At 73.2% G+C, this 57507-nt stretch carries 49 protein-coding genes (1 of these 49 cut by a window edge); 24 read left to right on the top strand and 25 right to left on the bottom strand.

Annotation, left to right across the window (positions count from 1 at the left end; translation table 11 throughout):
• The 5 genes from AC07AL_RS25695 to AC07AL_RS25675 all read right to left on the bottom strand — a co-directional run.
• Positions 1-751, bottom strand: the 5' portion of a protein-coding gene (locus tag AC07AL_RS25695) for a Vgb family protein (RefSeq protein ID WP_400802793.1). 143 nt of this gene lie to the left of the window's left edge; the window shows 751 of its 894 coding nt (coding positions 1-751); its start codon is at positions 749-751; its stop codon lies off the left edge, out of view.
• Positions 752-829: 78 nt separating this feature from the next.
• On the bottom strand, positions 830-1972 hold the full coding sequence (locus tag AC07AL_RS25690; protein ID WP_363621687.1) for an AI-2E family transporter: 1143 nt from the start codon (positions 1970-1972) through the stop codon (positions 830-832).
• A 294-nt stretch (positions 1973-2266) separates the two neighbouring features.
• Positions 2267-3028, bottom strand: coding sequence for a glycerophosphodiester phosphodiesterase (locus tag AC07AL_RS25685; RefSeq protein ID WP_363629797.1), 762 nt, complete (start codon positions 3026-3028; stop codon positions 2267-2269).
• Positions 3029-3139: 111 nt separating this feature from the next.
• The gene (locus AC07AL_RS25680; RefSeq protein WP_208869038.1) at positions 3140-3556 is read right to left on the bottom strand and encodes a TOBE domain-containing protein; all 417 of its coding nucleotides are present in this window, start codon (positions 3554-3556) and stop codon (positions 3140-3142) included.
• 141 nt (positions 3557-3697) lie between these two features.
• A complete protein-coding gene (locus AC07AL_RS25675; protein ID WP_363584687.1) occupies positions 3698-4891 on the bottom strand; it encodes an ROK family transcriptional regulator in 1194 nt (397 codons plus the stop codon).
• 230 nt (positions 4892-5121) lie between these two features.
• Here AC07AL_RS25675 and AC07AL_RS25670 point away from each other — a divergent pair, with 230 nt between their 5' ends.
• The 11 genes from AC07AL_RS25670 (at position 5122) to AC07AL_RS25620 (ending at position 17460) form a co-directional block, all read left to right on the top strand.
• On the top strand, positions 5122-6369 hold the full coding sequence (locus AC07AL_RS25670; protein WP_363584685.1) for an MFS transporter: 1248 nt from the start codon (positions 5122-5124) through the stop codon (positions 6367-6369).
• A 91-nt stretch (positions 6370-6460) separates the two neighbouring features.
• Positions 6461-7258 carry a dienelactone hydrolase family protein gene (locus AC07AL_RS25665; RefSeq protein ID WP_363584683.1) on the top strand — a complete coding sequence of 266 codons (798 nt, stop codon included), beginning with the start codon at positions 6461-6463 and terminating at the stop codon, positions 7256-7258.
• A complete protein-coding gene (locus AC07AL_RS25660; protein ID WP_478318323.1) occupies positions 7258-7869 on the top strand; it encodes an RICIN domain-containing protein in 612 nt (203 codons plus the stop codon). The genes AC07AL_RS25665 and AC07AL_RS25660 overlap by 1 nt, the downstream gene beginning before the upstream one ends.
• 49 nt (positions 7870-7918) lie before the next feature.
• Positions 7919-8653 carry a TVP38/TMEM64 family protein gene (locus AC07AL_RS25655; RefSeq protein ID WP_478318321.1) on the top strand — a complete coding sequence of 245 codons (735 nt, stop codon included), beginning with the start codon at positions 7919-7921 and terminating at the stop codon, positions 8651-8653.
• Between the two features lie 121 nt (positions 8654-8774).
• Complete coding sequence (locus AC07AL_RS25650; RefSeq protein WP_363584677.1) at positions 8775-9290, top strand: DinB family protein; 516 nt, start codon at positions 8775-8777, stop codon at positions 9288-9290.
• A 270-nt stretch (positions 9291-9560) separates the two neighbouring features.
• Positions 9561-9953 carry a cell division protein SepF gene (locus tag AC07AL_RS25645; RefSeq protein WP_363584675.1) on the top strand — a complete coding sequence of 131 codons (393 nt, stop codon included), beginning with the start codon at positions 9561-9563 and terminating at the stop codon, positions 9951-9953.
• 191 nt (positions 9954-10144) lie between these two features.
• Positions 10145-10750: a TetR/AcrR family transcriptional regulator gene (locus tag AC07AL_RS25640; protein ID WP_363584673.1), complete on the top strand. Its 606-nt coding sequence runs from the start codon at positions 10145-10147 to the stop codon at positions 10748-10750.
• A 73-nt stretch (positions 10751-10823) separates the two neighbouring features.
• Positions 10824-12440, top strand: coding sequence for an MFS transporter (locus tag AC07AL_RS25635; protein ID WP_478318318.1), 1617 nt, complete (start codon positions 10824-10826; stop codon positions 12438-12440).
• A gap of 145 nt (positions 12441-12585) precedes the next feature.
• A complete protein-coding gene (locus AC07AL_RS25630) occupies positions 12586-13296 on the top strand; it encodes a FadR/GntR family transcriptional regulator (protein WP_478318317.1) in 711 nt (236 codons plus the stop codon).
• A 183-nt stretch (positions 13297-13479) separates the two neighbouring features.
• The gene (gene car / locus AC07AL_RS25625; RefSeq protein WP_478318315.1) at positions 13480-17019 is read left to right on the top strand and encodes a carboxylic acid reductase; all 3540 of its coding nucleotides are present in this window, start codon (positions 13480-13482) and stop codon (positions 17017-17019) included.
• A 150-nt stretch (positions 17020-17169) separates the two neighbouring features.
• Entirely contained in the window at positions 17170-17460 is a 291-nt protein-coding gene (locus AC07AL_RS25620; protein ID WP_478318314.1) for a hypothetical protein, read from the top strand.
• A gap of 76 nt (positions 17461-17536) precedes the next feature.
• On the opposite strand, the gene AC07AL_RS25615 is transcribed toward AC07AL_RS25620, so the two are convergent.
• Positions 17537-18097 carry a TetR/AcrR family transcriptional regulator gene (locus tag AC07AL_RS25615; RefSeq protein WP_363629784.1) on the bottom strand — a complete coding sequence of 187 codons (561 nt, stop codon included), beginning with the start codon at positions 18095-18097 and terminating at the stop codon, positions 17537-17539.
• A gap of 84 nt (positions 18098-18181) precedes the next feature.
• On the opposite strand from AC07AL_RS25615, the gene AC07AL_RS25610 reads away from it, so the two are divergent.
• Complete coding sequence (locus tag AC07AL_RS25610) at positions 18182-19030, top strand: patatin-like phospholipase family protein (protein WP_478318312.1); 849 nt, start codon at positions 18182-18184, stop codon at positions 19028-19030.
• Between the two features lie 104 nt (positions 19031-19134).
• Positions 19135-19347 carry a DUF397 domain-containing protein gene (locus AC07AL_RS25605; RefSeq protein WP_478318311.1) on the top strand — a complete coding sequence of 71 codons (213 nt, stop codon included), beginning with the start codon at positions 19135-19137 and terminating at the stop codon, positions 19345-19347.
• A 120-nt stretch (positions 19348-19467) separates the two neighbouring features.
• Here AC07AL_RS25605 and AC07AL_RS25600 read toward each other — a convergent pair whose 3' ends face one another.
• The 4 genes from AC07AL_RS25600 to AC07AL_RS25585 form a co-directional block, all read right to left on the bottom strand.
• Positions 19468-19827: a hypothetical protein gene (locus tag AC07AL_RS25600; protein WP_363584657.1), complete on the bottom strand. Its 360-nt coding sequence runs from the start codon at positions 19825-19827 to the stop codon at positions 19468-19470.
• A 380-nt stretch (positions 19828-20207) separates the two neighbouring features.
• On the bottom strand, positions 20208-20648 hold the full coding sequence (locus tag AC07AL_RS25595; protein ID WP_363584655.1) for an NUDIX hydrolase: 441 nt from the start codon (positions 20646-20648) through the stop codon (positions 20208-20210).
• Positions 20645-21898, bottom strand: coding sequence for a DegT/DnrJ/EryC1/StrS family aminotransferase (locus tag AC07AL_RS25590; RefSeq protein WP_478318309.1), 1254 nt, complete (start codon positions 21896-21898; stop codon positions 20645-20647). Before AC07AL_RS25590 ends, AC07AL_RS25595 begins: the two co-directional genes overlap by 4 nt.
• Complete coding sequence (locus AC07AL_RS25585; protein ID WP_363584651.1) at positions 21895-22887, bottom strand: Gfo/Idh/MocA family protein; 993 nt, start codon at positions 22885-22887, stop codon at positions 21895-21897. Before AC07AL_RS25585 ends, AC07AL_RS25590 begins: the two co-directional genes overlap by 4 nt.
• 156 nt (positions 22888-23043) lie before the next feature.
• Here AC07AL_RS25585 and AC07AL_RS25580 point away from each other — a divergent pair, with 156 nt between their 5' ends.
• Positions 23044-24369 (top strand): helix-turn-helix transcriptional regulator, encoded by a 1326-nt coding sequence (locus AC07AL_RS25580; protein ID WP_478318308.1) that lies wholly within the window; start codon positions 23044-23046, stop codon positions 24367-24369.
• Positions 24370-24679: 310 nt separating this feature from the next.
• On the opposite strand, the gene AC07AL_RS25575 is transcribed toward AC07AL_RS25580, so the two are convergent.
• Complete coding sequence (locus AC07AL_RS25575) at positions 24680-24865, bottom strand: hypothetical protein (RefSeq protein WP_478318306.1); 186 nt, start codon at positions 24863-24865, stop codon at positions 24680-24682.
• Positions 24862-25125 (bottom strand): hypothetical protein, encoded by a 264-nt coding sequence (locus AC07AL_RS25570; RefSeq protein WP_363584647.1) that lies wholly within the window; start codon positions 25123-25125, stop codon positions 24862-24864. Before AC07AL_RS25570 ends, AC07AL_RS25575 begins: the two co-directional genes overlap by 4 nt.
• Positions 25126-25258: 133 nt before the next feature.
• On the opposite strand from AC07AL_RS25570, the gene AC07AL_RS25565 reads away from it, so the two are divergent.
• The 3 genes from AC07AL_RS25565 to sph all read left to right on the top strand — a co-directional run bounded on the left by AC07AL_RS25565 (position 25259) and on the right by sph (position 27499).
• Positions 25259-26077 carry a helix-turn-helix domain-containing protein gene (locus AC07AL_RS25565; protein WP_363584645.1) on the top strand — a complete coding sequence of 273 codons (819 nt, stop codon included), beginning with the start codon at positions 25259-25261 and terminating at the stop codon, positions 26075-26077.
• Positions 26078-26087: 10 nt separating this feature from the next.
• Positions 26088-26300 carry a DUF397 domain-containing protein gene (locus AC07AL_RS25560; protein WP_363584643.1) on the top strand — a complete coding sequence of 71 codons (213 nt, stop codon included), beginning with the start codon at positions 26088-26090 and terminating at the stop codon, positions 26298-26300.
• A 188-nt stretch (positions 26301-26488) separates the two neighbouring features.
• Positions 26489-27499: a sphingomyelin phosphodiesterase gene (gene sph / locus AC07AL_RS25555; protein WP_400987147.1), complete on the top strand. Its 1011-nt coding sequence runs from the start codon at positions 26489-26491 to the stop codon at positions 27497-27499.
• Between the two features lie 45 nt (positions 27500-27544).
• Here sph and AC07AL_RS25550 read toward each other — a convergent pair whose 3' ends face one another.
• The 7 genes from AC07AL_RS25550 to AC07AL_RS25520 all read right to left on the bottom strand — a co-directional run bounded on the left by AC07AL_RS25550 (position 27545) and on the right by AC07AL_RS25520 (position 39434).
• Positions 27545-30013: a SpoIIE family protein phosphatase gene (locus tag AC07AL_RS25550; RefSeq protein WP_478318303.1), complete on the bottom strand. Its 2469-nt coding sequence runs from the start codon at positions 30011-30013 to the stop codon at positions 27545-27547.
• Positions 30014-30159: 146 nt separating this feature from the next.
• Positions 30160-30780, bottom strand: a complete 621-nt coding sequence (locus AC07AL_RS25545; RefSeq protein ID WP_363584637.1) for a TetR/AcrR family transcriptional regulator — start codon at positions 30778-30780, stop codon at positions 30160-30162.
• Positions 30781-30923: 143 nt separating this feature from the next.
• Positions 30924-32564, bottom strand: a complete 1641-nt coding sequence (locus AC07AL_RS25540) for an AMP-binding protein (RefSeq protein WP_478318301.1) — start codon at positions 32562-32564, stop codon at positions 30924-30926.
• Between the two features lie 216 nt (positions 32565-32780).
• Positions 32781-33962, bottom strand: coding sequence for an acyl-CoA dehydrogenase family protein (locus AC07AL_RS25535; protein WP_478318300.1), 1182 nt, complete (start codon positions 33960-33962; stop codon positions 32781-32783).
• Positions 33963-33975: 13 nt separating this feature from the next.
• A complete protein-coding gene (locus AC07AL_RS25530; protein ID WP_478318298.1) occupies positions 33976-36012 on the bottom strand; it encodes an acetyl/propionyl/methylcrotonyl-CoA carboxylase subunit alpha in 2037 nt (678 codons plus the stop codon).
• Positions 36013-36078: 66 nt separating this feature from the next.
• Positions 36079-37677, bottom strand: coding sequence for an acyl-CoA carboxylase subunit beta (locus tag AC07AL_RS25525; protein WP_387816043.1), 1599 nt, complete (start codon positions 37675-37677; stop codon positions 36079-36081).
• On the bottom strand, positions 37674-39434 hold the full coding sequence (locus tag AC07AL_RS25520) for an acyclic terpene utilization AtuA family protein (RefSeq protein ID WP_363629768.1): 1761 nt from the start codon (positions 39432-39434) through the stop codon (positions 37674-37676). Before AC07AL_RS25520 ends, AC07AL_RS25525 begins: the two co-directional genes overlap by 4 nt.
• A 223-nt stretch (positions 39435-39657) precedes the next feature.
• On the opposite strand from AC07AL_RS25520, the gene AC07AL_RS25515 reads away from it, so the two are divergent.
• On the top strand, positions 39658-41649 hold the full coding sequence (locus AC07AL_RS25515) for a prolyl oligopeptidase family serine peptidase (protein WP_478318295.1): 1992 nt from the start codon (positions 39658-39660) through the stop codon (positions 41647-41649).
• 57 nt (positions 41650-41706) lie between these two features.
• Here AC07AL_RS25515 and pip read toward each other — a convergent pair whose 3' ends face one another.
• The 5 genes from pip to AC07AL_RS25490 all read right to left on the bottom strand — a co-directional run bounded on the left by pip (position 41707) and on the right by AC07AL_RS25490 (position 47266).
• Entirely contained in the window at positions 41707-42666 is a 960-nt protein-coding gene (pip, locus tag AC07AL_RS25510; protein ID WP_478318293.1) for a prolyl aminopeptidase, read from the bottom strand.
• A gap of 95 nt (positions 42667-42761) precedes the next feature.
• Complete coding sequence (locus tag AC07AL_RS25505) at positions 42762-43274, bottom strand: GNAT family N-acetyltransferase (RefSeq protein ID WP_478318292.1); 513 nt, start codon at positions 43272-43274, stop codon at positions 42762-42764.
• A 179-nt stretch (positions 43275-43453) separates the two neighbouring features.
• A complete protein-coding gene (locus AC07AL_RS25500) occupies positions 43454-45268 on the bottom strand; it encodes an endonuclease/exonuclease/phosphatase family protein (protein WP_478318330.1) in 1815 nt (604 codons plus the stop codon).
• Between the two features lie 448 nt (positions 45269-45716).
• Positions 45717-46646 (bottom strand): Gfo/Idh/MocA family protein, encoded by a 930-nt coding sequence (locus AC07AL_RS25495; protein WP_363588877.1) that lies wholly within the window; start codon positions 46644-46646, stop codon positions 45717-45719.
• A 98-nt stretch (positions 46647-46744) separates the two neighbouring features.
• Entirely contained in the window at positions 46745-47266 is a 522-nt protein-coding gene (locus AC07AL_RS25490; RefSeq protein ID WP_478318290.1) for a hypothetical protein, read from the bottom strand.
• A gap of 344 nt (positions 47267-47610) precedes the next feature.
• Between AC07AL_RS25490 and AC07AL_RS25485 the strand changes: the two genes are divergently transcribed.
• From AC07AL_RS25485 to AC07AL_RS25470, 4 genes are all read left to right on the top strand, one after another.
• On the top strand, positions 47611-48756 hold the full coding sequence (locus tag AC07AL_RS25485) for a hypothetical protein (protein WP_363588873.1): 1146 nt from the start codon (positions 47611-47613) through the stop codon (positions 48754-48756).
• A 145-nt stretch (positions 48757-48901) separates the two neighbouring features.
• Positions 48902-50638 (top strand): serine/threonine-protein kinase, encoded by a 1737-nt coding sequence (locus AC07AL_RS25480; RefSeq protein WP_478318288.1) that lies wholly within the window; start codon positions 48902-48904, stop codon positions 50636-50638.
• 431 nt (positions 50639-51069) lie between these two features.
• Positions 51070-52230: an FAD-dependent oxidoreductase gene (locus tag AC07AL_RS25475; RefSeq protein WP_400987128.1), complete on the top strand. Its 1161-nt coding sequence runs from the start codon at positions 51070-51072 to the stop codon at positions 52228-52230.
• A gap of 58 nt (positions 52231-52288) precedes the next feature.
• Positions 52289-52975: a TetR/AcrR family transcriptional regulator gene (locus AC07AL_RS25470; RefSeq protein WP_363588867.1), complete on the top strand. Its 687-nt coding sequence runs from the start codon at positions 52289-52291 to the stop codon at positions 52973-52975.
• Between the two features lie 54 nt (positions 52976-53029).
• Here AC07AL_RS25470 and AC07AL_RS25465 read toward each other — a convergent pair whose 3' ends face one another.
• Complete coding sequence (locus AC07AL_RS25465; RefSeq protein ID WP_400987126.1) at positions 53030-53941, bottom strand: LysR family transcriptional regulator; 912 nt, start codon at positions 53939-53941, stop codon at positions 53030-53032.
• 219 nt (positions 53942-54160) lie between these two features.
• On the opposite strand from AC07AL_RS25465, the gene AC07AL_RS25460 reads away from it, so the two are divergent.
• Entirely contained in the window at positions 54161-55549 is a 1389-nt protein-coding gene (locus AC07AL_RS25460; RefSeq protein ID WP_400987124.1) for a TolB family protein, read from the top strand.
• A gap of 153 nt (positions 55550-55702) precedes the next feature.
• Entirely contained in the window at positions 55703-57298 is a 1596-nt protein-coding gene (locus AC07AL_RS25455; protein WP_478318285.1) for a TolB family protein, read from the top strand.
• Positions 57299-57507 lie beyond the last annotated feature (209 nt).

Here is a 57507-nt window from a genome sequence, read left to right as displayed (position 1 = left end):
GCACCCCGATCCGGCCGGCGCCCCACTCGGTGAACCAGAGCCGGCCGTCCGGGCCGCAGGTGATCGCGTGCGGCCGGGCCGCCCGGTCGGCCAGCGGGTACTCGGTGACCTCGCCGTCCACGGTGATCCGGCCGACCAGCCCGCCGCCGATGCCGACGTACCAGAGCGCGCCGTCCGCCCCGGCGGTGATCCCGACCGGGGCGGTGCCCCCGGTCGGCAGCGGGTGGACGGCCACCTCGCCCCCGACGGTGATCCGGGCGACGGCGTCCGCCTGGTTGAGCGTGCACCAGAGCGCGCCGTCCGGGCCGGCCGTGATGAGCGACGGGAAGGCCCCGGCCCGCGGCAGCGGGTACTCCGTCACCTCGCCCTCGACGGTGATCCGCCCGATCCGGTCGGCGTTCAGCTCGGTGAACCAGAGCGCCCCGTCGGGCCCCGCCGCGATCCCGTACGGCCCGGCGCCCGCCGTCGGGACGGCGAAGGAGCACGCCTTCCCGTCGGTGTCGATCCGCCCGATCCGGTGGTCGCGCATCCGGGTGAACCAGAGCGCGCCGTCCGGGCCGACGGTGAGCACCGCGGGCCCGCACTCCGGCGCCCCGAGGCCGTACCGCTCGACCGTGCCGTCCGCCGCCAGCCGTCCGATCTCCCCGGCGTGCACCAGCGTGAACCACACGCCCCCGTCCGGCCCCACGGCAACCCCGTACGGTCCGGCCCCCTCCTCGGCGACCTCGATCAGCTCCGCGATCCGTGCCATGCGAACCCCCGTCCTCGCTATTGCGACTTCCGTCGCATTAGCGATCCTCGCACGCCCTCCCCTCCCCCGGCAACCGGGTTACACCCCGTTCCCCGCGCGGCGGGCGGCCCGCGGGGCGGGGACGCCGCGCAGGACGGAGACGATGCCCACGCCGGCGGCGCACACCGGGACGGCGAGCAGGGCCCCGAGGATGCCGGCGATCCCGGAGCCGGCCACCACCGCGACCATGATGGTGGCCGGGTGCAGCTCCACCGTCCGGCTCTGGATGAGGGGTTGGAGGACGTTGCCCTCGAACAGCTGGACCGCCATCACCACGCCGAGCGCCCACAGCGCCGTCCCGATCCCGCCGTCGGCGAGCGCGACCAGCACGGACACCGCCCCGGACAGGAAGGCCCCGACGAACGGGATGTAGGCGCCCATGAACACCAGCGCGCCCAGCCCCGGCGCGCCGGGCACGCCGAGCGCCACCAGGCCGATGGTGATGAAGGTCGCGTCGATCAGCGCGATCAGCGAGGTGCCGCGCATGAAGCCGGCCATCGCGTCGAAGGCCCGCTCGGCGCAGGCGATCACGGTCTCGGCGCTGCGCTCGGGCAGGTAGGAGCGGATCGTGTCGCCGGTGCGGTGGCCGTCGCGGAGGAAGAAGAACACCAGGGCGAGCGCCAGCACGCCGCCGGCGATCAGCTGGGTGGCCAGGCCCAGCCCGGACAGCACGCCGTTGGTGACGGTCGAGACCAGCGAGTTGGTCTCCCCCTTGGCGTTGTCCAGCGCGTGCCGGATCTTCTCCCCGGTCGGGCCGAGCCACGCGGCGAGCTGGTTGCCCGCCTGCTGGAGGGACTCGGCGATCTGCGGGGCGCTGTGCACCAGCGCGTTGACCAGCAGCGCGATCACCCCGCAGACGGCCGCGACCAGCAGCACGCAGGTGAGCCCGGCGGCCAGCCCCCGACTCACGCCCCGCCGGACCATCCACGGCACCGCCGGGTAGAGCAGCGAGGCCCCCAGCAGCGCCAGCACCACCGGCACGGTCGCGGCCCGCAGCTCGACCAGCGCGAAGACCAGCAGCGAGGCGAGGGCGAGCAGCAGGATCACCGCCGCCGACCAGGCGGCCGCCTGCCGGACCACCGGCGGCAGCATCAGGTACGGCCTGCGGGGGTCCGGCGCGGCCCCGCCCACGAACCGGGGTTCCACCGCCGGGCCCTCCCCGGCCGGGTGCTCCTCGGGCACGGCCACCTCCGCCTGGCTCGTCGACGAGTCCGAATCGCCCCGTCCCGGCGGACGATCCGTCAGCGTGCCCGTGCCGCCGGGCTGCCCGGCGAACCCGCCACGCCGCCGTCCGGCCGATCAAGGGTGGAGCCGATTCAATCCGCCCCCGTCCGTCGCGTACAGAGCAGCCGGTGGAGCTCACCTCATCGGACGAAGCGCCCTGGCGGACACATTCGAGTGCCGGACCTCAGTTCGCCTCGAAGCGGCCGCCCCGTCCACCCGGAGCGGTCGCCCCCGTCCAGCCGGTCGGCACGCTCAGCGGCGGCCGTCCAGGACGGCGCGCAGCACGCCGATCCGGTTGCTGGTGATGGAGGCGACCCCGCTGTCGCGCAGCCGGCGCATGGTGCGGCGCAGGTCGGCGGTCCAGGTGGAGACGGCGAGCCCGGCGTCCGCGGCGGCGGCGGTGAACTCGGGGGTGACCAGGCCGAACGGCGGGTTGAGGTAGCGCGGGCGCAGGTCGTCGAGCAGGGCGCGGACGGGCAGCCGGGGCTCCTTCCAGGTGAGGGCGATCTCGGCGCCGGGCGCCAGCGCGCGGACGGCGAGCATGGCGGTGGCGGGGCCGCAGAAGGAGACCAGCCCTTCGGCGTCGAGGTCGCTGACGACGGACCAGGTGGCGGCGACGGGGCCGGGGTCGTCGAGGTCGATGAGCAGCCGGGGACCTCCGGCGGCAGCGACGACCTTGATCGTCTCGGCGAGGGTCGGGACGGCGAGCGGCCCTCGGCGCAGTTCGTCGAGCTGCGCGGTGGTGACCCGGCCGATCGACCGCGGGTCGCCCCAGAGGCGCTCCAGGGTGCGGTCGTGCAGCAGGACGGGCACCCGGTCGCGGGTGAGCTGGACGTCCACCTCGACGGCGTCGGCGCCGGCGGCGAGCGCTGACTCGACGGAGGGCAGGGTGTTCTCGCGGTGGCGGTACGGGTCGCCGCGGTGCGCGACGGCGAGCACCCGGCGGCGGTCGGTGGCCGGTTCCCCGACCGCGCGGACGGCGCTCTGGGTGGTCGGCAGATGCGGGTGGGACATCCCGGGCGGGGCCTCTCGTTCGGAACCGGTTCGGGCGGGGCTCGACGCGCCGTCGGCGCGCGGCACCCGGTGGAGCGTGCCGTGGGGCGTGCCGTGCGGGTCAGGCCGGACCTAACGCCGCTCGATCATCACATTGGTGGACTTGATGACCGCGGTGGCGGGGGCGCCGGGGACGAGGTTCAGCTCCTCCGCCGACTCCCGGCTGATCAGCGACACCACCCGGAAGGGCCCTGCCTGGACCTCCACCTGGGCCGCGACGTCGCCGAGCACCACGTGGGTGACGATCCCGGGGAAGCGGTTGCGGGCCGAGGACGGACGGCCCTCGGCCTCGGCGTTCTCCGGGCGGGCCAGCTCACGGGCGAAGGCGGCGAGGTCGACGCCGGGGATGATCCGGTGGCCGTGCTCGTCCCGCTCGGCCGCGACCCGCCCCGCGTCCACCCAGCGCCGCATGGTGTCGGCACTGACCCCGAGCAGCGCCGCGGCTTCGCCGATGCGGTACGGGTTGACCGGCGCCTCGGACTGGCCCATGTGCGACTCCTGACACTGACTCGGGGACTGCCCCGGGGACTGGCTCGGGGAACGTGGGACGGGAACGGGGACGCCGCACGCGCGGCGGGCCGTCGCCGTCATCCTGCCGTACCGGCGGCCGGGGCCGCCAAGCGAGGCGGGTCAGGACTCGCCGAAGAGGTCGCGGCGCACCGCGTCCCCGGCGGTGAGGACGGCCCCGGCCAGCACCGCGCCGCCGCCCGCCGTGCCGGGCCGGACCTCGGTGCGCAGCGGGGACAGCTCGGCCAGCCGCCGTTCGACCCGGCCGGCCAGTTCGGCGCCGCCGGCCCGGCCGAGCTCGCCGCCGAGCACCACGCAGCCCGGGTCGAGGACGACGCAGATGCTGGCGGCGCCGACCGCGATCCGCGCGGCCAGCTCGTCCAGGAACGGCCCGCCGGGCCCGTCCGGGCCGAGTGCGTCCAGCGCGGCGCGGACGGCCGCCTCGGCGGCGGGGGCGTCCCCGGCCGCGCCGGCGGGCAGTCCGTGGGCGCGGGCGAGCTCGCAGACGGCGGCGCTGCCGGCCAGGCTGTGGAAGCCGCCGTCGCAGCCGGTGGCGCTGGGCAGGCCGCCGGTGCCGGGGACGGGCAGGAAGCCGATCTCGCCGGTGCCGCCGGAGAAGCCCCGGCGCAGCCGGCCGTCCAGGACGACGGCGGCGCCGACGCCGTGGCCGAGCCAGAGCAGCACGAAGGTGTCGCGGTCGCGGGCGGCGCCGATCCGGTACTCGGCCCGGCCGGCCAGGTTGACCTCGTTCTCCAGGATCACCTCGGTGCCGGGCAGTCCGCGCAGCTCGGCGAGCAGTTCGGCGTGCCAGGCGGGGAGCTTCCCGGTGCTGTTGAGGCGCCCGGTGGCGGGGTCGACCAGTCCGGGGGCGCCGACGGCGACGGTGTGCAGCCGGTCGACGCCGACGCCGCGCGCGGTGTCCAGCAGGGTGCGCACCAGGTGCCCGGCGGTGTCGGGCGTTCCGTCGCCGTGGACCGGGATCTCGGCGCTGGCGAGGGTGCGCCCGGTGAGGTCGGCGACGACCAGGCTGACGCCGCCGGAGCGCACGTCGAAGGCGGCGAGGTGGGCGCGGGAGGCGACCAGTGCGTAGAGCCGGGCGTTGGGGCCGCGCCGCTGTTCGCCCCGTTCGCCGACGACGGCGACCAGGCCGGTGCGCTGGAGGCGGTCGAGCAGGTCGGCGACGGTCGGCCGGGAGAGGCCGGTGAGGTCGCGCAGCTCGGTCGCGGTCAGGGGGCCCTGTTCGAGGAGCAGGTTGAGGGCCAGCCGGTCGTTGATCGCCCGGGCGGTGCTCGGCGTGGCCGTGCGCGCGGTGGTCATGGCGGCTCATCCTTCCAGAGTGTTTCTATCAGGGTCCCTTCCTGATAATTTTATCGAACCATCCGCCGGACGGCCGTCGCCGCCGCGCGGACCGAACGGCCTGCACGTAGACCACCCTCAGGCACGTCAGAACCACCGCCGGGCACGTCAGACCACCCACCAGCACGTCAACCACCCACACAGGGCACCGTCGCGCCGCCCCACCTGCGCGACCCGGGAGGGAACGCCGGATGAGCACGACCGCACACTCACTGGAGCCGCTGGCCTCCCCACGCCGGGCCAGGGCCGGCATCGCCCTGGTCTTCGGCGTGCACGGCGCCGTCAGCGGCAGTTTCGTCACCCGCATCCCGTGGATCCAGGACCGCCTCGACCTCTCCCCCGGCCAGCTCGGCCTGGCCCTGGTGATGCCCGCCATCGGCTCCTCCCTCGCGATGCCGCTGGCCGGCCGGTTCGTCCACCGCTACGGCGGGCGGGCGGCGGTCCGCGGACTGATCTCGCTCTGGTGCCTGGCCCTCGCCCTGCCCGCGCTCGCCCCCTCGCTGCCGGTGCTGTGCGTGGCGCTGCTCGCGTACGGCGCCTCGGCCGGGATGGCGGACGTCGCGATGAACGCGCAGGGCGTGGAGATCGAACAGCGGCTCGGCCGCTCGATCATGTCCGGACTGCACGGGATGTGGAGCGCGGGCGGGCTGCTGGCCTCCGGCTTCGGCATCCTGGCCGCCCACCTCGACCTCGACGCCCGGCTCCAGCTGGCCGTCACCGCGCTCGTGCTGCTCGTCCTCGCGCAGCCCGTCTGCCGGAACCTGCCCGACCTGCGGGCGCCGGAGGGGGCGGAGGAGCCGCCGCGGTTCGCACTGCCGCCGCGCAGTTCGCTGGTGATCGGACTGGTCGGCTTCTGCGCCGTCTTCGCCGAAGGCGCCTCGATGGACTGGAGCGGCGTCTACCTGCGGGACGTCACCGGCGCCTCTGCCACCGTCGCGGCCGCCTCCTACACCGCCTTCTCGCTCACCATGGCCGTCAGCCGCCTGTGCGGGGACGCGGTGGTCCGCCGGCTCGGCGCCGTGCGCACCACCCGTCTCGGCGGCGCCGTCGCCACCGTCGGCGGCCTGCTGGTGGTGGCCGCCGACAGTCCGGCGCTCGCCATCCCGGGCTTCGCCCTGATCGGCATCGGCATCGCGGTCACCGTCCCGCTGGCCTTCGCGGCGGCCGGGCGGATCGGCAGCAACCCCAGCCAGGCCATCGCGGGCGTCGCCACCGTCACCTACACCTCCGGCCTGGTCGCGCCCGCGATCATCGGCGCCCTCGCCCAGGCGACCTCGCTGACCGTCTCCTTCGGCCTGGTCACCGCGCTCGCCTTCGCGCTGCTGCTGAGCGCCGGGGCGCTGCGCCGGGCCGAACGGAATTCCCCCGGATCCGGCGCCGAAAATGTGACCGCAACGTCACCGGAAAGCACTTCGAAAAAAGATCTCTCTGCGATATGATCTAGAAAATTCCGGGGAATTCCTCGCTAATATCGCCGACCGCCGGGCGCATTCCGCGCCCGGCGGTTTCGCGATCCGTGAGGTGGACCCCGTGTGCTACGACCCCGACGCCGCCCCGCCCGCCGTCACCCCCGCGCTCTGGCCCCTGGCCGAGGCTGCGGCGCTCACCCTGACCTCGGCGGACGGCACCGAGTTCGCCGCCTTCCTGGCCCGCCCCGAGGTGGCCACCGGCGTCGGCGTCCTCGTCCTGCCGGACAACAAGGGCCTTTCCGGCTTCTACCGGCAGACCGCCGCCCGGCTCGCCGAACAGGGCCACCCCGCGCTCGTCGTCGACTATTACGGCCGCACCGCCGGAGCCGATCCGGAAAGCCGCCCGAAGGAATTCGGCGACCTGCCCGGCCTGCTCCGCCACCTGCTCGCCCTCACCCCCGAAGGCCTGGACGCCGACCTCGCCGCCGGCCTCGCCCGGCTGCGCGCAAGCGGGCCGGCCGAGGTGGTCGCGCTCGGCTTCTGCTTCGGCGGCCGGCAGGCCTTCCGCGCCGCCGCGCCCCGGTTCGGGCTGGCCGGCGCGGTCGGCTTCTACGGATACCCCGACGCGATCAACGGCTCCCCGGGGCCCACTCAGCTCGCGGCCGACCTCAGCGCGCCGATCCTCGCCTTCTGGGGCGGCGCGGACGAGCACATCCCGCCCACCGCCGTCGACGCCTTCGACGCGGCCCTGACCGCCGCCGGCAACCCGCACGAGTTCGTCACCTACCCGGGCGCGCCGCACAACTTCTTCGAGCTCTCCGCCGTCGAATATTCGGACGCGGCCCGGGACTCCTGGCGACGTCTGCTGGGATTCCTCGCCGACCGCTCCGCATCCGCGACCCCCCGGAGGACGCTCTGATGTCCCGCCTGTCCCACCCGTCCCGCATTTCCCGGCTGGCCCGCCTGTCCCGTCGTGCGCGGCTCGCCGCCGCCACGGCCGCCCTCGCCGCCGCCGCGGTGGCGCTCACCGCCCCGCCGGCCCCCGCGGCCACCCCCACAACCACCCCTGCGGCCACCCCCGCCGCCGACTTCGGGCCCGCCGAGATCCGCACCGGCATGTACGCGGGCCCGGACGACCTGTGCCTGGAGGTCGCCGACTGGCGCACCGACGACGGCGCCCCGGTCCGGATCTGGACCTGTACCGGCGGCGCCAACCAGCAGTGGACCCAGAGCGCCCGCGGCTGGGTGAACCTGAACAGCGGCAAGTGCCTGGACATCCCGGCCTTCAGCACCACCTGGGGCACCCAGGCCGACCAGTGGACCTGCGACGGCGGCGCCAACCAGAGCTGGAGCGACCCCCCGGCCAGCCACCCCGGAACGCCCCGCCGGATCGTGAACGGCTACAGCGGCCTCGTCCTGGACGTCTCGGGCGGCGCGCTGACCGACGGCACCCCGGTGATCCAGTGGGAGTTCCACAGCGGCGACAACCAGTTCTGGCACTACAACCCGGAAAAGCCCCCGTACAGCTGACCGCGACCGCCCTCGACGGTCGCGACCGGGCACCGGTTAGGCTCGGCCGGTGCCCGCACCCGTCTCACCCCTGCCCGCACCCGCAACGCCCCTGCCCGCCGTCGAGCTGCCGCCGTCCGGCCCCGTGCCGCGTTCGCCGTGGTGGCGGTTCACGCTGCTGGTGGTGCTGCTCGGCGCCGCGGCCGGATCGCTGCTGCTGTGGAGCCCGACGGCGCTGCTGAACGGCGGCCTCGCCGACCGGATGCCCGGGTACTGGTTCGCGCCGCTGTTCGCCACCGTGTACGCGGTCGGCACGCTCGCCTTCGTCCCCCGGCCGGCGCTGAACGCCGCCGCCGGGCTGCTGCTGGGCATCCAGCAGGGCGTGCTGCTGTCGGTGCTCGGCACCACGCTGGGCGCGGCCATGGCCTTCGGGCTCGGCCGGGGCCTCGGGCGCGAAGCGCTGCGGCCGTACCTGCGCGGGCGGGTGCTCGGCACGCTGGACCGGCGCTTCACCGAGCAGGGCTTCCGCAGCGTGCTGGTGCTGCGGCTGCTGCCGGGCATGCCGTTCCAGGCGGCCAACTACGGCGCCGCCTTCTCCGGGGTCCGCTTCGCGCCCTTCCTGTTGGCCACCGCGATCGGCGTGGTGCCGACCACCGCGGTGTACGTGACGGCGGCGGCCAGCGCGGGCGAGCCGGGCTCGGCGGCCTTCCTGGTGTCGGCCGGGATGATCGCGCTGCTCGTGCTGGGCAGTGTGGTCGGGCTGTGGCGGGCCGCGGTCGCCCGGCGCCGCACACCGGCCGCCTGAGCGCCTGACCGCCTGACCGCCTGACCGCCTGACCGCCTGACCGGCCGAGATTCCGAGGCACTCGGGGGGCGCTCGACAATTCGCTCGCGCCCGCCCGTCGTCGGACGTCAGGATGGCCCGCATGACCGAACCCTCCCCGCGGGTCGACCCGCCGATGGCGGCCGACGAGACCGCCATGCTCACCGCCTGGCTCGACTACCACCGCAGTACCCTCGCGCTCAAGTGCGAGGGCCTGACCGACGACCAGCTGCGGCTGCGCTCCGCCCCGCCGTCCACCCTCTCGCTGCTCGGCCTCGTCCGGCACATGGCCGAGGTGGAGCAGTACTGGTTCCAGAGCATCCTGCGCGGCGACGAGTACACCGAGAACCACTACTGGACCGAGGCCGACGAGGACGGCGACTTCAACGGCGTGGACACCGCCGACGTCGCGGCGGACTTCGCCACCTGGCGCGCCGAGGTCGAGACCGCCCGCCGCGCGAGCGCCGGCCTGTCGCTGGACACCGTCGGCAAGCGGCTGCGCCGCGGCGAGGAGGTGACGCTGCGCTGGATCCTGGTCCACATGGTCGAGGAGTACGCGCGGCACAACGGCCACGCCGATCTTCTGCGCGAACTGGTGGACGGCACTACTGGCGAGTGAAATCGTTTCCGCATTGTTGACAGAAGGTCAATTGCGCGGTGACCACGACCGATATGGTCTACGCGCGCAACCGTACGGCTCACCGCCGCGTCGCTGATGTTGCCCGGGTTCGCCCGGGTTTCCGTCGCGGCGCGACTCGTACGGGGGCCGCGAGCGGGCACGGGACCGGTGAACAGTGCGATACTCGGACAGTTCCGACGAGTGGATGACGTGTCAAAAAGGACACGCGACCCCGGGGGACCAGGACGGGACGAGGCAGGGAGGCGCGGCATGGGAGCACTTCGCGACGAGCACCACAACGGGTGGCTGATGCCCTCGGGAAACTACCCGGCCGCGGTGTACGAGGACGAGTGGGTCGATCAGGAGACGATGCCGGCCGCCCCCGCGCCTGCGAAGATCGTCTCCTTGCGGCCGACCGGTTTCGAGGCGGCCCGCACGGTGGGCGAGCACATCCGGGCGAGCATCCCGGTGGTCATGGACCTCACCGAGATGAACGAAGCCGAGGCCAAGCGGATGGTGGACTTCGCCTCCGGGCTGATCTTCGGCACCCAGGGCGGCATCGAGCGGATCGCCCGCCGGGTGTTCCTGCTCACCCCGGCCGACGTCGAGGTCATGGTGATCGACCGCCCGCTCGACGAGACCGGGTTCTACAACCAGAGCTGATCCGGGCGGCGCACGGCCCGACCGGGCTGAACCGACCGAGTGGAACCGGCCGCACGACAGCGGCACCCCGACCGGGGACGGCACCCGCCGTTCCCGGTTTTTGCTGCCCCGGCTGTGACGATCAACGCCTCATTCGAGACCCCCACCATAATTTTGAGACATCCATGTCTCATGTGATCTACACTCGATTCATGGCCACCGATCGCGACACCGTCCTGGAAGCCGCCGTCGGCGTGCTCTCCCGCCGCCCGACCGCCCACCTGGACGAGATCGCGCGCGCCGCCGGGATCAGCCGCGCCACCCTGCACCGGCTCTTCCCCGGGCGCGAGGCCCTGATCCGCGAGGTCGGCCTGCTCGGCCTTCGCCGGTTCGCCGCCGCCCTGGACACCGCCGCCGTCGAGGACGGCGACGCCGAGGCCGCGCTGCGCCGCCTGGTCGACGCCGCCGTCCCGGACGCCACGCTCTGCGCCTTCCTGGCCGGCGAGAACCAGCTCTACGACGACGACAGCGTCAACGACCTCTGGGAACTCCAGATCGTTCGACTGCACGCGCTCTTCCTGCGCGGCCAGCAGCAGGGCACGTTCCGCATCGAGCTGAGCGCCGCCTGGCTGAGTGAGGCCTTCTTCGACCTGGTGGCCGGCGTCGGCTGGGCCATCCAGGACGGCCGCCTCGCCCCGCGCGACGCCGCCTTCTCGCTCGCCGAGCTGTTCCTCGGCGGCGCGCTGCGCCGACCGGACGCCGCCACTCCCCCGCCCACAGCACCTTCGGCCCGCACACCGGAAACCGATATCCCATGAGCAAGCGAAGCGAACGAATCATCAGCGGGTGCGCATTGCGCGAAGCGCCTGCCGAGCGAAGCGAGGCGGGCGCATGAGCAGTACCGTTTCTGCCAGCCCCCGTCAGCGCTGGACCGGCCTCGCCGTCCTCGTCCTGGCCGTCACCGTGGTCGCCCTCGACGCGACCGTCCTCTCCCTCGCCATCCCCTCCATCAGCGAGACGCTGGAGCCCAGCGGCACCCAGCTGCTCTGGATCGGCGACTCCTACTCGTTCGTCCTGGCCGGCCTGCTGGTCAGCATGGGCTCGCTCAGCGACCGGATCGGCCGCAAGAAGCTGCTGCTGATCGGCGCGGCCGCCTTCGGCGCGGCCTCGCTGCTCGCCGCCTACGCGCCCAGCGCCGGCTGGCTGATCCTGGCCCGCGCGCTGCTCGGCGTCGCCGGCGCGACGATCATGCCCTCGACCCTGTCGCTGATCCGCGGCCTCTTCCCGGACGACCGGGAGCGGGCCACCGCGATCGGCATCTGGGGCGCGGCCGCCACCGCCGGCGCCGCGCTCGGGCCGGTGGTCGGCGGGGTGCTGCTGGAGCACTTCTGGTGGGGTTCGGTGTTCCTGCTGAACATCCCGATCCTGCTCCTGCTGCTGGTGCTCGGCGCCTGGCTGCTGCCGGAGTCCAAGGACCCGAACCCGGGCCGCTGGGACGTGCTGAGCGTCGCCCTGTCGATGGCCGGGGTGATCGGCACGGTCTACGCGATCAAGGAGGCCGCCGCGCACGGCGTGGCGCGCTGGGACGTCCCGGTCGCCTTCGTGCTGGGCGTCACCGCGCTGACCGTCTTCGTCCGCCGCCAGCTGCGGCTGGAGACCCCGCTGCTGGACGTGCGGCTGTTCCGCGACCGGCGATTCACCGCCGCCGTGCTGGCCTCGCTGATCGCCCTGATCGGCCTGTCCGGGGTGGTCTTCGTGACCTCGCAGTACCTCCAGCTGGTCCGCGGCTACGAGCCGCTGCGGGCTGGCCTAGCCGAGCTGCCGGCCTTCGTCGGCGCCGTCGTCGGCGGTCTGCTGACGGCCCGGCTGGTGCGGCGCACCGGCGCCCGGGCGGCGCTGACCGGCTGCCTGCTCGCCATGGGCCTCGGCGTGGGCGTGCTCGGCTGGCTCCAGCAGGACACCACCTACCTGTTGCTGGCCACCTCCTTCCTGCTGGTCGGGACGGCGGAGGGCGTGGTCTACACGCTCGGCGCCGACCTGGTGCTGAGCGCCTCACCCGCCGACAAGGCCGGCGCGGCCTCGGCGGTCTCGGAGACCGCGTACGAGCTGGGCACCGCACTCGGCATCGCGCTGGTCGGCTCGGTGGTCGGCTCGATCTACGCCGGCGGGCTCGTCGTCCCGGCCGGGACGGACCCGGCGGCCGCGGCGCGGGCCGGCGAGTCGCTGGGCGCGGCTGTCGAGACGGCGCACGGACTGCCGCAGGGCGTCGCGGAGCCGCTGCTGGCGAGCGCCCGGGAGTCCTTCACGCACGGCATGAACAGTGCCGGCCTGCTGGCCGCCGTCCTGCTGATCGGCGCGGCCGCGATGGCCTGGCGGCTGCTGCGGGGCCTGGACGCCCCGACCAGCGCGGCCACCCCGGTCACCCCGGCCACTGCGGTCACTGCGGTCGAGGCGCCCGCTCCGGAGAAGCCGCAGAAGCCGGAGAAGCCGGAGAAGGTCGGCGCGTAAGCACGCCCGACTCCCCTGCCACCGGCGGGAACGGCCACGGCCGTTCCCGCCGGTGGCGTATCGCGGGTCGGGCGGCTGGAACCGGGGCGGCCAGGCCCAGAAACATGCGATGTTCAAATGTCTGATGTTTGTATAGGCTGCCTCCATGAACCGCATCAGTACACCGCGCAGGACGGCAAGCCTGTCCGCGCAGCTCGTGGACAGCCTCCGCTCGCACATCGAGGCGGGCGGCTGGCCGGTGGGGACGCGGATCCCGCCGGAGCAGGTCCTCGTCGAGGAGCTCGGGGTCGGACGCAGCACGCTGCGCGAGGCGATCGGCGCGCTCGTGCACCTCGGCCTGCTGGAACCCCGGGCCGGGGACGGCACCTACGTCCGCGCGTCGAGCGAGCTCCAGTCGGTCATGGTGCGGCGGGCGAGTTCCGCGCGGCGGGACAACGTCCTCGAACTGCGCACCGTCCTTGAGGAGTACGCCTCGGGGGCCGCCGCCCTGCGGCGCAGCAAGGACCAGCTGCACCAGCTCAGGGAGCTGCTGACCGACGCCGACGCGGCCTGCGCCGGCGAGGACAGGTCCGCGGCCATGAGTGTCGACGCGCTGTTCCACCGGGCCGTCGTCCGGGCGAGCGGGAACGACCTCCTGATCGAGGTCTACGACTACCTCGGCACGGCCCTCACCTCCGCCCTGGGAGGCCTGCCCTGGGACGCCACCGCCGCCGAGGAGCACGCCGACCTGCACCGGCGACTCGTCGACGCGATCGAGGCCCAGGACGAGAGCGGCGCCCGCACCGCGGCGGCGGCGATCGTCCGGCTCACCCACGACCACGGGGTCCAGGCACCAGCCGCGACGGAGGAGCGATGAGTCCGCAGCTGTCCTCGGCACCGCCATGGCGGGCGCCGGATACGGTGCGGGGCAGGACCGCCACGTACGGAGTCCCCGCACGCTGACGAGCGCTCAACTCACTTCCACCGAACGGGCCTTCGGCGAAAAATGAAGACCGCCCACCCCTTGCACAGGCCTTCGAGGCCGTAGAGGAGAACACCGATGTCCGTCTTACCGCCCCCGGCCGACGACCTCGACGCACGCACCGCCCAGCGCACCGCCCACCTGTACGCGACGGATCCGCAGTTCCGTGCCGCCGCACCCCTGGACGCCGTCAGCGAGGCGATCCGGCGGCCGGGCCTCCCGCTCGCCGACCTCGTGGCCACGGTGATGGAAGGGTACGCGGACCGCCCCGCCCTGGGCGAGCGCGCCGCCGAGCCGGTGACCGACCCGGACACCGGCCGCACCACCCTGCGCCTCCTGGACCGGTTCGACACCGTCACCTACGGCGAACTGTGGGAACGCGTCGGCGCGGTGGCCTCCGAGTGGCGCCACCACCCCGACCACGCCGTGGGCCCGGGCGACTTCGTCGCCGTCCTCGGCTCCACCAGCCCCGAGTACGCCGTGCTGGATCTGGCCTGCGTCCGCTCCGGCGCGGTGAGCGTCCCCCTCCAGGCCGGCGCCTCGGCGGAACACCTGGCCCCCGTCGTCGCGCAGACCGGACCACGCCTGCTGGCGGTGGACGTGGCGCACCTGGACGTCGCGCTCCAGATCGCGGCGGACGCCCCGTCACTCGGCAGGATCGTCGTGCTCGGCCACCGCCCGGAGGTCACCGACCACCAGGAGGCGCTGGACGCCGCGCGCGGACGGCTCGCGGCGCAGGGCCGGGGCGCCACCCTGGACACGCTGGCCTCGGTCATCGAGCGGGGCAGGAGCCTGCCACCGCTCCCCCGGGTCCCCGAGGGCTCGACGGCCGACACGCTCAGCGCGCTGATCTACACCTCGGGGAGCACCGGCACCCCCAAGGGCGCCGTGTACACCGAGCGTCTCGTCAAGAACTTCTGGATCGACTTCGTGCCCGGCCAGGGGACGCAGCCGTCCATCGTGCTCAACTACCTGCCCCTGAGCCACATGATGGGACGGGGCGTGCTGTTCGGCACGCTCGCCAAGGGGGGCACCGCCCACTTCGTGGCGTCGAGCGACCTGTCGACCCTCTTCGTGGACCTCTCCCTGGTCCGGCCCACCGAGTTCATCCTGGTGCCCCGCATCTGCGACATGCTCTTCCAGCGCTACCGGAGCGAGTCGGCCCGCCGGAACGAGCCGGACGAAGTCGGGGGCGACACCGCCGGGCAGGCGGACCGCGCGAAGGAGGAACTGCGGGAGAAGACCCTGGGCGGCCGCCTCCTGTGGGCCACCTACGGCTCGGCCCCGATGAGCGCGGAGCTGGCGGCGTTCCTGGAGAGCTGCCTGCAGATCAGGGTGTTCAACGGCTACGGGTCGACGGAAGCCGGGCTGGTCTCGCTCGACGGCCGGGTGCTGCGCCCGCCGGTGACCGACCACCGGCTGGCGGACGTGCCCGAGCTGGGGTACTTCCGCACCGATTCCCCGCACCCCAGGGGCGAACTCCTGGTCAAGTCGGAACGCCTCGTTCCCGGCTACTTCCAGCAGCCGGACGCCACCGCCCAGGTCTTCGACGAGGACGGCTTCTACCGCACGGGCGACATCGTGGCCCTCACCGGCCCCGACGAGTTCGTCTACGTCGACCGCCGCTCCAACGTCCTCAAACTGTCGCAGGGCGAGTTCGTGGCCACCTCCCGGCTGGAAGCCCTCTTCACCGACAGTCCGCTCGTCCGGCAGGTCTTCGTGTACGGCAACAGCGCCCGCGCCTACCTGCTCGCGGTCATCGTGCCCACCCAGGAGGCGCTCGACCTCGCCGCCGAGGACGGTCCGCGTCTCAGGTCGCTCCTGCGCGAGTCCCTACACCGCCTCGCCACCGAGGCGGGCCTCAACTCGTACGAGATCCCACGGGACTTCCTCATCGAGACCGAGCCGTTCAGCCAGCAGAACGGGTTGCTCTCCGGCGTGCGCAAGCTGCTGCGCCCCGCGCTGGCGAAGCGCTACGGCGAGCGCCTCGAAGCCCTGTACGCCGAGCTGACCGAGCGCGAGAGCGACGAACTCCGGGCACTGCGCCAGGTCGGCCCGTCCCGGCCCGTACCGGAGACCGTGTGCCAGGCCGCCCGCGCGCTGCTCGGACACCGGCAGGACGACGTCCACCCCGGGACGCGCTTCCTCGAACTCGGCGGCGACAGCCTCTCCGCGCTGTCGTTCTCCCAACTGCTCAAGGAGGTCTACCGCGTCGACGTCCCCGTCGACGTCGTCATCAACCCGGTCAACACGCTCCAGCGGGTGGCCGACCACATCGAGAACGCCCTCGCGTCGGGCGACCGGCGCCCGACCGCCGACCAGGTCCACGGACCGGGCGCGACGCGGCTCGTGGCGGGCGACCTGACACTGGACGCGTTCCTCGACACGGGGACCCCGACGCGGACCGGCAGGCCGAGGGGCCCGCTGCCCGAGGCGCGGACCGTCCTGCTGACCGGCGCCAACGGCTACCTGGGCCGCTTCCTGTGCCTCGAATGGCTGGAGCGCGTCGCGCAGCGCGGCGGCACACTGGTCTGCGTGGTCCGCGGCGCCACCGACGAGTCGGCCCGGGCGCGGCTCGACGCGGCCTTCGACAGCGGCGACCCGGAGCTCCTCCGGCGCTACCACGGCCTGGCCGCCGAGCACCTGGAGGTGGTCGCCGGCGACGTCGGGGAGAGCGACCTCGGGCTCGACCGGGAGACCTGGCAGCGGCTGGCCGACACCGTGGACCTGATCGTCCACCCGGCGGCACTCGTCAACCACGTCCTGCCCTACGACCAGTTGTTCGGCCCCAACGTGCTGGGCACGGCCGAACTGATCAGGCTCGCGGTCACCTCCAGGGCCAAACAGTTCACCTACCTGTCGACGGTCGCCGTCGTCTTCGATTCCGAGGCCGCGGCCGACGAGGACGCGGACATCCGCACGGCCTGCGGGACGCGCGACCTCGGCAGCGGCTACGCGAACGGCTACGCGGCCAGCAAGTGGGCGGGCGAGGTGCTGCTGCGCGAGGCGCACGACACGTTCGGCCTCCCGGTCGCCGTGTTCCGCTCGAACCTGATCCTCGCCCACCCGCGCTACCGGGGGCAGCTGAACGTCCCGGACGTGTTCACCCGCCTCCTGCTGAGCCTGCTGGCGACCGGCATCGCCCCCGGCAGCTTCTACGCCCGGGGCACCGGTGACGTCGACGGGCACTACGACGCGCTGCCCGTGGACTTCACCGCGCAGGCCGTCGCCGCGCTGGGCGACGACACCCGGGAGGGGTACCGGACCTTCAACATCGTGAACCCGCACGAGGACGGAATCTCCCTCGACACCTTCGTCGACTGGCTGGTGGCGGCCGGACACCCCCTGACGCGCATCGACGACTACAACGAGTGGCTCGACCGCTTCGAGAGCGCCATACGCGCTCTGCCCGACCGCCAGCGGCAGCACTCGCTGCTCCCCCTGCTGCACGCCTTCTCCACGCCGTCGGAGCCGCTGCCCGGATCCGCCCTGCCGGCGGACCGGTTCCGCGCGGCGGTCCGGGCCGCCGCCCTCAACGAGGAGAACGACATCCCGCACCTGTCGCAGGACCTGATCACCAAGTACGTGGCAGACCTCCGGGCGCAGCACCTGCTGTAGCCGGTCCGCCCTCCTCCTCCGCACCCACCTCCGCACCCGCTGGCGGGAACGGCCACGGCCGTTCCCGCCGGTGGCGTACCGCGCGCCGGGCGGCCGGAACATCGTGGCCGGTGGCTTCGCCGTGCTGGTGTCCGCCCCGCGCTGTCCGTCGTGGCGTGCCCCCTGCTCGGGCTGGGCGGCGGCGCGTGCCTCGTCCTCGCGCTGACCTTCCGGAGCGAACGCGCCGGCAGCTCCGGCGAAGCCGCCGCGTCGGCCGGCAAGACGCAGTCCATCGGCTACCTCGTGGCGGCGGCCGGGCCCCTCCTCCTCGGGATCCTGCACGACACCACGGGCAACTGGACGCTTCCGCTCACGGTCCCGGCCGTCCTCGGCATCGCCATGGCGGCTGCCGGATACGGCGCGGGGCAGGACCGTCACGGGTGCCTTCCTCGGCCTCGCTGACGTCACCGTCACCGTCACCGTCACCGCACGCAGCCCCGTCCGTCACGCCTCTCGCACGTTCACCGCTCTCGCGTGTTCACCGCCCGAGGAGTTCAGCGAAGCGGTCCAGCGCACGGTCGGTGCGCCGGCGGTCGCCGGTGGTCGTGAGGTCGAACAGCAGACCCCGGATGACGGCCATGACCAACGTGGGCGTGACGGTGTCGTCAGGGCCGGTGGAGACGTCCCGGAAGGTGGCGCCGAGAGTGTCGAACCAGTCCGTGATCGCCTCGGCCTGGCCGGGGTAGTTCTCGGGGTGGACCAGGCCATCGGCGTGCACCTCGAAGAACAGCCGGACGAACGGCGCGCGTTCGTCCGCGCTCATCCACACCCAGATGCCCCGCAGCCGCTCCTGCACGGAGCCCTTCATCGGCGCGGGGTGCCCGGCCAGACGTACCGCGCCCCGGCGACGGGCCTCGGCGAGGACCGCCGCGACCAACTCCTGCTTGCTGCCGAAGTCGTAGAGCAGCATCCGTGGACTGGTGTCGAGGGCTGCGGCCAGTGGTCGCAGGCTCAGTCCGGCCAGGCCGTGCGCCAGCACGTAGTCGGTCGCCCGAGCCAGCGTGCGCTCGCGACGGGCGGGGTCGGCGGGTCGCCCCACGGTGGATCTCCCTTCGGCGCATCGGAGTTGAAACGGCATTGGCGATTATATGGTACGACTGTTTCAATAACGAGGGGAGACCACATGCACACCTTCGACCGAGCACTCGTCCTGGGCCCCGGAAGTCACGTCGGCACGGCCTGGACAGCCGGACTGGCCTACGGATTGCACCGCAACGGCGTGGATCTGGGCGAGGCCGACCTGATCGTCGGCACGTCAGCCGGCTCGATCGTCGGAACGCTGCTCGCCACCGGGCAGGACCCGGGGCGGCTCGCTTCCTCCGCTCGCCAGGCCGCTCACCGGGTCAAGCCTGACCCTGAGCGGATGGACGCGGTGTTCGCCGTACTCGGCGACCGCAGCCTGGAACCCGGAGAGGCGAGGCGTCGCGTCGGCCGCCTCGCGCTCGACGGCACCGACCCCCGAGCCGAGGAGGCGCTGATCGCGGGGCGCGCCGCCCTGATCGGTGCGGACGCGTGGCCGGAGCGACGACTGCTGATCGCCGCCGTCTGCGCCACCACCGGTGAGCCCGTGGTGTGGGACCGCGACAGCGGCGTGCCGCTGGTGCAGGCGGTGGCGGCGAGCAGCGCCTTCCCCGGAGCCGCACCGCCCGTCGCCATCGACGGCCGGCGGTACATGGACGGTGCGCTGCGCGCAGGCCCCAACGCCGATCTCGCCGCTGGAGCCCGCACGCTGGTCGTGGTCGAGCCGATGGCCCACCTGTTCCCCCGGGAACCGCTCAACCAGCAGCTGGCGGCAGTGGGGGCGGACGCCGTGGTGACCATCGGCCCCGATCCGGCCTCGGTGCGCGCTTTCGGCTCGGACACGGGCGACCTGGCGGCCTGGGAACCGGCCTACCAGGCGGGCCTCCGCCAGGCCGGCGACGTCGAGGCGCAACTCCGCACCATGTGGAGGGCGGAAGTCGACGCGGGCTGAGCGCCGATCAGGTCGGCGCGATCACCAGCATCTGCCCGCCTGACTTCCGGGGTAGCCCTATGACACCTGACAGTTCATCATCGGGACCGAAAGGAATTCCAGTCATGACCGACCGCGTAGACCTGTCCGGCGCTTCCTGGATCAAGTCCTCACACTCCAACAACGGTGGTGACTGCGTGGAGGTCGCCACCGACGTCCCCAACCTCGCTCCCGTCCGCGACTCCAAGGACCCCGAGGGTCCTGCCCTCGTCTTCCCCGCCGACACCTGGTCGTCGTTCATCGCCACGATCCGGACCGGCGAGTTCGGCGAGGTCTGACGCGCACCTTGTCCGATCCCCACTGCCCACGGCGGGCAGTGGGGCTCGCGCGTCAGGTTGACGCGTAGGCACGGGATAGGCCAGCGGTCGTAGTCGATGACTATCCCGCGCGCTCGACTGTCACTCCATCTCGGCGCCCCCGGTGGGCTGTTCCCGCAGTTGGTCGACCTCCCGGCGATAGAGAGACCGGGCCGCCCACGTTCCGTACTCCTGGGTGGGCGACGCCTGCTCAACCACGTGATGCGCCCGAGCCTTGAGCACGGCACCCCACAGCACCACATGGTGCCGAGCGCTGCGCCCACACTCCTTCGGTTCACCGGGCAGGCAGAGCGGAAGTGGATCGCCGACCTTGTTCGCGGCGTGTCGGACGTACCGGGCGATGTCGAGCCATTCGGCCTCGGTGCGGGCTGGCCAGCCGTTTGGGGCGTCGCCGGGCCACGGCGTCCAGTCGTCGCCGTAGTGGTCGCCGTGGTTGTCCAACGTCCGCTCCCTGGTTGCAGTACGGGGGTACTGATGCTGATCGGCGACGGGGGACCCGGGCGGGTCACAGTGCCGTACCGAGGGCACACAGGGCGAGCACGGGCCGCACATGGGAAGGAACTGTGGCGGGGTGCAGCTCTGTGTGAGGTGACCCCGGCGATGTGGACACACCTGACAATGGATCTTGTAGATCCAGGAAGGTGAAGATCCGCGTGGCAAGGCCATCGAAGTACAACCCGGAGTTCGGAGCCGACGCGGTCGCGCTGTGGGGGGGGGGGGGGGGGGGGGGGGGGGGGACCCCCCCCCCCCCCCCCCCCCCCCCCCCTCTTCTCCCCCCCCCCCCCCCCCCCCCCCCCCCCCCCCCCCGCACTCGCACCACCTCAGCGGGCGATCAGCTCGCGAACCGCGTCGCTCACTTCGGGGAGCTCACTGGGGAGTGCCCACTGGTGGGCGTCGTGCTCGGTGAGGACGACCGGTTCGGTCTTCTCCACGGTGACGGCGAAGTTGAACTGGCGGGTCGTGCCGCCGCGGCTGTTCTGGTAGTCGAAGTGCCCGATGTAGCCGGTGACCTCCTTGATGGTCAGCCCGGTCTCCTCGGCGGTCTCGCGGTACAGGGCGTCGAGGATGGACTCTTCCTCCTCCAACTCGACCGTCCCGGAGGGGATCTCCCACAGGCCGCCCATGTAGTCGTCGGGGTTGCGCCGCACGAGCAGGACCCGGCCGTCGTGGTTGATCACGGCGGCGGCGACGAAGCCGCTGATTCCGGCGGCTTCGGCATCGGTCGCCAGGCCGGCCACGAACTCGGGGGAGGTGACAGTCACTGCAGCTCCTTGTGATGGTCGCTGATCTTGACGGCCGCGCGGACGTACTGCTCGGCCACTTCCAGATCCTGCTCACGATGCCAGACCGGGAGCTTGATCATGTGGGCGTGGGCGTGCTCCGCGACCGGGAAGTCCCCTGCCTTGTACCGGCGGTGGGAGTGCGGGTGCCCGGGGAACAGTGGTCCGGGCTGCTGGTACAGCGGGAGCTGGTTCATGGGACAGGTGGAGCCGGGGCGGTCGAACTCGGTGGCGCCCTCGGCGATCAGCGCCTGGTGGAAGCGCTCGATCGGCAGGCCGTCGAGTTCATCCGGCTTGTAGGTGAGCGTCAACCCGTACCAGGACGGGATCACCCCGTCGGGCATCTCGGTGACTTCCAGGCCGGGTGTCCGGGCGAGCTGGCCGGTGAGGTAGCGGGCGATCTCCGCCCGGCCGACGACGTAGCCGTCGAGGCGGGCGAGCTGGTCATGGGCGATGGCGGCGGCAAGGGGGTGGATGCGGAGCTTGAGGCCGGCCCCGGTGACCGCGTACCGCGCGAGCGGATGGCCTTCCGGGATCTCGGTCTTGGCCCGCTTGTTGTAGTGCGCGAGCGTGATGACCCGGTGGTAGGTGTCGTCGTCGTCCGTGAGGACGAACCCGCCCTCGCCGCCGGACAGCGGCTTGGGGCCGTTGAGGGAGAAGGCCGAGGCGAGGCCGAACGTGCCGACCTTCTGCCCGGCGATGCTCGCGCCGTGGGCGTGGGAGCCGTCCTCCAGTACCGCCAGGTCGTGGGCGTTCGCCACGGCCACCAGGCCGGTCATGTCGGCGGGCTTGCCCCACAGGTGGGTGACCATGATCGCGCGGGTTCGGGGGGTGATCAGCTCCTCGATCCGGTTCGGGTCAATGTTGCCGTCCGGCCGGGTTTCGCACAGCACGGGCACCGCGCGGAGGTGGAAGAGCGGGGAGGCGGTGGCGTGGAAGGTCCAGGCCGGAACGATGACCTCGTCGCCGGGCTTGATCCGGGCGGCCCAGTAGGTGGCGTGCAGGGCGGCGGTGCCAGAGCTGGTGGTGACCGCGTGCCGGACGCCGAAGTACTCCTGCAGGCCGTCCTCCAGCTCGGCGACGATGCCGGACCGGCCGGGGATGGAGATCGACTCCTCAAGCTGGGCGGCGACCTTGGCGCGGGTGGTGTCGTCGATCGGCGGCCAACTGAAGTGCGGTCCCGTGGCGGTGACTTCGGGCTTGCCGCCGAGCAGGGCGAGGGTGCTGGTCACAGCATCTCCTTCGGGTCGATGTAGCGCCCTGCTGCCTTGGACTGGTAGCAGGAGGCGATGAACGCGGCGTGCGCGAGGTGCTGGTCGGGGCCGGAGGTGTTCGGCCGTTCGCCGTCCAGGACCCGGCAGAAGTAGTCGATCTGCGCGGCCGATGCCGAGGCGGGAGCGTGGGGGCGGGTCAGCTCCTCCACCACGGCACCGTGCAGGTCGAGCCGCTGGACCTGGCCCTTGGTCAGCAGCACCGAGCCGCGGGTGCCGACCACGTGCAGGCGCTCGGTCTTCGGAGCCACCCACCGGGACAGCAGCACCGAGCCGTACAGGTCGGTGTCGTAGCCGAGCTGGATGACGGCGGTGTCCTCCGCGTCGTATCCGCCGCCGGGGACGGCGGTGGTGGAGAACTCGGCGATGACCCGGCTGGGCAAGCCGAAGTACCACAGCAGCAGGTCGATGAGGTGGTAGCCCATGTCGATGATGCAGCCGCCCCCGGCCTGCCGGATGTCCCCGCGCCACCCGGCGCCGGGGTCGTCGGTGTGGAAGGTGTACTGGCCGTCGATCAGGAAGGGGATGCCGATCTGGTCCAGCATCCCGGCGACGCTCGCGTGGATCGGGTTAAAGCGCCGCTGGAGGGTGACCATCAGCTCGACCTGGCCGGCCTGGCAGACCTGGGCGAGATCCCGGGCCTCCCACACGCTGGTGGCGAACGGCTTCTCCTTGAGGACGTGGACGCCCCGGGCGGCGCACTCGTGGACGACCTCGCGTCCGGCGTGGTGCGGGACGGCGACAACCACGAAGTCCGGGGCCACCGCGTCCAGCAGCTCACCGGTGCGGGTGAATCCCGGGACCTGGAGCTGTTCCTGCCGCTGCCGCAGGGTGTCGGGGTTGCTGTCGCAGATGGCGACGAGCTCGGCCCTGCTGGAAGCGAGCAGGCCGGGCAGGTGGTCTTCGAGCGCCTGGTGGCCGAGGCCGATGACCGCAGCGCGTCGTTTCATGCGCGGACTCCTTCCGCTTCGCGAAGGAACTTCTTCGGTGCACGACGAGTAGAGCCCAACTCACGGTCACCAACCAGGCGTTGTCTGTTGTCCCGGGGTAGTCCAGCCCGTACGCGCAGTAGGCTCACGGTCACCGTCGATGATGGGATTGGCCCCGTGGACGACCAGATCCGGCACCCCCTCGCGTACGCCCGCGCGCTTCGCGGCTGGTCCCAGACCGACCTCGCGGCCCGCATCCACCACGCCGCCAGGAACAGGCCCGAGGGTCTTCGCTCCGGCACCGACAAGGCCGCCGTCAGCAAGTGGGAGAACTGGCGCAAGACGCCCAGCATCGAATCCCAGCTCCTGATCGCCGAGGCCTTCGACGTCCCGATCAGCGACCTGGGAGCCTTCGAGTGGCCTCACTGGCTGCCAGGCCAGGAACAGCCGGTGCCACTCGGATCGGCGTTCACCGTCCACGCACTTCGAGACGCACAGAGAGCCACAATGGACCATCGCCGCCGCACCTTCATGACCTTCAGCGCGCTCGCGCTGGCCGGACTCTCAGCCCAATGGGCCACCCTCGAACCCGACCGGCTCACCACCGCTCTGAACGGCAAGCACGTCGACGGCGAACTGGTCGACTGGCTGGAGGACACCAGCGCCAAGCTGACCGCCCTGCCCACCGAACGGCGCCAGCACACTGCCAAGCTGATGGACGCCCAACTGGAGACGGTCACCGACCTGCTGGAACAGGGCCGGTACACCGAACCCATCGGCCAGCGCCTCCACCTGCTGGCCGCCTCCCTGGCCAGCACCTGCGGCTGGCACCGCTTCGACCAGGGCCAGCACTTCGCGGCGGGCAAGCTCTGGAACGCGGCCCTCACCAACGCGCACGCCGCCCGCGACCGCGACCTCGGGGCCGGCGTCCTCTCCGACTTCGCCTACCAGTCGATCTGGCTCACCCAGCCGGGCGCCGCCGTCGAACCGCTCAGCCAGGCCCTCATCCACACCCGGCACCCCACCGCACAGTCCCTGCTCTACCTCCGCCGGGCCCGCGCGCATGCCGCCCTCGGAGCCGCCGCCGACTGCCACCGCGACCTGGCCGCCGCCGAGAACGCCCTGCTGACCGACAGCCCCGACCAGGCCCCCGCATGGTGCCGGTGGGTGAGCACGGCGGACCTGGCTGTCGACTCCGGCCAGTGCATGCTCGACCTCGGCCGTACCGACGAAGCGCACGCCCGCATCGACGAGGGCATGAGCCTGCTGCCGCGCTCCCGCGACAAGACGCGCGGGATCTTCCTGACCTACGAGGCCCGCAGCCTGCTGCAGGCCCGCGAGGTCGAACATGCCCTTGCCGTTACGAATCAGTCCCTCGACCTCGCGACCAGGATCGGCGCCGACCGGTGCGTCACCCTGGTGCGCGAGCTCGCGCCGGCGTTCAAGCCCTACCGCCAGGTCGATGGCGTTGCCGACCTCATGGACCGCCTCAAACCGAGCTAGCGTTGCGGGTTCAATGCCGACACCTTCGAACCCGACACGCGACTTGCCTAATGAATGCACGGTTCGTTGCAGAACCCGGTCACCTCCAGCCACGCGAAGTCGAGCGGTGCGGGTGCGACTGCGCTGTTCAACGTGCGCCTCCAGAGAACAGGGAAGGTAAGGAATCGACGGTGATCGAGGGACGGCCGCTCCCCGTCGGCGGAGTGGCCGGCGGGGAGCGGTGTGGCTCGGCGAGGGTCTGGCGCCAACGTGCCCTCGGAGCCGACCGGCAGGGGAGGTAGGCCTGCCGGCGCCCGTCCGTGATTGCCTGTCACGGACGGGCGTTGGACCCCGCCGCCGCGCGGGATGAGCACTCGCGGCGCGGTGGCGGGAGCTTGTCGGTCCGGTTCGCGGTTCGGCCGACAGCGGCGCGGCAGCCGTTGACCACAGCGGTAAAACCGCCGGCCGCCAGCGAGCTGACGTGCAGCCCGGCGAGCAGCATCTCCCCCGAGGTCACGCCGGCTCCGGAAACATCGGCCGACGCTGCGGGCTGCTCCCCGTACCCGGCGCGATCTCCCTGGGGTCGCACCGTCGCAGCTGATCGGGCCTGGTCGTCCACTCGCACCCCCCGCCGAGCGGCCTCAGGAAGGCCGCCCCGCAGAGGATCTCCATGAAGACCCCCTCCTTCGGCTTGCCGTCGTCGTCTCGGTGCTTCAGGTCCCGCACCACCTCGTTGCGGACGAAGTCGGGCAGCGCGGATTTCGGGTTTTCGGGCATGGGGTCTCCGTAGCGCTTCGCTCTTGGCGTGTCACTTGGTGTAGCCATGGTGGCGCGACAGCCTCTACGATCGGAAGGGTTCTCCACTTGACGAAATCCCCTGTGGGATAAGGAATGCAACGGAGGTCTGATCATGCGCGAGACCGAGCTGGACCCGTCCGCATCACCCCTCAAGGCCTTCGGCGCACAACTCCGCAGGCTGCGCAAGGCGGCGGGGCTCACACAGACCGACCTCGGGGCGATGACGAACTTGAGTGACAGTCAGATCTCCAACCTCGAACGAGGGACACGCAGTCCCACACTCGACTGGGTCGTACAAGCCGACCGGGCCCTTGGTGCCGGTGGAACACTAGAACTGACGTACTGGAGTCTCAGCGGCTCATCGTTGCTGGAAGGGTTTCCCGAGTACGCCCAGCAAGAAGCGAAGGCCCTGAGCATCAACCACTTCGAACTGGGCATCGTGCCTGGCCTGGCGCAGACAATGGAGTACGCCGCAGCCTTCGCCTCGGCCGCCGTGCGGCGCGGCAGCGTCACCGAGGAGCAGGCTGCGGATCGGCTCGACTTCCTTGCCACGCGCCAGAAGCTACTTGACCGGCAGCCTGCGCCCCGGCTCCACTTCGTCCTGGACGAGGGCGCCCTTCTACGACCGGTGGGCGGGCGCAAGGTCATGGCTCGGCAGCTTGCGCACCTTGAAGACCTCGCCACTCGTCCGAACATCACGATCCAAGTGGCGCCGCTTTCTCTTGCAGAAGAGCTGCCGTTCACCATGATGGTCACGCTGCTGACCCTGGCGGATCGAAAACTCCTGGCATACTCGGAGTGCCAGTTGCGCGGCTTCCTCTCGCGGGACGCCGAGACTGCTCAAGCCTGGGAGCGGGACTGCCACCAGCTCCAGGTTGAAGCGCTCTCGAAGGCTGCGTCACTGGAGCTGATCCGAAAGTGCAAGGCGTGAGAGGAACGTCATGATCACTCCTGTAGACCTATCCGACGCCGCGTGGGTCAAGGCCAGTTACAGCAACAATGGCGGGTCTTGCGTTGAGGTGGCCCCCGGCTTCCCGGGTGTACTGCCCGTCCGTGACTCCAAGGACCCCGAGGGTCCTGCCCTCGTCTTCCCCGCCGAGGCCTGGTCGTCGTTCGTCGCCGCCGTCCAAGCCGGCGAGTTCGGCGAGGTCTGACGCGCACAACTCTCGCGAGCCCCACCACCCTCAGCGGGTGGTGGGGTTCGCGCGTTCTTGGCGGTGACAGTGTTTCAACTGCGTTCACCGAATGCTCTTGCGCGGTCTTGTGCACCGTGCGGGCGGCGACGTTGGATGTACACCATCCGCTGACCGTCGCGTTCACGTCATACCCTCACGGAGCCCCAATGCCGCTGTCGTCCCTCCGCAAGGCCGCCGCCGCCTGCGCTGCCGCCGCCTGCGCTGCCGCCGCCGTGCTCGGCGCGCTCGCCACCGCCCCCGCCACGGCCGCCACCGGCGCCACGACCGAGAGCGCCCCGGTCACCGCGCCCGCGCTGGACGTCCTCACGTACAACACGTTCCTGATGAGCACGACCCTCTACCCCAACTGGGGCCAGGAGCACCGGGCGCAGGCGATCGCCTCGGCGGACTTCTTCCAGGGCCACGACGTGGTCGTCCTGGAGGAGGCCTTCGACAACGCGGCCTCCGACGCCCTGACCGCCAAGGCCTCGGCCGCCTACCCGTACCACACCCCGGTGGTCGGCCGCTCCACCAGCGGCTGGGACGCGACCTCCGGCAGCTACAGCTCCACCACCCCCGAGGACGGCGGCGTGACGCTGCTCAGCAAGTGGCCGATCCTGCGCAAGGAGCAGTACGTCTACAAGGACGCCTGCGGCTCGGACTACTTCTCGAACAAGGGCTTCGTCTACGCCGTCCTGAACGTGAACGGCCAGCGCACCCACGTGGTCGGCACCCACCTGCAGTCCACCGACTCGGGCTGCTCCAACGGCCAGCCGGCCGCCATCCGGGCCAAGCAGCTCACGGCCATGCGCGGCTTCCTGGACGCCAAGCAGATCCCGGCGAACGAGCCGATCCTGCTCGCCGGTGACCTCAACATCGACTCGCACGGCTCCGAGTACCAGGCCCTGCTGGACAACGCCAACCTGGCGCCGGCCTCCGCCCGCACGGGCTGGCCGTACTCCTTCGACACCGCCGACAACTCCATCGCCGCCTACCGCTACCCGGGCGAGCCCAAGGAGGACCTGGACTACGTGCTCTACCGGGCCGACCACGCCCGCCCGCAGCAGTACACCAACCAGGTCCTGCGCACGCACAGCGCGCCGTGGACGGTGAGCAGTTGGGGCAAGAGCTACACCTACACCGACCTCTCCGACCACTACCCGCTCGCCGCGCACTGACCGGGGAAGCGCACTGACCGGGGACTGACCCGCGCTGACGGGGAACTAAGCAGCCCCGAAGGGCAGTTCCAGCTCGGCCCAGACCACCTTGCCGTCCCTGGTCAGCCGGCTGCCCCAGCGCTGGGCCAGCTCGCTGACCAGGAACATGCCGCGCCCGCCCTCGTCCTGCTCGGCGAAGGGGCGCAGCTGCGGGGCCGCCCCGCCGGCGTCGGAGACCTCCAGGGTGAGCACCCGGTCGCGGAACAGCCGCAGCCGCCGCGGGGCGTCGGCGTGCAGCAGGGCGTTCGTGACCAGCTCGCTGACCAGCAGTTCGGCGTAGTCGGAGAGGGCGGTCAGGCCCCAGGCGTCCAGGGTGGCGCGGGTGAAGCGGCGGGCCTTGCCGGGCAGCCGGCCGCCGCCGGTGAGCGGGAGGGTGGCGATCCGGTCGGCGGGCAGCGGCAGCACCCGCGCCATGATCATCGCGATGTCGTCCTCGGTGCCGTCGGTGACCAGTGCGCCGAGGACGGCGTCGCAGTTCTCCTCCAGGGTCCGGCCGGGCCCGGCGAGGGTGTCGGCCAGCAGGTCGATGCCGTCGTCGAGGTCCTGGCCGCGCCGCTCGACCAGGCCGTCGGTGTAGAGGGTGACCATGCCGCCCTCGGGCAGGGTGAACTCGATCGACTCGAAGGCCACCCCGCCGACGCCCAGCGGCACGCCGGGCGGCACCTCGACCCTGCTGGCGGTGCCGTCGGGGGCGACCCAGATCGGCGGCAGGTGGCCCGCCGAGGCGACCTGGACGGTGCGCTCCAGCGGGTCGTATACCGCGCAGATGCAGGTGGCGAACTGGCCCTCGCCGATGCCCGAGGCGGTCTCGTCCAGGCGTGTGAGGACCTGCTCGGGCGGCATGTCGAGGGTGGCGAGCGTGCGGGCGACGGTGCGCAGCTGGCCCATGGTGGCGGCGGCCCGGATGCCGTGGCCCATCACGTCGCCGACCACCAGGGCGACCCGGCCGCAGGACAGCGGCACGACGTCGAACCAGTCGCCGCCGACCTCGCTGACCACACTGCTGGGCAGGTAGCGGTAGGCGATCTCCAGGCCCAGGGTGCGGTGGATCTCCTGTGGCAGCAGGCTGCGCTGGAGGGTGAGCGCCGTCTCCCGCTCGCGCCGGTAGAGCCGGGCGTTGTCGATGGCCAGCGCGGTGCGGGCGACCAGTTCCTCGGCGAGCGCCACGTCGGCGTCGCTGAACGGCTCGGAGTTGCGCATCCGGATGAACTCGGAGCCGCCGAGCACCATGCCCCGGGCGGTGAGCGGCACCATCAGGTACGAGTGGATGCCCGCCGCGATGCCGGGCTCGACCCGGTCCTCGCTGGCGACCAGGCCGCGCAGCACCTCGGCGTCCACGTGGGCGCGCAGCAGGGGGCGTCCGCTGCGCAGGCACTGGGTGTAGCTGCGGTCGGGGGCGTACTCGGAGGTCTCGCCGACGGTGTCCACGGCGTGCGCGAGGCCCGACTCGTAGGACTCGCCGACGGCGACGGCACGCAGGGTGACCGTCCGGTCGGAGGGGATGGGGGTGGGTTCGGCGCCGCGCAGCACCGGTTCCAGCAGGTCGACGGTGGCGAAGTCGGCGAACCGGGGGACGACGGCCTCGATCAGCTCCTCCGCGGTGCGCTGGAGGTCGAGGGTGGTACCGATCCGGGCCGTCGCCTCCGCGATGGTGGCGAGCCGCTCCTGGGCGCGGGCGGCGCGGGCCTCGGCCTGGAAGCGCTCGGTGACGTCGATGATCGAGGAACAGACGCCGAAGACCCGGCCGGTGGAGTCCTCCAGCCGGAAGTAGGAGGCGGACCAGGCGCGGTCGCGCTTGGGGTCCCCGGGCACCCGGCCGTGGGAGCGGGCGTCCACCACGGGCTTGCCGCTCCTGAGCACCTGCCTCATGGTCTGCTCGATCTCGACGCTGTTGATGCCGGGCAGCACCGCGGGTATCCGGCGGCCGAGGTGGGCGGCGACGGGGACGCCGTTCATCCGGGCGAGCGCATCGTTGAGCCGGACGTAGCGCAGCTCGGTGTCGTACACGGCCATGCCGATCGGTGAGCGGTCGAAGACGCCGTCGAGGACGGCGAGGTCGGCCTCGACCGCCTGGAGGGCGCGGATGTCGGAGGCGGTGGCGAGCAGCAGCAGGGTGCCGGCCGGGCCGGCGATCGGGTAGGTGCGGAACTCCAGGTCGACCTTGTGGCCGTCGCGGTGGCGGACGGGGAAGACGCCGGACCAGCCGGTGGAGCCGCCCATGATGTGGGAGAACAGGGACAGCACCTCGGGGCGGTCGGTGCCGTCGGTGAGCAGCTGGGCGGCGTAGCTGCCGACGGCCTCCTCGGCGGAGTAGCCGAGCAGCGCCTCGGCGTCCTCGCTCCAGTGCAGGATCAGGCCGTCGCCCTGGAGCAGGGCCGTCGCGAGCGGGACGAGTCGGTGGCCTTCGGGGCGTACGGGGGTGCCGCCCGGTGCGGGGCCGGCGGCGGAGGTCACGTCCCACTCGTTTCCGTGCATGATCAGGCAGCACCCCGGTTCGGCTCGTGCCCGGCCGGGGGCCTCACGGTCCGTGTCGGCCGGGATTCTTCTCCAGACTGCACGGACATCGGCCGCCCGGCGACCCCTTGGTCAGGGGTCGTCCGGTCGCTCCGGTAGTACGGGAGTCATGGGCGTACCGGCCGCAGCGTACTCTCCAGAACGCCGGTCCACTGCCGGATCACCCCGGATCGTCGGACGCTGTCGTCGGTGAGCAGGTTGGCCAGGCCCAGCCCGCGGGCGAGGTCGAGGGTGGCCTGCACGGACTCGCGCACGCCGGGGCGGGTCTCGTCGGCGTCCAGGAACTCGACGGCGGCCCGGTGGGCCTCCCGGCCGACGTGCCCCTCCAGGGCGATGATCCGCTCGCGCAGCGGCTCCTCGGTGGCGGCGGCCGTCCACAGGTGCAGGGCGGCGCGGAACAGGGGACCGGTGTAGAGGCGCACGATCATGTCGACGACGGCCCGGGTGCGGTCGGGGCCGGCGGCCGGCAGCTCGTCCGTGTGGGCGCGGACGGCGGCCAGCCGCTCGGCGGTGACGTGTTCGACGGCCGCGGTGAACAGGTCCTCGCGGGTCGGGAAGTGGTGCTGGGCGGCACCCCGGGACACTCCGGCGCGCTCAGCGACCACCGTGACGGTGGAGCCGTGCCAGCCGAGCTCGGCCAGGCAGTTCACGGCCGCCGCGAGCAGCCGGGCCCGGGTGGCGCGGCTGCGGTCCTGCTGGGGGGTGCGGACGGCGGGGTGGCTGGTCATGGCTGGCGGCGGTTCCTGTTCCGGTGGGGGCTCGGCGGGCCGGTCGTGCCCGACGGGCCCGTCACGGTCGGCGGGCCCGTCGCGGTCGGCGGGTCGATCCTCACAGACGGGCGCCGGTCTTCGGCCGCCGGGGGCCCGGCCGCTCAGCGGGAGGCCTCGGGGGCGGTGGGCGCGGCGGCTGCGGTCGCGGACGCCGCACGGCGCTCGGCCTCGCGGGCCCGCAGCTCGCGGCGGAGGATCTTGCCGGCCGCGGACTTGGGAACGGCCTCGACGAACTCCACCGCGCGGACCTTCTTGTACGGGGCCACCAGCCCGGCCACGAAGCCGGTGACGTCCTCCGCGCTCAGGCCGCTGCCCGGAGCACGGACCACGAAGGCCTTGGGGCACTCGGTGCCGTCGGCGTCCGGGACGCCGATCACGGCGGCGTCGACGATCTGCGGGTGGCCGAGCAGCACGGCCTCCAGTTCGGCCGGGGCCACCTGGTGGCCCTTGTACTTGATCAGCTCCTTCACCCGGTCGACGATGTACAGGTACCCCCGGTCGTCGACGAAGCCGACGTCGCCGGTGTGCAGCCAGCCCTCGGAGTCGACCACCGCGGCGGTGTCGGAGGGCCGGCCGAAGTACCCCTTCATCACCTGCGGGCCCCGGATCAGCAGCTCGCCCGGCTCGCCGGGCCCGAGGTCCTCGCCGGCCCCGTCCAGGGCGGCGACCCGCAGCTCGGTGGAGGGAATCAGCCGCCCCACCGAGCCGGGCGAGGGGTCGCGCTCCAGCGGGGAGACCACATGGGTGACCGGGGACAGCTCGGTCATGCCGTAGCCCTGGAGCAGGTGCGGCAGGCCCAGGCGGCGGGCGCAGGCGGCGGCGAGCTCCGGATCCAGCGGAGCGGCCGCGCACAGCAGGTACTCGACGGAGGAGAGGTCGAAGCGGTCCACGACCGGGTGCCTGGCCAGGGCGAGCGCGATCGGCGGGGCGACCACCAGCGCCTGCACCCGCTGCTCCTCGATGGTGCGGCAGAACTGCTCCAGGTCGAAGCGGGGCAGCACCACCACGGTGGCGCCGCAGCGCAGCGGCTGGTTGAGCAGCGCGGTCAGGCCGTAGATGTGGAAGAAGGGCAGCACGGCTAGCACCCGCTCGCCCACGGCGGGCCGGTAGAGGGCGTCGCACTGGGCGAGGTTGGTGGCGATCGAGCGGTGGGTGAGCATCACCCCCTTGGGCAGTCCGGTGGTGCCGCTGGAGTAGGGCAGTACGGCGACGTCCCGGCCTGGGTCGATGGCGATCCCGGGGGCGGGGCCGGTGGTGGCCAGCAGGTCGGCGAGCGAGCGGTGGCCCTCCGCGCCGTCCAGGACGAGGATCTCGGCCAGTGGGCCGCCCTGCTCGGCGAGCAGGGCGGCGGCCTTGCGGGCGGTCGGCAGGAGCGGGGAGACGGTCACCAGCCAGCGGGCGCCGCTGTCGCCGAGTTGCCCGGCCAGGTCGGCGGGCGTGGCCATCGAGGACACCGTGGTCACGGTGGCGCCGGCCCGGGTGGCGCCGTAGAAGGCCGTCGGGTAGCCGAGCGTGTTGGGGCTGAACAGGGCCACCACGTCGCCCTGGCGCACCCCGGCTGCGGCCAGTCCGGCGGCCACCCGCTCGACGCCGGCGGCGAGCCGCGCGTAGCTCACGCGCTCCCCGGTGACGCCGTCGATCAGGGCCGGCCGGTCACCGTACGCCGCCGCGCCGCCGAGCACTGCCTCATGGATCGGCAGGTCCACCGTCGGCACGTCCGGGAATTCGCTGCGGAACACCAAAGTAAGCCTCCAGAAAGGTAGTTGACGCATCGGCTGGCGCGGCGGAAGGTCGACCGAGGGTACGAACAGGAGCATACGGACCATGACGTCCGCCACTGCAAAGTTCGCCGAGATGTCCCTCTGGTGACCCACCGGGGGCACGCCGGGCGGGTGCGTCCGGTGGGTGCGTCCGGTGGGTCCGGTAGGTGCTTCCGGTGCGCCCTGGAAGGAGGCGGACTAATAGGACTTCGGGAGGCCGAGGGTGTGCTGGGCGACGTAGTTGAGCACCATCTCGCGGCTGACCGGGGCGACCCGGCCGACCCGGGTGGCGGCCAGCAGCGCGCCCAGCCCGTACTCCTGGGTGAGGCCGTTGCCGCCCAGCGTCTGCACCGCCTGGTCGACGGTACGGGCGGCGGCCTCGCCGGCCGCATATTTGGCCATGTTGGCGGCCTCCCCGGCGGCCAGGTCCTCCCCCGCGTCGTAGAGCAGCCCGGCCTTCTGGGTCATCAGCCGGGCCAGCTCGATCTCCACCGCGCACTGGGCCAGCGGGTGGGCCAGGCCCTGGTGGGCGCCGATCGGGGTGGACCAGACGGTGCGGGTCTTCGCGTACTCGACGGCCTTGCCGAGGGCCTGGCGGGCCAGGCCGAGGGAGAACGCGGCGGTCAGCACGCGCTCGGGGTTGAGGCCCGCGAACAGTTGCAGCAGGCCGGCGTCCTCGTCGCCGACCAGGGCGTCGGCGGGCAGCCGGACGTCGTCCAGGAAGACCTGGAACTGCTTCTCGGGGGCGACGAGTTCCATCGGTATCGCCCGGTACTCGAAGCCGGCGGCGTCGCGCGGAACGATGAACAGACAGGGCTTGAGCCTGCGGCCCCCGCCGGTGTCGGCGGTCTCGGTGCGGGCGACGAACAGCACGGCGTCGCAGTGGTCGATGCCGGAGACGAACACCTTGCGGCCGGTCAGCAGCCAGTCCCCGCCGTCCCGGCGGGCGACGGTGGAGATCCGGTGCGCGTTGGAGCCGGCGTCCGGCTCCGTGATGCCGAAGGCCATCTTGCGGCTGCCGTCGGCGAGTCCGGGCAGCCAGCGCTGCTTCTGTTCCTCGGTGCCGAAGCGGGCGATCACGGTGCCGCAGATCGCCGGGGAGACGATGAGCAGCAGCAGCGGACAGCCGGCCGAGCCCAACTCCTCCAGCACGATGGACAGATCGGTGATGCCGCCGCCCCCGCCGCCGTACTCGGCGGGCAGGTTCACGCCGAGGTAGCCGGCCTTGCCCGCGTCCGCCCACAGCTCGTCGGCGGGCTCGCCGGCCCGGGCCTTGGCCATGTAGTAGGCGGAGCCGTAGCGGCGGCCGAGGTCGCCGACGGCCTGGCGCAGGGCCCGGCGTTCTGTGGTCTCGATGAGCTGACTGCCGATGGTGGACATGCGGGGTCCTTCCTCAGGCTTCTGCGGCGGGCTGGACGGCGGCTGTTGCGGTCGGCTCGGCGGTGGGCTGGACGGCGGCTGTTGCGGTCGGCTCGGCGGCGGGACCGGCGGCGGGACCGGCCTCGGGCTGCACGACGGCGAGCAGGGTGCCGAGTTCGACCTGTCGGCCGGGGGCGGCGTGGAGTTCGACCAGGACGCCGTCGGCGGGGGCGGTGACGCGGTGCTCCATCTTCATCGCCTCCAGGACGAGCAGCGACTGACCGGCGGTGACGGTGTCGCCGACGGCGGCGGTGGTGCGCACGACGGTGCCGGGCATCGGGGCGAGCAGCGCGCCCGGGTCCGCCCGGGCGGCGGGGTCGGGGAAGCGCGGCAGGGCGGTGAGCGCGATGCCGCCGTTCGGGGTGTCGACGTACACCCGGTCGCCGTAGCGCGCGACGCGGTGGCCGCGCCGGACGGCGCCCTCGCGCAGCGTGACCTGCTCGGGCGAGGCGTCCAGGAGTTCCGTCCGCGGGTGGTCGTCGGCCCGCAGGCCGTCCCGGGTGAGGCGGTATCGGACCTCCAACTCGGCGCCGTCGTCGGTGCGGTAGCGCTTGGACTGCGGCTGCGAGGGCAGGTTGCGCCAGCCCGACGGCAGTGCGCCGTGCGGCCCGGTGCGCCGGGCGGCGGCGTCGGCGATGGCCGCGGCCAGGGCGGCGCGCGCGGTCTCCCTGCCGTCCGGGGCGGTGAGTTCGGCCGCGTGCTCGGCCAGGAAGCCGGTGTGCAGGCGTGCGGCCAGGAAGGCCGGGTGCCGCAGCGCGCGGACCAGCAACTCCCGGTTGGTTGCGGGCCCGTGGACCTCTGCGCGGGCGAGCGCGTCGGCCAGCCGGCGGGCGGCGGCGGCGCGGGTCGGCGCCCAGGCGATCACCTTGGCGAGCATCGCGTCGTAGTGCGGGGTGATCTCGTCGCCGGCCGCCACGCCGGAGTCCAGCCGGACACCCCGGCCGCCGAACTCCTGGTGCGGCACGGTGAGTTCGAGGCGGTGCAGGGTGCCGGTGGCGGGCTGCCAGTCCTTCGCCGGGTCCTCCGCGTACAGCCGGGCCTCGATCGCGCAGCCGGTGGCGGGCGGCGGGACCGGCCCGGGCAGCCGCTCCCCCTCGGCGACGGCGAGTTGGAGCGCCACCAGGTCCAGTCCGGTGACCGCCTCGGTGACCGGGTGCTCGACCTGGAGGCGGGTGTTCATCTCCAGGAAGTGGAACCGGCCGTCCTCGCCGAGCATGAACTCGGCCGTACCGGCACCGGTGTAGCCGATCGCCCGGGCGGCGCTGACGGCCGCCGCGTGCAGCCCGGCGCGCACCGCCTCGGGCAGGCCGGGGGCCGGGGCCTCCTCGATCACCTTCTGGTGCCGCCGCTGGAGCGAGCAGTCGCGGTCGCCGACCGCCCAGACCGTGCCGTGCGCGTCGGCCAGCAGCTGGACCTCGACGTGCCGCCCGGCGGGCAGGTAGCGCTCGCAGAACACCTCGTCCGAGCCGAAGGCCTTCGCCGCCTCGGCGCGGGCGGCGGCCAGTTCGCCGGGGAGCTCCGCGAGCGTGCGCACCACCCGCATGCCGCGTCCGCCGCCACCCGCCGCCGCCTTGACCAGGAGCGGCAGGTCGACCTCGGTGGGGTCGGTCAGGGCGTCCAGCACGGGCACCCCGGCCTCGGCCATCAGCCGCTTGGCGGCCGTCTTGGAGCCCATCGCGGCGATCGCGGCCGGCGGCGGGCCGACCCAGACCAGCCCGGCGTCCAGCACGGCCTGCGCGAACCCGGCGTCCTCCGACAGGAATCCGTACCCGGGGTGGACGGCGTCCGCGCCCGCCGCCAGCGCGGCGCGGACGATCAGGTCGGCGCGCAGGTAGGTGTCGGCGGGCGCGGCGCCGGGCAGCCGCACGGCCGCGTCGGCCTCACGGACGTGCGCGGCCCCGGCGTCCGGGTCGGAGTGGACGGCGGTGGTCGCGACGCCCAGGGCCCGGCAGGTGCGGAAGACCCGGCGGGCGATCTCGCCACGGTTGGCGACCAGCAGGTTGGTGATCATGTCTCGGGTGCCCCTCACAGCTCCGTCTCGCAGCTCGGTCTCGCAGCTCGGTCGAACAGTTCGGTCTCACATCCGGAAGACGCCGTAGCCGCGCGCGCCCTCGACCGGCGCGTTGTGGATCGCGGACAGGCACAGGCCGAGCACCGTACGGGTGTCGCGCGGGTCGATCACGCCGTCGTCGTACAGCCGCCCGGACAGGAAGACCGGCAGCGACTCGGCCTCGATCTGCTGCTCGACCATGGCGCGGATCGCCGCGTCCGCGTCCTCGTCGTACGGCTGCCCCTTCGCGGCGGCCGACTGCCGGGCGACGATCGACAGCACCCCGGCGAGCTGCTGCGGGCCCATCACCGCGGACTTGGCGCTCGGCCAGGCGAACAGGAAGCGCGGCTCGTACGCCCGCCCGCACATGCCGTAGTGGCCGGCGCCGTAGGACGCGCCGATCAGCACCGACAGGTGCGGCACCCGGGAGTTGGCGACGGCGTTGATCATCATCGCGCCGTGCTTGATGATGCCGCCCTGCTCGTACGCCCGGCCGACCATGTAGCCGGTGGTGTTGTGCAGGAACAGCAGCGGGATGTCCCGCTGGTTCGCCAACTGGATGAACTGGGCGGCCTTCTGGGACTCCGCGCTGAACAGCACGCCCTGCGCGTTGGCCAGCACGCCGACCGGGTAGCCGTGCAGCCGGGCCCAGCCGGTGGCCAGGCTGGTGCCGTAGAGCGGCTTGAACTCGTCGAAGTCGGAGCCGTCGACGATCCGGGCGATCACCTCGCGCGGGTCGAAGGGCACCTTGAGGTCGCCCGGGACGATGCCCAGCAGCTCCTCCTCGTCGTACTTCGGCGGCTCGGCGAGCCGGTCCGGCGACGGGCCCGGCTTGCGGTGGTCCAGCCGGGCGACGATCCGGCGGGCCAGCCGCAGCGCGTCCGCCTCGTCCGCCGCGAAGTGGTCGGCCAGACCGGAGGTGCGGGCGTGCATCTCGGCGCCGCCGAGCGACTCGTCGTCGGCCTCCTCACCGGTGGCCATCCTGACCAGCGGCGGGCCGCCGAGGAACACCTTGGCGCGCTCCCTGACCAGCACGGTGTGGTCCGACATGCCGGGGACGTAGGCGCCGCCGGCCGTCGAATTGCCGAACACCACGGCCACGGTGGGGATTCCGGCGGCGGAGAGCCGGGTGAGGTCGCGGAACAACGCGCCGCCGGGGATGAAGATCTCCTTCTGGCTGGGCAGGTCGGCCCCGCCGGACTCGACCAGGTTCACCACCGGGAGGCGGTTGTCGAACGCGATCTCGTTGGCGCGCAGGGCCTTGCGCAGGGTCCACGGGTTGCTGGCGCCGCCGCGCACGGTCGGGTCGTTGGCGGTGATCAGGCACTCCACGCCCTCGATCACGCCGATGCCGGTGACCAGCGCCGCGCCCACCGGGTAGTCGCTGCCCCAGGCGGCCAGCGGCGAGAGCTCCAGGAACGGCGAGTCCGGGTCGACCAGCAGCTCGATCCGCTCGCGCGGCAGCAGCTTGCCGCGGGCGCGGTGGCGGTCCACGTACTTGGGGCCGCCGCCGGCCAGCGCCTTGGCGTGCTCGGCGTCCAGCCCGGCGAGCTTGGCGAGCATCGCGGCGCGGTACTCGGCGTACTCGGGCCCGGCCGGGTCGACGCGGGTGGGCAGCACGGTCACAGCAGGGCCTCCGGGATGTCGAGGTGGCGGGAGCGCAGCCACTCCCCGAGGGCCTTGGCCTGCGGGTCGAAGCGGTGCTGGGCGGCGACGCCTTCGCCGAGCAGGCCGGTGAGGGTGAAGTTGACCGCGCGCAGGTTCGGGAGCAGGTGCCGGGTGACGGGCAAGTCGGCGGTCTCGGGCAGGAGTTCGCGCAGCTTGTCGACGGTGAGGGTGTGGGCGAGCCAGCGCCATCCCGCCTCGGAGCGGGCCCAGACGCCGAGGTTGGCGTCGCCGCCCTTGTCGCCGCTGCGGGCGCCGGCCACCAGGCCGAGCGGGGCGCGGCGACGCGGGCCGGCGGGGGGTTCTGCGGGGAGTGCAGTTGGGAGTACTGCTGGGAGTACTGCTGGGAGTGCTGCGGGGAGCGTCGGCTCTTCGGAGGTCTCAGCAGGTCGGCTCGTCACCGGGGCCGGCGGGACGGCGAGCCGGCGGCCGTCCGGTAGCACGGCGGTGTGCTCGACGGCCTCGGCGTCGACGTACGCGGCGGCGAACACCCCGTACGGCGCGCCGGGGCCTGGCGGCGCGGTGAGGTGGAAGCCCGGGTAACCGGCCAACCCCAACTCCACGGCGGCCTTGCCCAGTTCGCGCCCGACCTTGGCCTGGTCCGGGTCGCGGGCGGTGAGCCGGAGCAGGGCGGAGGCGGCCTCCTCGGTGCCGGCGTCCGGGTGGTCGGTCCGGGCGAGCGTCCAGCGCAGTTCGGCGGGCCGGGCGGCGGGCGGCAGGGCGTCCAGGAACTGCCGCCGCACCAGGTCGGCCTTGGCTTCGATGTCGAGGCCGGTGAGGACGAACACCACCTCGTTGCGGTGGCCGCCGAGCCGGTTCAGGCCCACCTTCAGCGTGGGCGGCGGCGCCTCGCCGCGTACCCCGTCGATCCGGACCCGGTCCGGCCCCTCCTCGGCGAGCCGCACGGTGTCCAGCCGGGCGGTGACGTCCGGGCCCAGGTAGCGCGCACCGCCCGTCTCGTACAGGAGTTGGGCGGTGACGGTGCCCGCGGTGACGGCGCCGCCGGTGCCCGGGTGCTTGGTGATCACGCTGGAGCCGTCGGCGTGCAGTTCGGCGATCGGGAAGCCCGGGCGGGTGACGTCGTGCTCGCGGAAGAACGCGTAGTTCCCGCCCGTCGCCTGGGCGCCGCACTCCAGCACGTGCCCGGCGACCACCGCCCCGGCGAGGGCGTCGAAGTCTGCCGCCGTCCAGCCGAAGTGGGCGATCGCGGGCCCGGCGACCAGCGCCGCGTCGGTGACCCGCCCGGTGACCACCACCTCGGCGCCCGCGGCCAGGCAGGCCGCCACCCCGAAGCCGCCGAGGTAGGCGTTCGCGGCCAACAGGCCGTCAGGCAAGCCGAGTTCGCTCCTGCGCGGCATCAGGTCGTCCCCCTCGACGTGGGCGACGGCCACCGCGAGGCCCTGGCGCTGTGCCAGGTTCCGCAGTTCGGCGGCGAGCCGGGCCGGATTCAGCCCACCCGCGTTCACCACGATCCTCACCCCGCGCTCCTGCGCCAGGCCGAGGCACTCCTCCATCTGCCGCAGGAACGTCCGGGCGTAGCCGAGGGACGGGTCCTTCAGGCGGTCCCGGGCCAGGATGAGCATGGTCAGCTCCGCCAGGTAGTCCCCGGTGAGCACGTCCAGCGGCCCGCCGGTGAGCATCTCCCGCACCGCCGCGAAGCGGTCCCCGTAGAACCCCGAGGCGTTGCCGACCCGCAGTACCGAGCGTTCGCGCGCCAAAGCGCCTCCCCTGCCGACGGGTTGGCGACGCCCCCACACGAGCGCCGCCGGGCAGCAGCGTGGCACCGGGCGCGAAAAAAAGCAATCACGCCTGCTTGTTTCGAGCCGGTGGCCGCACTCGACAGGGCCGCGTACGGCCCGATTCTCCGAAACCCGACTGACACCGGCCCGTCGGTGCGACACGATGTCCGTCCGTCGTACTGGCGAGTGAAAGGCAGCCCGCATGCCGCATCCCGCACCGCGACCGACTCCCGAGTCGACCGACCCGCTCACCGCGGAACTGGTGGTGGACATGGCCGCCCCCGCGGCGCCGGCCATCTCGCCGGACGGTCGCCTGGTCGCCTACGGCGTGGTCGCGAACAGTGGAAGGGACGGACGCCCGCACAGCTCGGTCTGGGTCGCCGCCGCCGATGGAAGCGCCGCCCCGCGCGGGCTGACCGACGGCACGGCCCGCGCCGCCGCCCCGAAGTGGGCGCCGGACTCGGCTTCTCTGTTTCTCACCTCCGACCGCGAGGAGCGGGGCACCGCTCAACTCCGGCGGATCCTTCTGGACGGCAGCGGGGACATCGCCCGGGCGGAGCCCCTGACCAGGTGGCGCGGGGGCATCTGCGACCACTACCCGCTCGCCGACGGCCGCACCGTGGCGCTGCTCGCCGAGGACGAGCCCACCCCGGAGGACGAACGCCGGGAGGCCGAGGGTGACGACGCGAAGGTCTGGGGCCGGCACCTCCCCGCCACCCGGCTGCGCCTGCTCGACCTGGCGACCGGCGTGGTCCGCACCGTGGACGGCCTCGGAGACCGCCATGTCGTGGAGGTGGCCCAGCGTCCGGACGGCGGCCCGCTGGCCGTACTGAGCTGGGCCACCCCCGAGCTCGACCCCGGCGTCACGACGGCAGGACTGCACCTGGTCGCCCCGGAGACGGGAGCCGTCCAGGACCTGGGCCCGGTCGGATTCGAGGCCCGGTCCCCGGTCTGGTGGCATCACGACGGTGAATGGCATCTGGCCCACCTGGCGGTGACCCCCGGGCACTTGGTCGGCGCGCTCGCCGTGATCGACACCGTGCCGCCGGCGACCGGCCCGACCGGCGAACAGCGCGATCTCACGGTCGGCATGTCCGCCTGCCCCACCGAGCTGGTACAGGTCGCCGACGGGCCGCCGCTGGCGCTGTTCGCCGACGGGCTGGACACCGCGCTATACCGGCTCGATCCGCAGTCGCTGCGGTTCCACCGGTTGTCCTGCGCGCCCGGCACGCCAGGCACGTTCGGCACGCCCGGCACGCTCGCCGGGCTCACTGCGAGTCGCTCCGGAGCGACCCTCGCCGTGCTGCTGAGCACCGCGCGCGAACCCAGGAACGTCCACGCGGGCCCCACGGGCGGGCCACTGCTCCGGCTCAGCGACACCAGCCCCGAACTGCGCGGGATCCGCTGGGGTGCCCAGGAACGGCTCGGCTACCAGGCGTCCGACGGACTCCAGTTGGACGGCCTGCTGATCCTGCCGGCCGGCCGGACTCGAGGCCAGGGCCCGTTCCCGCTCGTCACCATGGTCCACGGCGGCCCCTACTTCCGCCATGCCGACGAGTTCACGCTCACCGCGGTCGACTGCGGCCAGTGGCTGGCGACCGCCGGATACGCGGTCTTCCTGCCCAATCCCCGGGGCGGGTCGGGCCACGGCCATGAATTCGCCGCCGTGGTGGCGGGAGCGGTGGGCGGCGACGAGTGGACCGACATCCTCGCCGGGATCGACCTGCTGGTCGCCGAGGGAGTCGCCGATCCCGAACGCCTGGGCATCTCCGGCTGGAGCCACGGCGGTTTCATGGCGGCCTGGGCCATCGGCCAGACCGGGCGGTTCAAGGCCGCCATGATGGGCGCGGGCATCACCGACTGGGGCATGCAGGCCGGGACCGGCGAGTGGGGAGCCATGGACGCGGCGCTCGGCGGCAGCACCGGCTGGAACGGGCCGGGACCGCACCTCCACGACCGGAACAGCCCGATCTCCTACGCGTCCCGGATCCGCACCCCGGTCCTGATCCTGCACGGCGAGCAGGACACCAACGTCCCCCTCGGCCAGGCCGTCCACTTCCATCGCGCACTGCGCCACTTCGGCGTCGAGCACGAGTTCGTCGTCTACCCCCGAGAGGGCCACGGGCTCCACGAGCGCGCCCATCAACTCGACGCCCTCCGGCGCATCCGCGCCTGGTACGACCGCTGGCTGTGAGCCCGCACCCGGGAGGGCATCGAGTCGCGATCGACGAGTGGCGGAACCCGAGCAGGATCAGAGGTGCTTGAACTCCTCGATGGCCTCTCGGACGGTCTCCTTCATCTTCTCGCTGCCGATGTGTCCCGAGTCCTCGGAGATGTGCAGCCGCGCGCCCGGCCACGCCTTCGCCAGCTCCCAAGCCGTCTGCACCGGGCAGCCCATGTCGTGCCGGCCGTGCACCAGCACCGCCGGGATCCCGGCCAGTCTGTGGGCGTTGCGCAGCAGTTGGTCCTCCTCCAGCCAGGCGCCGTTGCTGAAGAAGTGGGCGCAGATCCGGACGAACGCGATCTGCTCGTCGACCTCCCGGGCGCTGTACATGCCGGGCGAGCCGTTGGGCTCGTTCGAGATGACCGCGTCCTCCCAGGCGAGCCAGCCGGCGGCGGCCTTCGCCCGGACCGCCCGGTCGGGGTTCTCCATCAGCCGCGCGTAGGCGGCGAGCAGGTCGCCGTCCCGCTCGTCCTCGGGCACGCCCTCGCGGAACCGGTCCCACGCCTCGGGGTAGAAGGACCCGGCGCCCCGGTAGAGCCAGTCGGTCTCGGCCCGGCGGGTCGTCGTCACCGCCTGGATGATGATCTCGCTGACCCGCTCGGGGTGCTGCTGCGCGTAGGCCAGCAGGAGGGTCGAACCCCAGGAGGCACCGTTCAGCAACCACCGCTCGATGCCGAGGTGTTCGCGCAGCCGCTCCATGTCGTCGATCAGGTGCTGCGTGGTGTTCAGGCTCATGTCCGCCGCCGGGTCGCCGGCGTGCGGGGTGCTGCGGCCGCAGTTGCGCTGGTCGAAGCGGATCACGCGGTAGCACTCCGGATCCCACGCCCGGGTGGGCCGGTCCGGCGTCCCCGCGCCGGGGCCGCCGTGGACGTACAGGACGGGCTTGCCCTCGGGGTTGCCGAGCTGCTCGTAGTAGACCCGGTTGCCGTCTCCGGTGTCGAGGAAACCGTGGCCGTAGGGACTCGTCGGAGGATAGAGATCAACCATGACCGTCGATCCTACGGCGCGGGCGCGCTCGGGGCCCGCGCTTTTCCGCCCAACCCGCTTCGTGGGAACGGCCGTTCGGCCTGCCTCAGGGCGTTTCAGTCCAGCGGGAGGGCCATCTCCAGGATGCGGGCCTGCGGGTCGAGCCCGTACGGGGTCTCCCCGCCGGTGTAGGTGAAGCCCCGGCGCAGGTAGAAGGCGGCGGCGCGGGAGTTCGCCTCGTGCACGCCGAGCAGCATCCGCTTGGCGCCGCCCTCGGTGCGGGCCCAGTCGGTGGCGGCGTCCAACAGGGCGTCCGTCACGCCGCGTTCGCGGCCGCGGTGTTCCGGGGCCACCCAGACGCCGATCAGGACGGCGGTCGCGGCCTGGTCCCGGTCGGGGACGGAGAGCATCGTGCCGACCCATTCGCCGTCCGGGTCGACGGCCACCAGGCCGACGCTGCCCGGCTCGTTCACCCGAGCCGTCCGGGCCCGCCAGTCGGCCTCGCCCAGGGCCTGCGCCGCGGCGTGGGTCTCGCCGAAGGCCATCGGGAAGTCGAGGAGCTGGGCCAGCCGCACCTTCCGCAGGCGCTGCCAGTCCTCGGTCCCCATCCGCTCGATCCGGTACCGCATGCTCTCCGACCCCCACTGCCGCAGCTGCCTTCGCCGGCGGTGGTCACCGCCGACGAAGGCAGCATAGCCGCAGGTCAGGACCTGATGCAGACCGGTCAGGGCTTGACGCTCAGGGCTTGATGCGGACCGGTCAGGGCTTGACGCTCAGGGCTTGATGCGGACCGGTCAGGGCTTGACGCTCAGGGCTTGATGCGGACCACCTGCGGGTCGTGGTCGCTGGCCTGCTGGGCGAACTCGGCGTTGATGTGCACCACGTCGTACTTGGCGTAGCCGACCTCGGGGCTGACCAGGATGTGGTCCAGCACCTGCGAGTTGCCCTGGTAGACGTACGAGTACTGCTCGGTCTCCGGCAGTTCGTTCACCAGGTCGCGCAGCACGCCGTCCTTGGTGAGCGCGGCCAGCGCGGGCGAGAACTGGTAGTCGTTGAAGTCGCCGAGCGAGACGACGCGCGCCTCCTTGTCGGCGGCCAGCAGCTTGGCGACGAAGGCCTGCTCGATGGTGGCCTGCTTGACCCGCTGCACCTCGGAGCTGCGGGTGGGGGCCTGGAAGCGGCTGTCGATGCCCTGGTCGCCGCCCTTGCTGTTGAAGTGGTTGGCGATGACGAAGACCTTCTTGCCGCGGAAGGAGAACTGTCCGACCAGCGGCTTGCGGCTGTTGGTCCACGCGTCGTCGGTCGGGGCGATCCGGCCGGGCGAGGCGGTCAGCGCGGTGGTGGCGCCGCTGCCGGCGACGTCCACGGCACTGGTGGCGGCGCCGCCGGGGATGTCGGTGAAGGAGACCCGCTGCGGGTTGAACAGGAACACCTGCCGGATGTTGCCGCCCGGCTCGCCGCCGTCCTTGCCGTCCTGCGGGTCGATCGAGCGCCAGTCGTACGCCGGGCCGCCGGCCGCCTTGATCGCGGCGATGAACTTGGCGACGGTCTGGCTCGCGTCGACCGTGCCGTCGTTCTTGGCGCCGTTGTTGTCCTGGATCTCCTCCAGGGCGACGATGTCGGGCGAGCGCAGGTTGGTGACGATGCCCTGGGCCAGCTCGGCGAACTTGGCGTCCGGGTTGCCGGGGGCCAGGTTCTCCACGTTGTACGTGGCGATGGCGAGTTCACGGTCGGCCGCCTTGGCGGTGACCTCGCGCTGGAGGTGGTTGTCCTGGAGCGTGCCCAGGGTGCCGGCGACGAGGGTGTAGCCGCCGAACTGGTTGTAGTCCAGCGGGCCGGTGGTGGTGCCGGTCAGCACGTCGCCCACGTTGGCCACCGGGAACGGCTGCTGCGGGGTGACCGCCGCCTGCTGCTGCACCATCAGGCGGCCCACGTTGGGCTCCGCGTACGACTCGTACAGCACGCCGCCGCGCTTGCTGCGCTGGTCCTGCCGGTCGGCGGCGACCCACAGCTCGTTGTACTTGTCCGTCGCCTGTATCACCCGGACGTCCTTGACCTGGACGAGCATGCCCTCCAGCGACTCGTAGAAGTCCAGGGCGTACTTCTCCGGGTCGAGCGGCAGCGCGTCGATGCTGCCGCCCTCGGGCGCCGGCGGGACGTAGGTGCCGGGGATGTTGCGGGTGTCGACGACCACCGGGGCCGGCAGCGGGTTGCCGGAGGACAGCACGGTGACGGCGGGGCCGGTGAGCTCGGTGACGGACTGCGAGCCGCCCGCGAAGTTCGGGTAGTACTCGGTGACCTTGCCGCTGACCAGGACCGAGTCGCCGGCCTTCACGGTCGGGTTGCCGCCGGTGTAGACGAAGATGCCCTCGCTGGTGGCCGGGTCGGCGTCGGGGTTCGGGTCCTGCATCCAGAAGCCCTTGGCGCTGCCGTAGGCGCGCACGCCGGTGACGACGCCGGGCACGCCGGTGACGGGCTTCCCGGCCTGCGGGGAGATCCGGGTGGTGCCCTGGATGTCGTGGATGCGCAGCGGTCCGGCCTCGGTCGGCCCGGCCGGGGCGGCGGCGTTCGCCGCGTTCGTGGCGGCGTTCGCGGCGGTGGGCGCGGCGTTCGCGGCCGGCAGCGGGACGAGCACCAGCGAGGCGGCCAGTCCGGCCGGGAGGATCGCGGCGCGCAGCAGGGCCCGGCGGGGGCGGGGAGCGGGGGCGGTGGTCACCGGGGCATGACTCCTAGCTCCGTCGTGCGGCACGGTCGTGGCACGGCGGTCGAGGGTGGAGCGGGGCACAGGGCGCGTCGTCCACCCGGCGGGTCTGCGGCCGCCGGGCCGTGACGCATGGTCAGGCGGCGTGCCCATGGCACGCGCTACCCGCGTAGATGAAGCGGAAGCCGGTCACCCGTCCCCCGCGGCGACCCCAAGATACGCGCGTAGAAAATGACGCGACAAGACCCCGTCAGTGAACTTCTGGTTCCGCTTCGGCGTCCGCCCCTGCCCCTGCTCCTACCCCCGCTCCTATCCCCGTCCCTTCAGCCCGGTCCTTCAGCCCGCTCCTTCAACCTGCCTCGACGTCCCCTCAGCCCGCCTCGATCCGCTCCACGATCAGCTCGCACAGCTCGTGGGTGCGCAGCGCGTCGTGCGCGTCCAGGGTCTTGCCGGCCCGGACGGCGTCCAGGAAGGACAGCACGCACTGCTCGATGCCGCGCTGGCGGGCGACGGACACCCAGTCACCACGCCGGCGGACGGTGGGCTGGCCGCGGTGGTCGATCACCTCGGCGAGGTTGTGCACCGCCCGCTTGGAGTCGGCGCCGGAGACCTCCAGGATCTCCTCCGTCGAGCCGGAGAGCCGGTTCATGATGCCGAGCGCCGTGAAGCCGTCCCCGCCGAGGGTCAGGACGACGTGCTCGACCAGCCCGTCCCGGACGCGGGCGCGGACGTCGACGTGCTCGATCTCGCCGGGGGCCAGGAAGCGCAGGGTGTCGACGACGTGGATGAAGTCGTCGAACACCAGGGAGCGGGCGGCCTCGGCGAGGCCCTCGCGGTTCTTCTGCAGGACGATCAGGTCGCGGGGGCGCTCCTTGGCCTGGGCGTAGCCGGGCGCGTGCCGGCGGTTGAAGCCGACCATCAGCGAGCGGCCCGTCCGGTCGGCGAGGTCGACGAGCCGGCGGGCACCGTCGACGGTGTAGTCGAGCGGCTTGTCGACGTAGACGTCGACACCGGCCGTCAGCAGCTGCTCCACGATCGGAACGTGCTGGCTGGTCGCGGCGTGCACGAACGCCGCCCGGATCCCGCTCCCGATCAACTCCCCGAGATCGGTGAAGCGATTCTCCGGCGCAATCCGGTGCGCGTCACCGATCCGGTCCAGCTTCGCCCCGTCCCTGGTCATCAACCGCAGGTCCAGCGCCGGCAACCCGCCCAGGACCGGCAGATACGCCTTCTGCGCAATGTCACCGAGACCGATCACCCCGACCGGGAGCAGGCCGTCAGGAACAGAGGTCGAGCTCATACGAATCTCCATACTCATGCGCCGAAAACCATCCGCCCCACCCTATTCGCCCGCTCCCGCGCAACGGCGCCGGGCCGGCGAGCGACCGGCCCGGCGGCTCAGGGGATGAGGGCGGCGACCCCTTCGACCACCAGCATCCAGGTGGGCTGCCCGCCCGTGCCGAAGGCGGAGGCGAGGACGTACCCGATCGCGGCGTCGGCGGGGCGGGCGGGGGCGCCGTCCCGCCACTCCACGATGACGATCTGGTCGCCGTCGCAGGAGAAGTCGCCGAGGCGCTTGCCGTCGCGCATGAGCCGGCTGCTGGGGATGGAGTCCGGGACGAGGACGTGGACGGCGCCGTCGTACATGGTCTCGACCCGGTAGGACTTCCGGCGGAGCTTGCCCCGGCCCGGCCGCAGTGGCACCGGCGAGCCGTCGACGGTCAGCGTCAGGTGGGCGGTGTCGCGGGTGCCGATGGCGATCTGCGGGTCCGGCTCGCTGCCCGGGTCGCGCTCCAGGACGGCGGTGGGGATCCGATCCCCGGAGACGGTCACCCGGTGCTGGCCTTCGATGCGGACGGTGATCTCGCCGAACAGGGTGTCCTCGGTGGTGAAGGGAGCGGGCGCCGGCAGGTCGGTCATCTGCGATTCCTTTGGTGGGTCGTAACTCCGGCCGCATGGAATGGAATTCGCGGGCCGGAATTCGCGGGCCGGGGTGATTCTCTCATTCGACGGAGACGGACTCACCCGGTGGTGGTCGCCAGTTGACCTCCCGCCGGCTCGCGGTGGAAGCACGGCGGTCGAACGGTTTCCGGTGGGCACGACGGTCCCGGCAGGCCGGCGCCGCACACCCCACCAGCCACTGCCGGATCTTCCAACCCTCCTTCACCACTTAATAGTTGTCCCATTCGATGGCAATGGAATCACCTAGGCTTCGATCCATCCGGTGCCCGGCGCGGCGCACCGGCCGACAAGGGGAGGACATGATGAGGACCTCGGCAAGCGCGTTACGGCGCGGATCCCGCTGGGCCGTCTCGGCGGCGACGGCGATGGCGCTGCTGCTCGGCGGGGCGGGCGTCTCGGGGGCCTCGGGGGCGGCCCCCTCCGGCGTTCCCGACGGCCCCGTCGTCGGCGTGCCGGGGGCCGTCCGGATCGCGGAATTCACCTGGGAGAAGGTCACCGAGGCGGTCAGTCCGGACGGCCGAACGGTCTACCTCGTGCTGACGGACGTGGTCGGCGGGCGCCAGGGCGTGTACCTGTCCACCGTCGACACGCAGACCGGCACGGTGACGGCCCGCCTCCCGCTCGGCGACCCGGCACCCTACGGGCGGCCTGCCCTCAGCCCGGACGGCCACCGGCTGTACGTCGGAGTCGGCTCCGCCGTCTACGTCATCGACACCGCGACCAACACGGTCAAGGCCCGCGTCGCCGCGCCGGAGCAGCAGCTCCCGGCGGGCTGGACCCCGGGCGCGGCGACCAGTCTGGCCACCGACCCGGACGGCGAGACCCTCTACGTCGGACAGTCCGGTCCCTCAGGCCCCGCCGGGCAGGAGGAGCCGGGCCGGATCCTGGAATTCTCCACCGGCGACCAGGAGTTCATCGACCAGACGGCGGTCACCGGCCACACGGTCAACGATCTCGCCGTCCTGCCCGACGGCAACTACCTCTACGCGGGCACCAACCTCGACCTGCTGCGCCTCGATATCGGGACCGGACTCGGCACCACCACGGTCGTCGACCCCGGGGCCAAGGACGAGCTGGCGCTCTCTCCGGACGGCTCCTTCCTGCTCGCGCTCGGGTCGGTCCGCACCTACTCCGTGGGCATCGGGCTCGACACGGGCACGGACACGGTGCGCTACCTCATGAAGTACGGCTCCGGCTACTTCGAGTACCACCACCCGGCGATGAACGCCGACGGCAGTCGCGTCTACCTGCTCGGCGGCCCCGAGTACAGGCTCCCCACCCCGCTGTACACGTTCGTGCCGGGCGAGAACCGGTTCGACCAGAGCGTGTCCCTCTCCGTCCCCGAGTGGCGCGTGCACGCCCTCTCCGTCGGGCCGGACGGCCACTCGCTCTACGTCACCGGCTGCGACTCGGCCACGGGCTGCTTCCTGCGGACCCTGCGCATCTGACGCCGCGCGCCGGGGCGCCGGTCGCCGAGTGTTCGGCGGCCGGCATTGACAGCCCCGCGCGCGACGCGCTGGGATGAGGCGAGGGTTCGTCACGGGGGTCCGGTCGACGGGACCGGCTGCTGCGCGGTGGCCCACCGGGGGTGTCGTGGAGGCGTTACGAGCCACTGACCCGACGACGGTCGGCGGCCGGTACCGGCTGCTCGGGCGCCTGGGCAGCGGCGGGATGGGCGTGGTGTACCTCGGGCGTTCGCCGGGCGGTCGGCTGGTCGCCGTCAAGTGCGTGCACCGGGAGCTCGCCGCCGACCCGGAGTTCCGGCGGCGCTTCGCCCACGAGCTGGAGGCCGTACGGCGGGTCGGCGGGTTCCACACCGCCCAGGTCGTCGACGCCGACCCGGACGGCGACCCGCCGTGGCTGGTCACCGCCTACGTTCCGGGGCCGTCCCTGGCCGAGGCGGTCGCCGCCCACGGCCCGCTGCCGGAAGCGTCGTTGCGCGTCCTCGGGGCGGGGCTGGCCGAGGCGCTGGACGCCATCCACGCCGTCGGCCTGATCCACCGGGACCTCAAGCCGTCGAACGTGCTGCTCGCCGACGACGGGCCGCGCGTCATCGACTTCGGGATCGCCCGCGCGCTGGACGGGACCGCGATCACCCGGACCCAGGTCGTCGTCGGCACGCCCGGCTACATGGCGCCTGAGCAGATCGCGGGCGGCGCGATCGGGCCGGCCTGTGACGTGTTCAGCCTCGGCCACGTGCTCTGCCACGCTGCCGGGTGCGCGCCGTTCGGCCACGGTGCAGCGCAGGTGATGCTCTACCGGGTCCTGCACACCGAGCCGGATCTCGGCGGCGTCCCGCAGGCCCTGCGCCCGGCGATCGCCGCCTGTCTGGCGCGCGATCCCGCCGACCGGCCCACCCCCGCCGAGTTGCTGGACCTGTTCGGGCCGGCCGCGCACGACGCACCCGCCGGGGCGTGGCTTCCGGCGCAGCGGCGGGCGGCTCCGGCCCACCCCGGACCCCCGCCGATCGGGCCACCGAACGGCCCGAACGACCGCACCCGTACGGCGGTCACCGAGCTCCGGCAGGCTCCCGACGCCCCGCCGCCCGGTGGCGGGAAGCACCGGCTCCGCTGGCTGCCGGTGCCGCTCGCCCTCGTGCTCGTCGCCGCCGCCGTCTGCGTCCGCCTCTTCGTGATGACCGGCGGCTCCGGGCCGCCGGACTGCTTCCCGTCCGGCGGCGCCCCGGCCGACTCCGCGCCCCCGGCCAGGGTGACCAGCGTGCCCGCGGGAACTCCGCACCCGCCCGAGCCCACCGGGCCCGCCGACCGGACGGTCATCGAGCTCGGCCAGTCGGTCACGCTCAGCTGGGACCACGCCGCCGCGGTGTCGCGCGTCTTCACCGGGCTGGGCGACGACGCCCCCCGCTACACCGCCTGGCTGAGCTCCGCCGCCTGCACGTTCACTCCCACCGCCGCCGGGCTGTACCGGTGGGAGGCGAGCACCGCGAACGCCGCCGAAGGACAGACCGGCAGCGCGTGGTCCGAGGACCGGTTCCTGTTCGTCAGGGCGAAGGGCTCCTCCACGCCCGACCCCGGGCACGACACCCCGGCCGTCCCCCGCCTGCTGGCCCCGGCGGACCAGACCGTGGCCAAGGCCGGCCGGCCGGTCTCGCTGAGCTGGACGGCGAGCGGCTTCTCCTCCCACGCCTCGGTGCTGTCGCCCGACGGGACCTGGCAGAACATGCCATGGCAGGACGCGTCGACCTACCTGTACACCCCGCCCTCGCCCGGGATCTACGTCTGGAGCGCGTTCACCGAGGCCAAGGGCGGCTGCGACGGCGGGACCTGCGCCAGCGGGGCGAGCGCGCAGCGGTACCTGATCGTGGAGTGAGGTCCCCACGGCCTTCGGCCACTACTTGAGGAACGCCGCCCCGGCGAAGAGCCGGGCGGAGTTGGTGCGGTCGATGGCGGCGCGGGTGGTGTCGGGGAGCGGGTGGTCGGCGACGTACGCGGGCACGCCGGGCACGCCGGGGACGCCGGGGACGCCGGGGCCGGGCAGTTGCGAGGGGTGGACCAGGGCGACGGCCTCCCGTCAGCTGGTTCTCCGGCACCGAGGCTGCCCGCCTCGTCTCGCGGCGCGCCAGTGATCCCGCCACGTCCGGATCGTGAAGTTCTCACGCTCCCGTCCGGGGGGATCCCGGTTGTCCGGTAGGCCGCTCCAGGAGACGAACTTGTTCGTTACGAACCTGTTCGTTACCGTGGAGGAACGGGAGGCGAACCCACGCCGACCGACACGGACCGACACCGACCCAAGGAGTGGCCATGACCGTCCAGCACGTTCCCGTCGCCGTCATCGGAGCCGGGCTCGGGGGCCTCGTGCTCGCCCGGGTCCTGCACGTCCACGGCATCCGGGCCGCCGTCTTCGACCTGGAGCCCTCACCCGAGGCCCGCACCCAGGGCGGCCTGCTCGACATCCACGACGACTCCGGCCAGCAGGCCCTGCGCGACGCCGGGCTGCACGACCGGTTCCTGGCCCTGGTCCACGCGGGCGGCGAGGCCCTGCGGGTGGTGGGACCGGACGGCGCCGTCCGGTTGGAGCAGGAGGACGACGGCACCGGCGGCCGCCCCGAGGTCGACCGGGGCCGCCTGCGCGACCTGCTGCTGGACTCCCTGCCCGCCGGCACCGTCCGCTGGGGCCGGAAGGTGGTCCGCGCCCACGCGCTGGGCGACGGCCGCCACCAGGTCGCCTTCGCCGACGGCACGGCCGTCACCACGGACCTGCTGGTCGGGGCGGACGGCGCGTGGTCCCGGATCCGGCCACTGCTGTCCGACGCCCGGCCCGCCTACACCGGGATCTCCTTCGTCGAGGCCGACCTGCACGACGCGGACACCCGGCACCCCGAGGCGGCCGCCCTGGTCGGCGGCGGGTTCTTCCTCTCCGTGGCCGAGGGTCGCGGCTTCCTCGCCCACCGCGAGGGCGACGGCAGCATCCACGTCTACACCGCCGTCCGGGCCGGCGAGGACTGGCTGGACGGCATCGACACCACCGCCCCCGACACCGCCAAGGCGGCCGTGCTGGCCGGCTTCGACGGCTGGGCCGACGGCCTGCGGGCCCTGCTCGCCGACGCCGACGGCGACCTGGTCCCGCGCCGGATCCACGCCCTGCCCGTCGGCCACCGCTGGGACCGCACCCCCGGCGTCACCCTGCTCGGCGACGCCGCCCACCTGATGTCCCCGTTCGCCGGCGAGGGCGCCAACCTCGCCATGCTCGACGGCGCCGAACTCGGCAAGGCCCTCGCCCACCACCCCGGCGACCCCGAGGCCGCCCTGACCACCTACGAGCGCGCCCTCTTCCCCCGCAGCGAGGCCTCGGCCGCCGCCTCCGCCGCCAGCCTGGAGCTGATGTTCGGCCCCGACGGCCTCCAGGGCCTGCTCGACCAGTTCGCCGCCCCGAACCAGCCCGCCCCGCCGGCCGGCCGGTAGCAGCGGCGCCGTTTCGGCGAACTAGTTCGTCACGAACACGGTCGCTAGGCTGGCCGGTATGACGAGCTCCCCCTCCCGACCCCGCAGCCGCCGCGAGCGACCGGCGAAGCCCGCGCTGAGCCACGAGGCGATCGTCGCCGCCGCCGTACGGGTGCTGGAGGCGGAGGGCCTGCCACGGGTGACCATGCGGCGGCTGGCCCAGGAGCTGGACACCGGGCCGGCCTCGCTGTACGTGTACGTGGCCAACGCCGCGGAACTGCACGCCGCGATCCTGGAGGAGTACCTCGGGGAGGTGGACCTGAGCCCGGTGACGGCGGCCGGGGACTGGCGCGAGCGGTTGGCCGCCGTCCTCGACTCCTGCACCGGGGTGCTGCTCCGGCACCCGGCGCTCGCCCACGCCGCACTGGTGGCGAGGCCGTCCGGGCCGCACTACCTGGCCCTGGTGGAGGCGGTCCTGGCACTGCTGCACGAGGGCGGGGTGCCGGACGGGCAGGCGGCCTGGGGCGTGGACGTGCTGCTCCAGGTGGCCACCGCCACCGCCGCCGAGCAGTCCGCCCGGCAGGGCGAGCAGGCGGAGCGGGAACAGGCCGCGCTCACCGACGCGCTCCGCGCGGCGCCCGCCGCCACCTACCCGAGGATCGCCGCGCTCGGGGACGACCTGGTCTCCGGGGCGCCGGAGGACCGGCTGTCCTGGATGTTCCGGGCGGTCGTCAACGGCACGCGCACGACGCCCCGACCCGCCTGACCCCAGCCGCCCACCGCGCCCCGCCCGAGCTCGGACCCACCCGACCTCGGACCCTCAGGCGCCCGCCGCGGCCGCCTCGGCGAGGGCGTCCAGCACCGGGCGGATCAGCGGGTGCCCGTCGGCGCCGGCCCGGACGGCGGCGAAGACCCGGCGGGTGGCGAGTTCGCTGTCCACCGGCCGGACGGCGATCCGGCCGAGGTCGACGCCGCGCAGCGCCGAGCGCGGCACGAGGGCGACGCCGGCGCCCGCCGAGGCGAGGGCGACGACGGCCCGGAAGTCGTCGGAGGAGTGCACCAGGCGCGGCTGGAAGCCGGCGTGCTCGCAGGCGAGCAGGACGACGTCGTGGCAGGGGTTGCCCGGGTAGGGGCCGATCCACCGTTCGTCGGCCAGGGCCGCGACGGCGAGCGGACCGCGGTCGGCGGCCAGCGGGTGGCCGAGCGGCAGCACCGCCTCGAACGGCTCGGCGTACAGCGGGACGCGGGTGAGCCGGGCGTCGTCGGCGCGCGGGGCGCCCCGGTACTCGACGGCCACCGCGAGGTCGGCCCGGCCGTCGAGGACCATCGGCAGGCTGGCGTCGCCCTCCGCGTCCAGCACCTTGAGCCGCACCCCGGGCGCCTGCGCGGCCAGCAGCCCGATCGCCGGGGCGAGGACGAGCGCGATGCCGGTGGCGAAGGAGGCGACGGTCACCTCGCCGGAGACGCCCGCGCTGTAGGCGGCGAGGTCGGCCTCGGCGCGCTCCAGCTGGGCGAGCACGGCGTCGGCGTGGCCCAGCAGGATCTCCCCGGCGGCGGTCAGCCGCACCCCCCGGCCCTCGCGGGCGAGCAGGTGGTGGCCGGTCTCCTGTTCCAGGGCGGCCAGCTGCTGGGAGACGGCGGAAGGGGTCAGGTAGAGGGCAGCCGCCGCGGCGGTCACGGTGCGGTGGTCCGCCACGGCCCGCAGGGTCCGCAGCCGTCGGGCGTCGATCACAGGCCAATTCTGCCAGCGTGCCGGGGTCAGCCGGACCGGGCCCGGAGCCGGGGCGGGGTCCGGGCCCGGTTCCGCGTAAGGGGCGATACGACCAGTGGCGTATTTCCGGACGAGATCGCTTCGCCCGGTTGACCACCCGGCCCGGGCGACGATTGGCTCTTCCCGAGCCGGGCCGCGGGGGTGACGAGGGCCCGGCGCCGTCATCAGGGGAGGATCTCCATGACCACCGCACGAACCCGCCGTTGGCTGGCCCGGACCGCCGGCGTCCTGGTGGCCGCCGCCGTGGCCGGGGCCGCGATGCCAGCCGCCGAGGCCCGGCCGCTCAAGGGCGACACCTCCCGGGTGAGCGAGGGGCCCAAGGGCGAGCAGCTCGACGGCACCTCGTCCGCGCTCGGGCTGAGCGCCGACGGCCGCTCCGCGCTGTTCACCTCGACCGCGACCAACCTGCTGCCCGGGGCCGGCACCCCGAACTCGGACGAGGTCTACGTGCGGGACCTGCGCAACGGGCACGTCGAGCGGGTCAGCGTCGCCGCCGACGGCTCCAAGCTGGACGCCGCCACCAACCAGGCCTCGATCAGCGGCGACGGCCGGTACGTGGCGTTCAGCACCGCCGCCACCAACGTGCTGCCCGGCCAGCCGAAGCACGGCAACGACGTCTTCGTCCGCGACCGCTGGACCGGCCGCACCGAGCTGATCACCGCCCCCGGCTCGGCGAGCACCGACGACCAGAGCATCCGCACCGCCGACAGCCCCACCCTCAGCTGGGACGGCCGCTTCGTCGCCTACGCCTCCAGCCGCACCGACCTCGCCCCGGGCGTGAAGCGCGGCAAGAACAACATCTACGTCACCGACCGCTGGACCCACACCACCCGGCTGGTCACCTCCGGCACGGAGGGCGAGGGCGCCGACAACAACTCCTTCAGCCCGACGATCAGTGCGGACGGCTCGACCGTCGGTTTCGGCTCCCGGGCCGGAAACCTGCTCCCGGGCACCCCGGCCCCGGCCGCCGACCCGACGCCGGGCGCCGGGTCACCCCAGCTGGCCGGGCCCAAGTTCTACCCGTACTACGTCTGGAAGGCCGGCACCGGCAAGATCGCCGGCGCCAGCCTGGACGACACCGGGGCGCTGAGCGACGGCGGACGCGACGGCCGGATCAGCCCGGACGGCCGCTACGCGATCTACAGCCTCCCGGTCTTCATCGGCGGGGCGCCCGCCCCGGCCCACGGCATCCGGATGGACGTGTACGTCCACGAGCTGGCCACCGGCAAGATCACCAAGGTCAACACCGACCTGCCGGGCACCACCGCCAAGTGGTCCTCCTCCGGTGGCGTCATGACGCTCGACGACCGCTGGGTCTACTTCGACTCCGCCGCCGAGAACCTCGTCCCCGACGACACCAACTCCGCCAGCGACATCTTCCGCCGCGACCTGTGGACCGGGCGGATCGAGCGGATCAGCCTCACCCGGAGCGGCGGGCAGAGCACCGCCTCCTCCTACGGCCCGTACGTGGACGCCACCGGCGACACGGTGATCTTCGACGCCTCGGACGGCGACCTGGTGCCGGGTGACACCAACACCTTCCTGGACGTCTTCCTGCGCCGCCTGTGACGTCCTGACTCCCCTGCCGCATACGTCCGTTGACGTATTTTCGGCCGAGATCACCCGTGGGCGTTGACCACCGGCCCTCCCGACGATTGGCTCTCCCGAAAGCCCGTCGCCGGGAGGGAGCCCGGCCGGGCGACCCCCGGGGAGGCAGACGTCATGACACGCAGCACCCGTACCACCCGCAACCGGTGGCTGGCCGGCGGCGGCAGCATTCTCGCGGCCACCGCCGTACTCGCCGTGACCGCCGCACCCGCCCAGGCCGACCGGGCCCACCGGGCCCACCGGGCGCCGCGCGGCACCGTCCAGGTCAGCGTGGGGGTGAACGGCGCCGCGCCGGACAACCAGTCGTGGAGCCAGGCGATCAGCGCCGACGGCCGCTACGCCCTGTTCACCTCCTGGGCCACGAACCTGGTGTCCCAGCCCGCGAAGAGCGCCCGCGACGCCTACGTCCGCGACCTGAGGACCGGCCGCACCGAGCGGATCAACCTGGCCGCCGACGGCAGCGCGCTGAACGGCTTCACCGACAACGTCGCGATCAACGCCGACGGCCGCTACGTCGCCTTCGACAGCGACGCCGAGAACGTGGTGCCCGGCATGCAGGTCCAGGGGCGCGACGAGGTGTACGTCCGCGACCGGAGGACCGGCCGCACCGAGCTGATCAGCGGCGGGCTCACCGGCACCGACACCGACAAGTTCCACGCCTCCTACGCGCCCTCGATCAGCGCGAACGGCCGCTACGTGGTCTTCGGCTCCAGCCGGAAGGACCTCGTCCCCGACCTCCAGGGCGACGCCCCCTCGCTGGCCAGGCCCTACACCTGGGACTACAACATCTACGTCACCGACCGCTGGACGGGGAAGACCAAGCTGGTGACCCGCGGCGTGGACGGCAAGCCGGGCGACGGCATGTCCCTCCACCCGACGATCAGCGCGGACGGCCGCACCATCGGCTTCACCTCCATGGCCGGCAACCTGCTGCCCGCCGACCAGACCCCCGCCCCGGCCGCCGGGGGCGCCGCCGCCCCCGCCGACGTGGAGCTGGCCCCGGGCATCGCCCCGGCCCTGCCCCACAGCGCGCAGAAGGGCATGGCCCAGCCGAACCTGGCCCGGCCGGTGACCGCCCCCTACTACACCTACGACGTGGAGTCCGGCCGGATCTCCGCCGCCAGCCTCGACCTCGACGGCAAGCTCGGCGCCCCGAGCTTCGACGCGACGATCAGCCCCGACGGGCGGCGCGCGATCTACGCCCTGCCCGAGCCCGGCGGGTCGACCGGCGGCCACCGGTTCCACACCGTGCTGTACGTCCGGGACCTCAGGAAGGGCACCGTGACGAAGATCAGCGGCGGCCTGCCCGGCACCACCTCGGTCGGCTCCTCCGACCACGCCCGGATCACCGCCGACAACCGCTGGGTCTACTTCGCCTCCGCCGCCGACAACCTGGTGGCGGGCCCGCAGCACCTGGGCTGGGACGTCTACCGCCACGACCTGCGCACCGGCCGCACCGAGCGGGTCGCCACCGCCGCGGACGGCTCGCTCGGCAACGGCTCCTCGACCGACCCGGTCGTGGACGCCCGCGGCCGCACGGTGGTGTTCAGCTCGACCAGCGGCAACCTGCTCGCCGGCCCCGGCGGCCCGGCGAGCACCGACTCCCAGGTCTTCGCCCGCGCCACCGCGCACCACGGCCACGGCGACGACCAGGGCGACGACCAGGACCAGGACCAAGGCCAGGACCAGGACCAGGACAGCGACGACTGACCGTCAACCGCCGCCCGCACCGTGAACCGCGTACGGGGGCGGGACGTCGGCCGGGCCGGCGTCCCGCCCCCGAAGCGGGAGGGTGGGGCAGATGGTTGGTGGGCCGGGGGGGGGGGGGGGGGGGGGGGGGGGGGGGGGGGGGGGGGGGGGGGGGGAGGGGGGGGGGGGGGGGGGGGGGGGGGGGGGGGGGTGGGGTGCGGGGGGGGAGT

The organism is Kitasatospora sp. NPDC043949, assembly GCF_056435365.1.
This window is presented reverse-complemented; position numbering and strand designations above follow the sequence as displayed.

Bases quoted from the DNA above. Each gene is read 5' to 3' on its own strand.
- AC07AL_RS25685 (WP_363629797.1), bottom strand. From the start codon at position 3,028: ATGTCCCACCCGCATCTGCCGACCACCCAGAGCGCCGTCCGCGCGGTC.
- AC07AL_RS25680 (WP_208869038.1), bottom strand. From the start codon at position 3,556: ATGGGCCAGTCCGAGGCGCCGGTCAACCCGTACCGCATCGGCGAAGCC.
- AC07AL_RS25675 (WP_363584687.1), bottom strand. From the start codon at position 4,891: ATGACCACCGCGCGCACGGCCACGCCGAGCACCGCCCGGGCGATCAAC.
- AC07AL_RS25670 (WP_363584685.1), top strand. From the start codon at position 5,122: ATGAGCACGACCGCACACTCACTGGAGCCGCTGGCCTCCCCACGCCGG.
- AC07AL_RS25660 (WP_478318323.1), top strand. From the start codon at position 7,258: ATGTCCCGCCTGTCCCACCCGTCCCGCATTTCCCGGCTGGCCCGCCTG.
- AC07AL_RS25650 (WP_363584677.1), top strand. From the start codon at position 8,775: ATGACCGAACCCTCCCCGCGGGTCGACCCGCCGATGGCGGCCGACGAG.
- AC07AL_RS25645 (WP_363584675.1), top strand. From the start codon at position 9,561: ATGGGAGCACTTCGCGACGAGCACCACAACGGGTGGCTGATGCCCTCG.
- AC07AL_RS25640 (WP_363584673.1), top strand. From the start codon at position 10,145: ATGGCCACCGATCGCGACACCGTCCTGGAAGCCGCCGTCGGCGTGCTC.
- AC07AL_RS25635 (WP_478318318.1), top strand. From the start codon at position 10,824: ATGAGCAGTACCGTTTCTGCCAGCCCCCGTCAGCGCTGGACCGGCCTC.
- AC07AL_RS25630 (WP_478318317.1), top strand. From the start codon at position 12,586: ATGAACCGCATCAGTACACCGCGCAGGACGGCAAGCCTGTCCGCGCAG.
- car (WP_478318315.1), top strand. From the start codon at position 13,480: ATGTCCGTCTTACCGCCCCCGGCCGACGACCTCGACGCACGCACCGCC.
- AC07AL_RS25610 (WP_478318312.1), top strand. From the start codon at position 18,182: ATGCACACCTTCGACCGAGCACTCGTCCTGGGCCCCGGAAGTCACGTC.
- AC07AL_RS25605 (WP_478318311.1), top strand. From the start codon at position 19,135: ATGACCGACCGCGTAGACCTGTCCGGCGCTTCCTGGATCAAGTCCTCA.
- AC07AL_RS25585 (WP_363584651.1), bottom strand. From the start codon at position 22,887: ATGAAACGACGCGCTGCGGTCATCGGCCTCGGCCACCAGGCGCTCGAA.
- AC07AL_RS25570 (WP_363584647.1), bottom strand. From the start codon at position 25,125: ATGCCCGAAAACCCGAAATCCGCGCTGCCCGACTTCGTCCGCAACGAG.
- AC07AL_RS25565 (WP_363584645.1), top strand. From the start codon at position 25,259: ATGCGCGAGACCGAGCTGGACCCGTCCGCATCACCCCTCAAGGCCTTC.
- AC07AL_RS25560 (WP_363584643.1), top strand. From the start codon at position 26,088: ATGATCACTCCTGTAGACCTATCCGACGCCGCGTGGGTCAAGGCCAGT.
- sph (WP_400987147.1), top strand. From the start codon at position 26,489: ATGCCGCTGTCGTCCCTCCGCAAGGCCGCCGCCGCCTGCGCTGCCGCC.
- AC07AL_RS25550 (WP_478318303.1), bottom strand. From the start codon at position 30,013: ATGCACGGAAACGAGTGGGACGTGACCTCCGCCGCCGGCCCCGCACCG.
- AC07AL_RS25545 (WP_363584637.1), bottom strand. From the start codon at position 30,780: ATGACCAGCCACCCCGCCGTCCGCACCCCCCAGCAGGACCGCAGCCGC.
- AC07AL_RS25535 (WP_478318300.1), bottom strand. From the start codon at position 33,962: ATGTCCACCATCGGCAGTCAGCTCATCGAGACCACAGAACGCCGGGCC.
- AC07AL_RS25530 (WP_478318298.1), bottom strand. From the start codon at position 36,012: ATGATCACCAACCTGCTGGTCGCCAACCGTGGCGAGATCGCCCGCCGG.
- AC07AL_RS25515 (WP_478318295.1), top strand. From the start codon at position 39,658: ATGCCGCATCCCGCACCGCGACCGACTCCCGAGTCGACCGACCCGCTC.
- pip (WP_478318293.1), bottom strand. From the start codon at position 42,666: ATGGTTGATCTCTATCCTCCGACGAGTCCCTACGGCCACGGTTTCCTC.
- AC07AL_RS25505 (WP_478318292.1), bottom strand. From the start codon at position 43,274: ATGCGGTACCGGATCGAGCGGATGGGGACCGAGGACTGGCAGCGCCTG.
- AC07AL_RS25495 (WP_363588877.1), bottom strand. From the start codon at position 46,646: ATGAGCTCGACCTCTGTTCCTGACGGCCTGCTCCCGGTCGGGGTGATC.
- AC07AL_RS25490 (WP_478318290.1), bottom strand. From the start codon at position 47,266: ATGACCGACCTGCCGGCGCCCGCTCCCTTCACCACCGAGGACACCCTG.
- AC07AL_RS25485 (WP_363588873.1), top strand. From the start codon at position 47,611: ATGAGGACCTCGGCAAGCGCGTTACGGCGCGGATCCCGCTGGGCCGTC.
- AC07AL_RS25475 (WP_400987128.1), top strand. From the start codon at position 51,070: ATGACCGTCCAGCACGTTCCCGTCGCCGTCATCGGAGCCGGGCTCGGG.
- AC07AL_RS25470 (WP_363588867.1), top strand. From the start codon at position 52,289: ATGACGAGCTCCCCCTCCCGACCCCGCAGCCGCCGCGAGCGACCGGCG.
- AC07AL_RS25460 (WP_400987124.1), top strand. From the start codon at position 54,161: ATGACCACCGCACGAACCCGCCGTTGGCTGGCCCGGACCGCCGGCGTC.
- AC07AL_RS25455 (WP_478318285.1), top strand. From the start codon at position 55,703: ATGACACGCAGCACCCGTACCACCCGCAACCGGTGGCTGGCCGGCGGC.